Genomic DNA, 57671 nt, shown 5'->3' with positions numbered 1-57671 from the left:
GACAACCTGCCCATGGTGCTGGCGGCCCTGGACAAGCAGTGCCCTGTCACCCAGGTGGTGGAGGACGACGCATGATCGAGCCACCCCAGTGGGTCCGTTCCTGGCGTGTCTGTGCCGATGTCATGGGGACCTTGCTGTTGGCGTCACTGGCCCTGTGGCACTATCTGCTGGGGCAATACGAGAGCATCCTGCTGCCGGCGTCCCTGAGTTGCCTGATGGCCGTGATCACGGTCTTCGATACCAGAAGAGCCTCGCGCGTCTCGAACTATCTGCTGCTGCTGTGCGGCTGCCTCGCCCTTTATGACCAGACGGTGCTGCAGGCATCGTTCGACGCCTTCTGGATCAGCGTACCGATCACCCTGATCCTGCTGGTACTGCCCTTCGGCCCTGCTCTGGTGCTGGCGCTGGCCGTCATGCCAATCTGGCTCATGGTGGTCGGCCAGTCTTCGCCAAGCCTCGATCAAATCAAGTTTCTGCTGACCTTCCTTGCGGTGACCTCCCTGGCCGGCTGGGAATATCTGCGCCAGCGCGACCTGAACCGGGCCACCGACCCCAGCGACGTCGACTGCGATGCGATCAATCGCGCCACCCTGCACGAGCGCCTGAACGGGGAGTTCGAGCGCGCCCAGCACCTGGACCAGCGGCTGGCGGTGGTGATCCTGCACCTGCCACAACTGGAAATCGCCAGTGAGCAGTACGGCTCTCGCACTCAGCTAACGCAACTCGACCAACTGTGCCAGGCGGTACGCCTTCACTGCCGTGACCACGATATTCTGGGACGGGAATCCCATGACACCTTCTGGCTGGTACTGCCCAACACCACCGAAAGTGGTGCAATGCTGGTGATCAAGCGACTGGAACAGGCGCTGTCCGAGGTTCGCCTGTCGGACATCGGCCCCTTGACCCTACGCTCACGGCTCTGCGCCCTGAACGCCAAGGAACCCTGGCAGCATTTCGAGCAGCGACTGGCTCGCCGCAGCGAGGCACTGGCCGTCACTCCCCTCCCTCCCGGTCGCTCCTGACCACCCTGACTGTGGCAGAATGCCGAAACATCACGACGGCCCAACGCAAAGGAGAACAGGGTGGGAAATGCCGGGGACTGGTTGATTCAGTGGGCGCCTTCGCCCGGACTGTTGCTGCTGCTGATCTTTACCATCGCGCTGGTGGAGTCGCTTGCCCTGATCGGCGTGGTGGTGCCTGGCGTCGTTCTGATCACCGCCGCCGCCTCCCTGGCCGGCCACTACGACATCGCGGTTGGCTGGGTCATCGCCTGTGCCTTTGCCGGTGCCGTGGTGGGAGACGGCGCCAGCTACGCCATCGGCTATCGCTACCGTGAACAGGTCACCGCCATGTGGCCGCTGTCACACCACCCGGAGTGGCTGGCCCGGGGTGCACGATTCTTCCAGCGTCATGGTCCTCTTTCGGTGCTGCTGGGGCGATTCGTCGGACCGGTCCGCCCCATCGTGCCGCTGGTGGCGGGCATTCTGCGCATGCCGCCGACGACCTTCACCTGGGCCAATCTTGGCTCCGCCCTGCTGTGGGCACCGGCCTACATCCTGCCCGGTTATCTGCTGGGTCGAACCTGGCAACAGTGGCTGGCATTGCCGGACGACCTGCACCCCTGGCTGACAGCGCTCGGCGTCACCGTGGCGGTGCTGGCGCTGCTGTTCTCGCTGGTCCGCCACCACGCCTCGCCTCAGGGCCTGCTGTACCGTAGCTTCGCCTGGGTCAGCCATCACCTGCCCGGCGGGAGGCGCCTGTGGCAGGCCCTGGCCCCCCACCACGAGGAAGAGCCTCCCCTGGCCAGTTGGCTGTTGCTCCTGGGTGCACTGACCGCGCTGAGCGCCTGGACGCTGGTCGTGCTCCAGGCAGACGGACCGCTGATGATGGATACGCGGCTTCACGCCTTGATCGGCGGGCTCGAGCTACCCGGACTTCTGGCGCTGTCCGAGACACTGGCCGAGGCGGGAGATACCCTCGGCGTGGCGGCATTGGCACTGCCCTGGCTGGTGTGGCTGGCCAGCCGCCGTCACTGGGCGGCACTGGGCCACGTGAGCGCTGGACTGATGGCCATCGCCACGCTCAACACCCTGGGCAAGGAGGTGATCGGCCGCCTTCGTCCGGATGCCCCTGACTATCTCGCCCACTCTCTGTCCTATCCCAGCGCCCACACCTCGACGGCGGTGGTCCTGTACGGCATGGCGGCCGCCTTTATCGCCCAGACGCTGCCACGCCGCCAACGCTTCTGGCCCTACTGGGTGGCGATCGCCATCGTCGTGCCCATGGCATTGTCACGCATCGTGCTGGGCGTGCACTGGCTGAGCGATCTCGTCGGGGGAGCCCTGCTTGGCCTGGTGGTCTGCGCCATGGTTCAACTGGCCTGGCTCAGGCGGGACCGGACGGCCCTGACGCCGTGTCCATTACCGGCGCTGCTGCTTGCCTCGCTGGCCCTGGTCAGCGCACGCATCCTGTGGCTGCCGCCGGTATAGGACAGTGACACGCCCCCGAACCGACACCTCTGGCAAGGCGGGCCCGGGGCCTTGTCCAGACATCGATGAGTGCCGACACTTTTCAGCCAGGCCCTAGGCGCTGTCCGAAAAGTCGACGAGCGAAGGTTAGACAAGGCAAAAATCGGTGAGAAAGCGCAGTTTACGGGGTGTAAATGAGCATTTTGATCCGATTTTTAACGCCGTATTACCGAGCGCAGGCACTTTTCAGACAAGCCCTAGCCCAGCGCCAGCCACAGGCCCACACCAATCATCAAGGTCCCGGCGATTCGGTTGAGCAACCGTACACTGCCCCCACGTGCGAGCAGGTGACGCAGACTCTTGCCACCACTGGCGTACAGCAGAAGGCAGGTGAACTCGAGACTCAGGATCACCAGGATCAACCCCGCCAACTGGGTCAGCACCGGCCGCGCCGGATCGATAAAGGGCGGCAGCAATGCCACGAAAAAGGCCCAGCCCTTGGGGTTGGCGACCGCAGTGACAAAGCCCTGCATGGCCAGCTCCCGTCGCTTCGGCGGCGCGGTATCCTCAAGATTGTCAGGGATCGCCATGCGCCCCCGTGAGCGCCACATCAGCCACCCCAGATAGACCAGGTAGGCCCCGCCCAGCCACTTGAACAAGGCAAACAGCGCCGGCAGCTTGAGCATCAGTGCCGCCACCCCCGCACCGGCGGAGAAGGCCACCAGCCCCACGCCAACCAGCTCCCCCAGCATCATCCACAGCGCCCGCTTCACCCCCTGGGTCATGCCCAGCACCATGGCCAGGGTCATGCACATGCCTGGCGTCAGCGAGACCAGAAAGAAGGTCGGAACGAACACAGAGAGAACGGACAGACTGGGCATGGATTTCCTTATCCCGAGCAGCGCTGGAGAGGTGTCTGACGGCGCGAGGTGATGATGGTGCCATGTGATGGTGGTGTCTTGTGGTGACGGTGTCTTGTGATGACGATGCTAGGAACGCACTCAGTCGCCGACGGTGGACCCGGAGGAACCCTCGCCCCACCTTGGCATCAGCTGATGATCGATACCCAGCTGATTGAGGATACGCGCCACGATGAAGTCGATCAGATCATCGATGCTCTGCGGCTGGTGATAGAAGCCGGGTGCTGCGGGCAACACCACCGCCCCCATACGGGTCAGACTGAGCATGTGCTCCAGATGAATCGCCGAGAACGGCGTCTCCCGGGGTACCAGCACCAGGCGGCGGCGCTCCTTGAGCGCCACATCGGCGGCGCGCTCGATCAGATTGTTGCTGGCGCCACAGGCCACCGCCGACAGCGTTCCCGTCGAGCACGGGCAGATCACCATGGCACTGCTGGCGCCGGAGCCCGACGCCACCGGTGCCATCCAGTCCTCACGGCCAAAGCAGCGGATCTGGCCCTCGGCCGCCGAGAACCGCTCGCTGAGCGCCTCGGCCAGCAGCGCCGGGCGTGGCGGCAACGACACCTCGGTCTCGGTGGCGATGACCAGATGCGCGGCCTTGGAGATCATCACCCAGACCTCGTGCCCCGCCGACACCAGCGCCTCGATCAGCCTCAGTCCGTACTGGGCGCCGGAGGCGCCGGTCAGGGCCACGGTCACAGGGGGCTTGAAGCCTTCAGCCATGGGCGGCCTCCAGCGCCTTGAGCAGGCGCTCGTGGATGCCGCCGAAGCCGCCGTTGGACATCACCACGATACGATCATAGGGACGCGCCTGTGCCACCAGATCGTCGACCAGCGCATCGATGTCGCCACGACGGTGCGCCGGTATCGGCGAGGCCTCGACCAGCGCCTCCACCGACCAGTCCAGCCCCTCGGGCTGGTACCACCAGACCTGGTCGGCCTGGGCCACGCTGTCCGCCAGGCGATCGCGCAGGGTACCCAGACGCATGGTGTTGGAACGCGGCTCGATCACCGCCAGCAGGCGACCGCGCTGGGTCGAAGCGCGCAGCCCGGACAGCGTCGCCGCGATGGCGGTGGGATGATGGGCAAAGTCGTCGATCACCTGGACGCCGCCGACCTCGCCGCGCACCTCCTGGCGACGCTTGGGCGTCTCGAAACGCGACAGCGCAGCGGCGCCGCGCGCCAGATCCACGCCGAACACGCTGGCGGCGGCCAGGGCGGCCAGGGCATTGCGGGCGTTGTAGTCACCGGTCAACCCCCAGTCGACCACGGCGTCCTCGTCGACCCCGTCCGGCCGCCGCTGGATCACCCTGAAACGACTGGCATCGTCACGCTCGAGCTCGATGCGCCAGGCCGAGTCCTGCTGCTGCCCCATGCGCGACACCGGTGTCCATGCGCCCTGGGCCAGCACCCGGTCCAGCGCCGGTGCGTCGTCCGCCACCAGCAACTGGCCACGCCCGGGCACCGTACGCACCAGGTGATGAAACTGGCGTTCGATGGCAGCCAGGTCGGGAAAGATGTCCGCGTGGTCATACTCGAGGTTGTTGAGGATGGCGACCAGCGGGCGGTAGTGAACGAACTTGGAGCGCTTGTCGAAGAAGGCGGTGTCGTACTCGTCGGCCTCCACCACAAAGGGCGCCTGCTCGCCGCCCAGTCGCGCCGATACGCCAAAGTTCCTCGGCACGCCGCCGATCAGAAAGCCAGGGGCCAGCCCAGCGCTTTCGAGCAGCCAGGCGGTCAGGCTGGCCGTGGTGGTCTTGCCGTGGGTGCCCGCCACCGCGATCACCGGGCGCCCCGGCAGCACGTACTCGGCCAGCCACTGGGCACCGGACACGTAGGGCAGGCCACGATCGAGCACCGCCTCGACTTCAGGGTTGCCCCGCGACAGGGCGTTGCCGATCACCACCAGGTCCGGTGTCGTCGTCAGATTGTCGGCGGCGTAACCGCGCATCAGGGCGATGCCGGCCGTTTCCAGCTGGGTGCTCATGGGGGGATAGACGCTGGCATCCGAGCCGCTGACCTGGTGGCCAAGCTCCCGCGCCAACAGCGCCAGGCTGCCCATGAAGGTGCCGCAGATACCGACGATATGAAGATGCATGGCGCCTCCGGTGCGCTGCTGCTGCCCCGTCCCCGAGTCGACGCGCACGGCGCCCCCGGCAGACAACGGCACTCAAGGTTGGCGGCAGCCTAGCATGCCCCGACAAAGGCCTCCAGAGGCGGCGTCACGCCCTCGTCGCTGTTGCCGATCGCCCACTGTTTTACTTCGACGTCGGCGCTCGGCTGCGCCGGGGCATGCCCGCCGGATGCAGGCACCAGACCGATGGGCTAGAATCGCCGACCATGTTCCGGCGCTGTCCCGGCGATGGTTGCCACGCGATGGCTTGCCACACGATGGCTTTAGTCCGCGAAGGCTTTAGTCCGCGAAGCCCTTCCCGACGAAGGCCTGACCGACCGCGACGCGCCCACCGATCCTTTCCCTTCGCCACGCCGCGTGGGGACGTTGTTCGTTTCACCGTATTCACGATCCAGAACCAGGAGCCCCACGCCCCATGGCCCAGCACAACGCCTTTTACGCCCAGTCCGGCGGCGTCACCGCCGTGATCAACGCCAGCGCCTGCGGCGTCATCGAGACCTGCCGCCAGAACAGTGATCGCATCGGCAAGGTCTACGCCGGCCACAACGGCATCATCGGCGCCCTGACCGAGGACCTGATCGACGTAAGCCAGGAGTCCGATGACACCATCGCCGCCCTGCGCCACACGCCCGGCGGTGCCTTCGGTTCCTGTCGCTACAAGCTCAAGGACATCGAGAGCCATCGCACCCAGTACGAGCGCCTGATCGAGGTGTTCAAGGCTCACGATATCCGCTACTTCTTCTACAACGGCGGTGGCGACAGCGCCGACACCTGCCTCAAGGTCTCGCAGCTGTCCGAGAAGATGGGCTACCCGCTGACCGCCATCCACGTGCCCAAGACCGTGGACAACGACCTGCCGATCACCGACAACAGCCCGGGTTTCGGCAGCGTGGCCAAGTACATCGCCACCTCGACCCTCGAGGCCTCCATGGACATCGCCTCCATGTGCGCCACCTCCACCAAGGTGTTCGTGCTCGAGGTCATGGGTCGCCACGCCGGCTGGATCGCCGGTGCCGGTGGCCTGGCCGGCCAGGGCGAGGGTGAGCCACCCCACCTGGTGATCTTCCCCGAGATTCCCTTCGACCGTCGCCAGGTGATGGAGCGTGTGGAGTACGCGGTCAAGCACTACGGCTACTGCGTGATCGTGGTTTCCGAGGGCGCACGCTACGAGGACGGCACCTTCCTCGCCGACTCGGGCAACACCGACGCCTTCGGACACCGCCAGCTCGGCGGCGTGGCCCCGACCCTGGCCGGCATGGTCAAGCAGGACCTGGGCTACAAGTACCACTGGGCGGTTGCCGACTACCTGCAGCGCGCCGCGCGCCACCTTGGCGCCAAGACCGACGTCGAGCAGGCCTACGCGGTGGGCGTCAAGGCGGTGGAACTGGCGCTCGAGGGGCACAACGCCCAGATGCCGGCGATCAAGCGCGTCAGCGACAACCCCTACCGCTGGGAGATCGAGGCCGCACCGCTGGCCGATGTTGCCAACCGCGAGAAGTTCATGCCGCGCGAGTACATCCGCGAGGATGGCTTCGGCATCAGCGACGCCGGCCGTGCCTACCTGGCACCGCTGATCCAGGGCGAGGACTTCCCTCCCTTCGAGAACGGCCTGCCGAAGATGGCGCGCCTCAAGCTCGCGCGGGTGGAAAAGCGTCTGCCGGAATTCAGCCTGTAACTCAGTCTGTAACATAGACGCGCCACAGCTCGCTGCGGCCCGGCGCTGCATCACGCACGCACCGCGACCGAGACGCAGGCGATGCGACGCCGGCATGAAAAAAGCCCCGAGGCCTGCCTCGGGGCTTTTCGTTTGACGACGCAGGGCGTGCCAGGAAGACCAACGGGCCCGTCTCGCGGATCACCAAAGCCCCAGGCTTTCTCCGATAAGTCGACGAGCGCAGGCACTTTTCAGGCAAGCCCTAGGCGCTGTCCGAAAAGTCGACGAGCGAAGGTTAGACAAGGCAAAAATCGGTGAGAAAGCGCAGTTTACGGGGTGTAAATGAGCATTTTGACCGGGCTGGCGCACCAGCCGATTTTTAACGCCGTATTACCGAGTGCAGGCACTTTTCAGACAAGCCCTAGCGTAGCCACCAGGACAGGATCAACAACACCAGCAACAACCCGGCAATGGCCTGCCACAGGTTGGCGGGTTCCTTCCAGGCGCGCACCGAACGCCTCGGCGCTTCAGACACCTGCTGGCGGCCAGGCCGCACGCTATAGAGAAATTCCGACAGGCGCCGAAAACGCAGCGATCGCTGCGGGTCCAGGGCGCGTTTCAAGGCCTCGTCTAGCTCCGCGCTGACGTCTGGCCGGTAATGACGCACGCTACGGTAGCTCAACTGCTCGAGATCGGTATGACTACGCAGCTGATGGGTCGGCACCGCGTAGGGCAGACGTCCGCTGATCAACCAGTACACCGTGGACGCCAGGGCGTACTGGTCACTGCGCCGGCCGACCTCGTCATCGAGCGCATACTCGGGCGCACTGTGTTCGTTGAGCCCCACCTGGGCCACCAGCCGTCGGGAGCGCCGGTGCCCGTCGACATCGCGCAGATGGCAGGCACTGAAGTCGGTCAGTACCACACGTCCCTGATCATCGATCAAGACGTTGTCTGGATGAACCTGCTGGTGAATCAGGTCACGGTGGTGCAGCGCCTGCAGCGCCTTGCCCAGCTGCAGCGCGATGTCGAGTCGTTGACCGAGACTGGCACGCGGATAGCGCGCGACCCACTCGCTCAAGGTCATGCCATCGACGTACCGCATCAGGTAGTAGAGATGGCGGCGGGACCGGGAAGGCTCGACCACGCTGACCACGAAGGGCGAGTGAACCCTCTCCACCACCCACTGCTGAAGCAGGAAGTGCTCCAGGTAGGCGTTTCGATTGGACAGTTCAGGACTTGGCGCCTTGAGCACACAGACCCGCTCGGTATCCACATCGCGCACCCGGTAGACCCGTGAGTGGGCGGTGCGTGACATCACCGCTTCCACCACCAGTCCGTCGATCTGGTCACCCACGGCAAGCTCGGGGGGAATCGGCAGATCCCCGTACAGCCGACTGGGAGCGTCGCTGGCCGCATCAGGCAGTTCATCCACCCGGACCAGTTGAAAGCAGAAGGGGTCACTGCCGTAGCCCCGCTCACGAGCCCTGGAGCTTGCCGCCTCGGCCAGGCGCTCACAGGCCGCGTCCAGGTCACTGGCATCTTCGCGAATCAGCCGCACATAGTCGGAGGGCATCAGGGTCCCACGCACCCCTTGGGTGGTGAACAGAAAGATGTCCCCCTGCTTCAGCGGCCACTCCGAATAGTCGATGTCGATGCCGACATCCATGCCCAGCGCCCTGGCCGGGTAGCGATAGCCCCCCAGGTCGGTGACGTGGTCGCGGCTCAACTGCTCGAACTCGGCTCCCCGAAGCCGAAACACCAGGGTGTCACCTACATGAAAGAGGTGCGCGCCACGGTCCTTGAACACCACCGTCGACAACGACGACACATAGCTGCCGTCCTCCATCTGGCGGGTCATGCCATGACACCAGGCGTTGAGCGCACGCATCACTCGCTGGGCCGACGCCTTGATGGTCCAGTGCGCCGGAGTCGCGTAGTAGTCGTTGAGAAATCCGCGCACGCTGAGATCTCCCGCCTGCTTGGCCAGGGCATGGCCTGAGGCTGAATCGCTGATCAGCGCGCAGGCGCCCTTGGGCTCGCCCTCTTCCGGCAGGCGCACCGACATCGAACTGCGCTGCCGATGGCGTTCGGGCGCCACAAAGGCTTGCCCATAACTCAGAGCGAGACGTGCGGTGGCCAAGATCACCTCCTGTGACTCCAGCGTTGATGACGCGACAAGACGTGGGCCAGGGGGCCGACGCCTTCACCGGCGGTATGATACACACCGAATCCCTGATATGCCTGACAAGTCGCCTTTGGCTTTGTTTACTGTGCTTTGGTGGCACCTCACCCCGCCGTCTCGTCCCATGGTTGTCTTGCGCGCCTTGTTGCAGCGCGTCAAGATACGCCCACCATATTGGTAATCCCGTCACGGGGTTCGTATAATCCGACGGATTTTTTTTCCGCCGCCCAGGCGGACATCCGCCCAACGAAGGACGCGAGCATGAACTTCGACAACATCCCCGCCGGCAAGGAACTCCCCAACGACCTCTTCGTCGCCATCGAGATTCCCGCCAATCACGCCCCGGTGAAGTACGAAATTGACAAGGACATGGGTGCCCTGCTCGTCGACCGCTTCATGGCGACGCCGATGTTCTACCCGGCCAACTACGGCTTCATTCCGCACACCCTGGCAGACGACGGCGACCCCCTGGATGCCCTGGTGGTCACCCCTTACCCCGTCGCACCCGGCAGTGTCATCCGCGCCCGTCCGGTGGGCATCCTCAACATGACCGACGAAGCCGGCGAAGACGCCAAGCTGGTGTGCGTCCCGCACCCCAAGCTGTCCAGCCTCTACGACGATGTTCAGGAGGTCACCGATCTGCCCGAGCTGCTGCGTCAGCAGATCGCCCACTTCTTCGAGAACTACAAGGATCTCGAGAAGGGCAAGTGGGTCAAGGTGGAATCCTGGGAAGGTGTCGAGGCCGCCCGCAAGGCCATCGAAAAGTCCGCCGCCGCCTACACCAAGGCCTGAGCCTCGGCGCAGACGCGCCAGCGACGGTTGCTTCCCCAGGCCACGCCTGGTCCTGGGGAAGCGTCAAAAAAAGCCGCCCGGATTCGGGCGGCTTTTTTGCTGTGCCTGTTACTGTGCCTGTCTGGCGGGCTGGACGCTGCGCTCTTCCGCCTGCGCATCAACGGCTGCTGCTGCGGTCCTCGAGCGCCCGAGAGTTCAGCCTCGCGTTCTCAGCAGGGCAAAGCAGGCGGTGCACATCACCAGATAGGCGCTGAAGGTATGGGGGTCACGAAACATCGTCTGGGTCAGGCCGAACCCCGCATACATCACCACGATCAGCGCGCCGGACAGGGCGAGCACACGACACTGGCCATCGCCATGATCGAGGCGACGCACAAAGCTCGCCAACGGAATCCCATAGAACAGCAGCAGCAGCGCCACCCCCGCAAGGCCACGTCGAGCGGCGGTGTCCAGCACGTCACTGTGAAGCTGGAACCCGATTCCGGCCATGCCCTCGGGCAGCCGGCCCGCCGCGACCAGTGTCTCGAGCCAGGCGACCAGACCATCCTCTCCCCAGCCCCAGAGGGGCCTGGCTGCGAACGCCTCGCCAGCGATGCCCCACAGATGCCAGCGCAAGCCCGCGTTGGTGTCGACGGCCCCCTGGCGCCATAGCAGGACGATATCCTCGGCCAGTGCCCACAGCCGAGGCAGTGCCACCAGGGTCGCCACGCCGATCGCCAGGGTGGCGGTCATCCGGATGGCGAAGCGCCGGCGGGGTGTAAGCGTCGACCAATAGAGGCGCGCCCGCCGGCCGTGACGCAGGACCAGCACCAGCATCACCAGCGGCAGGGTCAGCCAGCCGCCCCGGGTGCCGGACAGCAGCGAGCCAAGCAGCCCCATCACCGCTCCCAGCGCCGCCCACCAGAGGAACAGGCCGCGCCGCCCTTCACTGACGTTGTCGAGCCACCACACCAGGCTGAGCACCCCGAGCACCAGGCTGAGATTACCGAAGGGAATGGCGTTGATCAGATATCCAGCCCGACGCTCATCCTCGATCAGTCGGTCATACAGCGCCTTCAGCCCGGATAGCACCGCCCCCAGGGTAATCCCACGCCACCACCAGTAAAGCGAGGGAGGCCTGGCACGCCATGCCAATAACAAAAGCAGCCCAAGCCAGGGCCACCAGGGCAGTGACGGCACGCTATAACGCGCCAGGGGCGGCCCGCTACGCCCCGCGTCCAACACCAGCTGAAAACCGAAAAGCGCCAGCATTGCCACCCATGCAAGGGACTCGGCGTCCCGGGGAAGGCTGCGCCGCACCAGCACCGCCATCGCCGCCAGTGACACCAGCAGCATTCCGGTTAACCGATACGCCCAGGGTAGCGTCAGCAGACTGGACAGGAAGACGAACAGTGCCAGCCCCTGGATCGCCGACGAGGACTGCGCCGGCCATCCTCGATAGTGCCTTGCCACACCCGGCGGCGTGCGCATGGCTCAGGCGACGATGCCATGATAGGAGCGATACCAGTCCACGAATCGAGCCGCGCCCTCCTCGACCCCGATGCGCGGCTGATAGCCGGTAGCGCGATACAGTGCAGTGGTGTCGGCCCAGGTCCGAGGAACATCGCCCGGTTGCATCGGCAGGAAGTTGTACTCGGCCTTGCGCCCCAGTGCCGCCTCGATGGCGTGGATAAAGTCCATCAGCCCCACCGGGCTACCGTGTCCGATGTTGTAAAGCGCGTAGGGTGCACTGCTGCGATCCGGTGAGTCGTCGACCACGCCGGCGTCGGGGTCCGCGCTGGGGACCACTTCCAGCAAGCGCACGATGCCCTCGACGATGTCGTCCACATAGGTAAAGTCCCGCGACATCTCCCCGTGGTTGTAGACGTCGATCGGACGACCTTCGAGGATCGCCTTGGTGAACAGGAACATCGCCATGTCCGGTCGCCCCCAGGGGCCATAGACGGTGAAGAACCTGAGTCCGGTGGTCGGCAGTCCATACAGGTGGGAGTAGGTGTGCGCCATCAGCTCGTTGGCCTTCTTGGTCGCGGCGTAGAGGCTGACAGGATGGTCGACATTGTCGCGTGTGGCGAAGGGCACCACCTGATTCATGCCGTAGACAGAGCTGGACGAGGCATAGAGCAGGTGCTCTACCTGCTGGTGCCGGCATCCTTCGAGCACATTGAGATGCCCCACCAGGTTGGCATCCACGTAGGCGTGGGGATGGGTCAAGGAGTACCTTACCCCCGCCTGTGCCGCCAGGTGCACGACACGATCGAAGCGCTCGTCGGCAAACAGCCGGTCGACACCCTCGCGATCGGCCAGATCCAGCCGCACGAAACGTACGTTCTGCAGCTTTTCGAGACGTGCCAGCCGCGCTTTCTTCAAGGACACGTCGTAGTAGTCATTGAGGTTGTCCACACCGACTACCTCAAGCCCGTCACGGGCCAGACGTGCGGCCAGCGTCGAGCCGATGAACCCTGCCATCCCGGTAACAAGCACCTTCATCTGTTCCCTACTCCCATGGTGCTGGCAAGATCCGTCCACGGCACTCTCGCCACGTTTGACCGCCGTACTGTAGACGCCCTGAACCGAACACCAACAGGGCTTCACTAGTCCGACGACTGATCAATATCTAATGCTCTACGGCAAAGTCTCTAATAATATTTGCCGTATCAATCAACCGCGTTTCCCCTCCCTTCACCAGACTACAACTGCACACTTTTTAACTTCCTGCACAGTAAATCTTACGAAACCCCTGCATACCCGCCATTATCAACACCTTTGCATTGACTTCAATGGAGGAGGAACACATTTCCCTTGGGCATCTAAAAATTTCGCCGCCATGACGTGACTCGTTTCATACCCTCACATCATAGGTACACCACTAATTTCACGCATGGAAATGACTTCTCTAAATCTCTCTGACCAATTATCAAAACCATCAACCAATGGGAGTTTTTTGACGCTGGTGAAATATTTCAATGCAGATATGATGCAGGAAAGGAATAGCACGTCGTAAAGCCAATCCAGACAACGAGGAAACAGCACAGTCGTCCAAACAAAGTCCTAAAATATGGACGATTTTCCAAGCAGGGGATCCCTACCATGGGCAACTTTATCGAAGCCGCCTTGCGACTCCCTCGTCGCAAGAAAAGGATATTTCAGCTCGTCGCCGATATCATGCTTATCGAGACCAGCCTCGTCGTATCCATGGCCATCAACGGGCTTTTTGGCGCCTTTGTGCGCGCCCCTTCCGCCTACGCCTTGAATGTACTTGTCACGGCGATTTCCCTGGTCGTCTTTATCAAGCTAGGCCTCTATCGCGCTGTACTCAGATACGTCGGAAGCCACGCTATCGTGACCCTGTTCATTGGCGTCGCTACCTCGACGCTGGTGCTTGACCTGCTTGGCCGCGCGATATTCTCCCCGCTTCCTGCAGGCGTCCTGTTCGACTATTTCCTGCTCAGCCTGCTGCTGACCGGCGGCACGCGTTTTGCGCTGAGAAGCCTCTACCAGCATCGTCTGATGAAGGACAAGCCCAGGGTGCTTATCTATGGTGCGGGCTCTGCAGGCTGCAAGCTGGTGGCCTCTCTTCGCCAGGGAAGTGACTACCTTCCTGTGGCCTTCGTCGATGACTGGCGCGGCATGGAGGGCACCCATGTCGAAGGTCTCGAGGTCCACTCTCCTCGTCATATTGCGGAGCTGGTCGAGCGCCTCAACATCGAAAAGATCCTGCTCGCCATTCCCAGTGCCAGACGCAGACGTCGCCAGGAGATAGTGGCATCGCTGGAACCCCTCAATATCACGATCCAGACCATTCCACGCCTGGATGATGTGGTGCAGGGCAGAGCGAAGATCGAAGATATTCGTGACGTCAGTGTCGAAGAACTGCTGGGCCGTGACCCGGTCCCCCCGCGACAGGATCTGATGGACGCCAATATCCGCGACCAGGTGGTCATGGTGACTGGTGCCGGCGGCTCGATCGGGTCGGAATTGTGCCGACAGATACTGGCTCAACGTCCACGCCAACTGCTGCTCTTCGATAGCTGCGAGTACTCGCTGTACCAGATCGAACAGGAGCTTCTGGGGTTCCTGGACAGCCTGAGCCTTGCTGTAGAGCTGAAGCCATTTCTCGGCACGATCCAGGACCAGAAGCGTCTTCGCATCATCCTTCAGGGCTTCAAGGTGGACACCATCTACCATGCCGCCGCCTACAAGCATGTGCCCATGGTCGAGCACAACATGGTCGAAAGCCTCAAGAACAATACCTTTGGCACCCTGGCCGCTGCGCGAGCGGCGATCGACAGTGGGGTATCGACCTTTGTGCTGATTTCCAGCGACAAGGCGGTGCGCCCCACCAACGTCATGGGCACCAGCAAGCGCCTCGCCGAGCTGGTCTGTCAGGCGCTGGCCGAGCAATCGTCGACCACCCGCTTCTGCATGGTGCGCTTCGGCAACGTGCTGGGTTCCTCCGGCTCGGTGATTCCCCTGTTCCGGCGCCAGATTCAACAAGGTGGCCCGGTCACCGTGACCCATCCCGAGATCACCCGCTACTTCATGACCATCCCCGAGGCGGCGCAACTGGTCATTCAGGCAGGCGCCATGGGCCAGGGGGGAGACGTATTCGTGCTGGACATGGGGCAACCGGTGAAGATTCTCGATCTCGCCAGGCAGATGATTCGGCTGTCGGGACTGGAGCCTCGCACGGCCGACAACCCCCATGGCGAGATCGACATCGTCTTCACCCAACTACGTCCCGGCGAAAAGCTCTACGAGGAGTTGCTGATCGGACAGAACGACCAGCCTTCGGAGCACCCACGGATCATGACCGCCAACGAAGGCTACTGGTCCTGGTCGCAACTGGCCCCCTATCTGGAGCAACTGCGCTCGGCACTGGACAGCGCTGAACTCGAGCGCGTGAGGGAACTGCTGCGCCTGCCGCCCACCGGTTACAGCCCTACCGGGGGTATCGCCGATCTTGTCTGGCGCCAGCACATGGCCCAGCCAGCCTCACCGACACGACGACTCGCTGGCGCCGCAGACCCCAATCCTGCCCCCCTTGCGCTTGCGGCAAAGCCACTCTAGCGCCGATCCCCCAGGTTCTGCTGACACGAGGCCCCCATGGAACATTCACTGACGCTGGACAAGGCACGCATCGCGGTCATCGGGCTTGGCTATGTCGGCCTGCCGCTGGCGGTCGAATTCGGCAAGCGCTACCCCACTCTGGGCTTCGATATCAGTGCCGAGCGTATCGCTCAGTTGCACGACGGCATCGATACCACGCGAGAAGTGACACCAGGCGAGCTGAACCTGGCGCCGTTGCTGAGTTTCACCTATCAGCCGGCCAGGCTGGCCGACGCCAATGTCTACATCGTCACGGTCCCCACCCCGATCGACGCCCAGCACAATCCCGACCTGACACCGTTGCTGGGGGCCAGTGCCACGGTGGGCCGGGTGATTGCCAAGGGTGATATCGTGATCTTCGAGTCGACGGTCTACCCCGGCGCCACCGAAGACGAGTGCATCCCGGTCATCGAGAAGCTGTCCGGGTTGCGCTACAACCGCGACTTCTTCGCCGGCTACAGCCCGGAGCGCATCAATCCCGGTGATCGCGAGCATCGGGTCACCAACATCCGCAAGGTGACCTCCGGCTCGACGCCGGCCAGCGCCAACTTCGTCGATGAGCTCTACGCCTCGGTCATCACCGCCGGCACCTTCCGAGCCAGCTCGATAACCGTGGCCGAGGCCGCCAAGGTCATCGAGAATACCCAGCGCGACGTCAACATCGCCTTGATCAACGAGCTGTCCATCATCTTCGAGCGTCTGGGCATCGACACCGAAGAGGTGCTGGAAGCCGCCGGCACCAAATGGAACTTCTTGCCCTTCCGTCCTGGCCTGGTGGGCGGGCACTGCATCGGCGTGGACCCCTACTATCTGACCCACAAGGCGCAGCAGGTTGGCTACCATCCCGAGGTCATCCTGTCCGGCCGGCGTATCAATGACGGCATGGGCGCCTACGTGGCCAATCAGTTGATCAAGTGCCTGGCCAAGCGACGCATCCATGTGCAGGATGCCCGGGTACTGATCATGGGCCTGACGTTCAAGGAGAACTGCCCGGACCTGCGCAATACCCGTGTCATCGATATCATCGACGAGCTGCGCGAGTTCAACGTGGCGGTGGACGTGCTCGACCCCCACGTGGACCGTGACGAGGCGGTGGCCGCCTTTGGCCTTCGCCCTGTCGACGAACCGGAACCCGGCGCCTACGACGCCGTCATCATCGCCGTCGCTCACCACGAATTCCGTGATATCGGGGTCGAGCGAATCCGCGGCTGGGGCAAGCCGGAACACGTGCTGTATGACCTCAAGTATCTGCTGCCCAAGGGCGCGGCGGATCTGCGCCTCTAGCCTTTGTCACTACGCCTGGGGCATCTGCAGCGGCCATCGCCTTGCCTCCCTTCCTTCCTTCCTTCCTTCCGCTGCCGCCTGGCCAATCGCTGCGGCGGTGCAGGCGCAATAGGTGCCCGGCAGACAGCGAAATTGGTGCCCCAGAAACGCAATGGGCAGGACCCGAAGGCCCTGCCCATTGCGGTTTTTCCAGAGGCGTAGCCGCGGCCACGCTCAACAGGTTCCACAGGCTCAACAGACTGACGTCGACAGCCCCACAGCGACAACGTCACTCGGGACAGAGTGCAGGCTGCGTTGCCCGCGCCATGACCTCCTCGAGCACCCGACAGGTCTTGTCCATCTGTTCCTCGGTCAGGGTCGGATGGATCAGCAGCATCAGGCTGGTCTCTCCCAGTTCCCTGGCCACCGGCAACGGCCGCGACGGGCGCCAGGGAGTGTTGTCGAAGGCGCGTTCCCGGTAGACCTCGGAGCAGCTGCCACTGAAACAGGGCACTCCCTGGGCATTGAGACACTGCATGATGGCGTCGCGGCTCCAGCCCTCGGCCAGGCGTTCGGGACGGACAAACACATAGGCCTTGTAGCCGGCATGGACGATGTGTTCGGGCGGACGCGGAGCCCGCAATCCCGGACAGCGATCTGCGGCGTCGAGAATGGCGTAAAGATTGGCGCGGCGGCGCTGACTCCACTGAGCCATGCGCGCGAGCTGGCGTCTTCCCAGCACCGCCTGCATCTCGGTCATCCGCCAATTGGTACCGAAACTATCGTGCAGCCAGCGGAACCCCGGCGGGTGGGCCCGCTCATGGACCGCTTCCCAGCTCTTGCCGTGGTCCTTGTAGGCCCACATACGCCGGTGCAGCCCAGGGTCGTCGGTGGTGACCATGCCCCCTTCCCCGCCGGTGGTCATGATCTTGTCCTGACAGAATGACCAGGCCGCCACATCACCGAAGGTGCCGACGCTGCGGCCACGATAGCGCGCACCGTGTGCCTGGGCGCAGTCCTCGATGATCGAAAGACCAAAGGTCTGCGCCAGTTCACCGAGGGCATCCATGTCACAGGGCCAGCCCGCCAGATGGACGGCGACGATGGCGCGGGTGCGTGGGCTCAGGCACTCCTCGACGCTGGCGACCGACAGGTTCTGAGAGTCACGCTCGATGTCGGCAAACACCGGGGTAGCGCCCGCATTGACGATGGCCGACACCGACGCCAGGAAGGTCCTGGGGGTCACGATCACCTCGTGCCCTGGTCCGATATCCAGGGCATGAAGCGCCAGATCCAGCGCCAGGGTGCCGTTGGCTACGGCGACAGCGTGGTGGGCGCCTGTCCAGGCGGCGAATTCGCGCTCGAACTCGCGGCCCTCGTCGCCGGTCCAGTAGTTGACGCGTTGACTCAGCAGCACGCGCGATACCGCCTCGGCGTCGCCTTCATCGAAGCAGGGCCAGGGTGCGAAGGGGCCATTGAGCATAGGGGCTTTTCTCTACGGAGGTCTTGTCGGGGTACCACCGGCTAGGGCTTGTCTGAAAAGTGCCTACACTCGGTAATACGGCGTTAAAAATCGGATCAACATGCTCATTTACACCCTGTAAACTGCGCTGTCTCACCGATTTTTGCCTTGTCTAACCTTCGCTCGCCGACTTTTCGGACAGAGCCTAAGGAGATGGGACGCTATCGTAAACTCGCTCCCACTCAGCGCACGTGGCGTGACTCATGGTCGAGTCGATGGTCCAGAAGCTGGTTCGGAAACTGTTTCGGAAACTGGTTCGGACGATGCTTCAGAGGACGGTGCAGACGGCAGACTACCAACCTGCGCCGGAAGGCCGATCCGCTGGTACAACTGACGATACTGCTCAACCACCTGAGCAAGACCGAACTCGCTCACGATGCGCTCTCTTGCCTCTCGTCCCCGTTCCCGGCGCCTGTCGGCAGGTTCGTTCAAGGCTTCGAGCAAGGCCCGGGCGAGGGCCTGGCTATCTCGTGGTGGCACGATGCGTCCGCTGGTACCGAGGATGTAGTCGCTGTCACCGACGTCGGTCGCCACACAGCTCAGTTCGCAGGCCATGGCCTCCGCAAGGGCATTGGGGAAGGCCTCGAGCCATGAACTCTGACAGAACACATCCATCGCCTGCATCAGCTCGCCCACGTCGTCTCGCTCACCCGTCAGCAAGAAGCGCGAGCGGTACTCGTCCGGCACGATGCCCGCCAGCTCCGGCGCATCGAAATCGACGCCACGACCGACCACCAGAAAGCGCGCCTGAGGCATTTGTTCGGCGACGGTGACGCAGGCCCGCAACAGATTGGGATGATCCTTGATCGGGTGGCATCGGGCCACATGCCCCACCACCCATTGTTCATCGTTAAAGCCCAGACGCTTCCGCACGTGTTGCCGGCTGTCCGAATCCGGCGCCACGGCGGCGGTATCGAAGCCGTTGGGAATGACCAGTGCTGCGTCATCGCGGAAGCCGAAGTCGCGATGTTGCCGCCGAGACAGGCGACTATTGAAGACGATCGCCCCGGGCCCGCCCGAGAGCCGTCGGTTGGCGCGAATGGCCCACCGGGTCAATGGTTTGTGGCGCTCGATCTGGTACAGGCACTGGCGCACGTTCCAGCTCACCGCCGGCCGCTGGCGGCACAGGCGAGCCGCCATGCTGGCCATGAGGTTGCCGTGGTACATCCAGCCCTGAATGACGTCAGGGGCGAAACGTCGCACCAGAGCACCCAGACGAGGCAGGGTCCAGGGCGCGGGAATTCCCTGGCGCATGCCAAGGGCATGGACCTCGATGCCCAGCTCGCGAATACGTGGCCCGTAGCTACCCTCGTCCATCAGGGCGATCACTGCGACCTCGTCCGGGGCACTGACGCCTGCGGCCAGCAGATTGTAGAGATTTCGCTCCGCGCCACCGGTACCGAGTCCGGTGATGACATGAAGTACGCGCACAGACATGGGCAGACACATCCTGTGATGGGCAAGAAAGCGACAACAACGCAGTCGCTCAGGGAAAACGCAGAGGTGCCACGGAAATGGCGGTGGCCGAGATTTGCCGCGGATGGCCCGAGCACAGAGCCTTGCGCAGGCGCACCAGAACTCAGCCCTGCGACGCCATCGACGATACGCCGCTGTTCAGGCGAACAAGGTAGCGCTCGACGGCCAGTTCGGCGCCAAAATCGGCGGCGCGCTGGTGAACCGGTGGATGCTCGTCACGCGCCAGCACTTCGTCGAGCGCGTCTGCAAGCGCTTCGCTGTCGCCCATGGGAATCAGCCGCCCCCAGCGCCCGCCCTCGAGAATTTCCTGAGGGCCCGAGGGGCAGTCAGTCGCTACCACCGGGGTGCCGCAGGCCATCGCCTGGATCAGCACGCTAGGCAACCCCTCGGCGTAGGACGACAACGCGAAGACCCGGGCCTTGCGCATATACACAAAAGGATTGTCGACGAACCCGGGCAGCGATACGGCGTCGGCCACCCCGAGGCGATGCGCCTGGTCAAGCAGCGTGTCTCGCAGCGGTCCTTCGCCGAGAATCGTCAGTCGCACCTCTCGGTGCTCATGGCGCTGACGCAGTCGTGCCAGAGCGTCGATCAGCACGTCGAACCCCTTCTGCTCGATCAAGCGTCCCACCGCGACGATGCCGACTTCGCCGATATCCTCCACCGACGACTCGGCGAGCTGCACCAGCCGCTTGTCGACGATGGGATTGAAGATGACCTCGATCCGAGAAGGGTCCAGCGCCAGGCCTCTGGCCAGGTCATCGGCGACACCTTGGGAGACCGCCACCACGGCGTCGGCTCGCAGATAGGCATGGCGCATCAGCCGCCGCATCACCCGGGCATTGAAGCCGGTGTTTCTGGCGGTCACTGCAAAGTAGTTGGTGTGCTCGGTCACCACCAGTCGACAGTCGAGGCGGGCCAGCGCCCGCGCCGCCACCGCCACCACGTTGGCGTGGCCCATCGCCGACAACAGGGCAGCGGGCCGTTCGCGCTTCAGATAGCGCACCAGCGCAGGCAGACTGCTGGCGACCCTGGAGGCGCCCAGGCTGAAGTGGCGGATGCCGGGGGCGATTTCCGCCTGGTAGACGTTCTCGTCGCTGGCGGTCACCAGGTCGACCTCATGACCGGCCGCGACGAAGCCATTGGCGAGCAGCACCATGACCCGCTCCGCGCCGCCGCCCCGCAGCGACGGCAGAAACAAGGCAATCTTTTGCATAGGACTTCGAATAGCGCTTCCAACAGGACTTCGAACAGGGCTTTGCATGGCGTCCTTTTCCTTTGCTCTTCGTTCAAGCATGACCAATGGTCGGGCGGGCTTGAACGAGCACGATGGCGTCTCAAGGGAGACTTAACGCTGCATCGCGCCCGATCGGGAGCCCAGGCGTCGCAACCTGAGCGCCAACGTCAACAGCGCGGAGGCAGCTCCGATCAGCACTGGGTGACTGGCCAATCGAAATAGCGCGAGATCCCGCCGCTCGCGCCAGTTTCCAGGGGTGAATATCTCCACCTGAAAGCGGCAGGCGGTAAGGTCTCGTCTGCTCAGGCTGGACAACCACTGGCGTCGGGAAAAGGCGTTGCGATGATGGTCCTGACACAGGTAGCGCTTGACCACGTAACGACTGGCATCCAGATTGGCGCTGGAGCTCATGCGGCCCTGGCGCGTCACGTCCATGACTGCGGTCGGCTGCGGGTCGAACAGTAGACGCTCGCCCTGGTGAAAGGCGCGAATGGCGAAGACCCAGTCCTGATGCTTGCGCGTCGCGTCATCGAAGCGCGTCCCCTGCCAAAAGGCCTTGCACAGCGACAGGGTGGAAGAACGCACGTCTCCACGCTCCACGAACAGGTAGTGACGCATGTCGCCGCCGCGGTAGGCCGGAAGTCGCGACGCGCTCAGGCGGGAGGCGTCGGCGAGGCGCGCGAGATAGTTACCAAAGATGACGCTGGCGCCGCTATCGCGGTGCATGGCCATGCGGCGCTTGAGTGCCCCTGGTGCCAGTGCATCATCGGAGTCCAGAAAGAAAACGAAAGCCCCACGGCTCTCCTCGAGTCCCCGGTTGCGGGACACGGCGGCGTTGGACCTGGCAGGCTTCTCGATCAGCCTGACGGCTTCGTATCGCTGCACCAGCCGCGAGAGCGCCTCACGATCATCCGAACAGTCGTCCACCAGCAGGATCTCGTGGCTCAACCCTTCGGTCTGGCTTACCACGGACAGCAGGGCTCGCTCGACGAAAGCGGCGCTATTGTAGGTCGGTATCACCACCGAGACCTGCATAGGTTTCCCTCCTGACGGTTCGGCCCTGACTTACCTGGGAGCCGCGACCTTGCCACCGTCGGATCGCCCTGCTGGGCGCTCCTGCGGAAGCCGAAGCAGCGAGCCAAGATAATCGAGCCCTTCATCGCTGTAGCCATTGTCCATGTTGGCCGAGGGCGTAAAGGTCATCTCACCGAGAACGGGACGGCCGTGCTCGATGTAGAAGTCCACACGCACGAACGCAAAAGGCTCGGCCAAGGCGCGGGCGGACTCGAGCAGTGGTTCAAGACAAGCTGGACGGGCCAGATCGGCGGTATCGGTGATGATCGGCACCTTGGCAGCCATCAGCTCAAGCGGCCCCCAGTCTCGATCGAAATAGGCGTAGCGAGTCTGCCCCTTGTCCGCGGCGCACAGCAGCACCACCAACGGCTCGCCGTTGAAGCAGTAGACCTTGTAGTCCAGGGGCGCGTCCCTCCCGCCGCTGTCCAGCATGCGCTCGGCAAAGATCCGCGGCACGATCTGATCGTAGTGATACTCGAGCTTGCGACGCCCATAGCGTTCGGTCATCCAGCGCGACAGATCCTGGCTGGCCTTGCGCCTTTCCAGGGTCGACTTGTCGTGCACCAGGATGTTGTAGCCGCAGCCGTGATTGCACTTCAGCACGAAGGCGTCTGGCAGGGCTTCCCAGTCGATCTCGTCGACACTGCGATAGACACCCAGCAGATCATTGAGAATCGCACCCTGGCCTCTTGAGCTCGCGTAATCGTGCAGCCCGAGCTTGTCGGCGCACCTGGCCATCAGCGGGTCACGATGAAACAGCTTGAGCCACTGAAGCTTCTCGTCGAAGCGCCTGGGGGTTCGAAGGTCAAGGCGACGCCGGGTCTTGCGTTGGTGCATCAGTCGCGTCGCCTGCTCGTTGGAGAAGGCATCCAGCCCCAACATCCCCAACGTCCACAGGCGGGACTTGGCCGCGCCCATCCACTCATTCATGACCGCCATTGTCCGCTCCTTGCACGGTTCCGTTGAAGCTCAATGACCGCCCTGCCGTTACTTCGCGGTCGTGTCGGCAGCGCCGGCCCACCTGCGTCAGATCGATCAGGTCGCCCAGGTAGCGCTGTCCGTAGGCGTTGTAGCGCCGTGATACGTTCGCCCCGGGTGTGAACGTCATCTCACCGAGCACCGCCCGCCCTTGCCGCTCATAGAAGTCGACCCGGACGAAGACAAAACCCCGCGACAGCCGCTCGGCCAGTTCGAGCATCTCGTCGAGCGCTCGAGGACGGGCCACGCCAGCGGCGCTCTGATGCTGCCGGTCATTCAGCTCGAGCCGTTGCCAAGCCGGATCATGGAAGTCGAAACGCATGTCGCCTCCCCTGTCGGTGCATACCAGCACCACGCAAGGGCGGCCATGAAAGCAGTAGACCTTGTAGTCCACGGGCACTCCCCCGGTAGCGGTCTCGATGTACTCCTCGGCCAGCACTCTCGGGGGAATGGCGTCGTAGTGATACTCCAGATAGCGTCGGGCGTAGCGCTCCTTCAGCCAACGCTGCAGCCGTCGCTTCACCGCTCGCTCGTCCGCCTTGCGCTTGTCGTCGATGATCACGTTGTAGCCGCAACCGTGGGTACACTTCAGCGCGAAGCGCGCCGGCAGTTCCTCCCAGACGATCGCATCGACACTTTCGTAGAGGCCGATCAGTCGACTGAGGGCAACGGCGCAGCCTCGCTCGGCGGCGAACTGTCGGACGGCGTACTTGTCGGCGCAGCGCGAAAGCCCTCGACGATCACCGTAAAGCTTGAGCCACTGCAGCTTGTCATTGAAATCCCTGGGATCGTCGAGTTCGAGTCGCTGCCCGTACTCTCGCCGGTGCACCAGCCTTGTCGCCAGACGCGGCGACAGGCGGTCGACCACCCCCAGAGCGCATCGCCACCCCAGCTTCTCCGTCCTGTCGAAGGCTCGCTGAAATCCTGTCATACGATAATCCCTTGCACAGAAGCGCTCTCACGTCTTGATCAATCCCTGGTCACGCCGTCTTGCCCGCAACAGGGTCACACCGACCAGCGCCAGATTGAGCATGGCGCCGACCAGAGAGAAGGCCACCACCGCAACGAGATCGCTGTGATACACCCGAAACCCCACATACAGCGCGGCCACACGGCCGAGCACGCTGAGTACCTCGTAGATCAGAAAACCACGCTGCAGGCCCAGACTGGCGATGGAGGCCACACTGGGCTTGTTGAGAAAGGCAAAGTACAGCCAGACCGCCATCCAGCGTGCGTACTCGCCCGCCTGCCACCAGGGGTCACCGAACAGCAGAGCAAACAGCCAGGGCCCCAGCACCACCATGGCACCAAAGGGGACGAGCCCCACCGCCGCCATCACCAGGGTGGTCTTCGCCAGTGACGCAGTAATCGGCTCGCCGCGGTTGACCGCCGAGGCCACATGGGGATAGAAGACGTCGTTGACCGACTTCGCCAGCAGCACCATGGGCGCGGCCAGTACCGAGGCCGCCAGGCTGTAGTGCCCAGCGGCTGCGGTACCGAAGAATCCCGCCAGCAACAACACCGGCAACGACTGCGACAAAGCGTTGAGCGTCACCTGGGGTGCGCGATACAAGGGAAAGTCACGGTGGCGACGCGCCAGTTCCCGCCATGGGGCGCCTCGGCCCCCGCCGACCAGACCATCACCGAGTCGCCGGTCTGCCCACCACAGCAGCAAGGCGTTAAGCCCACTGGCGGCGGCGGTGACAAGCACCAGCGTCACCCCGACCGGATGCAGCACTCCGCCGGTCGCCTTGGCCAGGTTGAGGACCAGGGCATGGATCATCGCCACCTTGGCCGTCACCCCGAATCGCTGACGCCGAATCAGCCACTGCTGCATGACCTGTTGCATGGCCGCCAGCAGCATGGCCACAGGCAGCAGCCAGATCAGCATGGCGGCAAGCCTCGGATCGAGATGCCGATCCAGCAGTGGTTGCAGCACAGTGAGCGCCGCCACGGCGGCCAGCGCCAGCAGCACCGCCAACCCCATGCTGAGTCGGGCCAGCCCCCGGGCGTCTTCGTCGCGCGGCGGCAACACCATGGCGACCGGGTAGGTCAGGGCCGCCAGCGGCGCAACGACACTGACCAGGGCGCTGAAGGAACCGGCCAGGCCGAAGGCGTCAGGGCTGAACAGACGGGTGATGAGTGGCGCAAAGGCCAGACTCAGCGCCTGTGCCCCCGCCGTGCCACCGGCTACCAGCAACACCTGGGACAGCAAGCGATGACGTCTGAGCGCTGTCAGCCAGCCCCGTTGCGGCAAGACCGCGGCCACCGAGTCGGTATCCCGGGGCGTCATTCATTGCCTCGAAAGGGCTTCATGGTGACGCTTCCTTGGCCACTGATACCCTCGCGGCGCAGCACCTTGACGACCGTCATGGCCAGTATCCGGATATCGAGCGCCAGGCTGTGGTGGTCCACGTACCAGACGTCAAGCTGGAAGCGCTCGCGCCAGGAAAGCGCATTCCTGCCGTTGACCTGAGCCCATCCCGTAATCCCCGGTCGCACCTCGTGGCGACGGGCCTGGTCCCGGTCATACAGCGGCAGGTACTCCATCAGCAGCGGGCGTGGCCCGACCAGACTCATCTCGCCTTTCAGCACGTTCCAGAGCTCGGGCAGCTCGTCCAGGCTGGACGCCCGCAGCCAACCCCCGAGCGTCGTCATGCGCTGCTCGTCGGGCAGCGTGCGTCCCTGCTCGTCACAGCGCTGGGCGAGGGTCCTGAACTTGATCAAGCGGTAGGGACGGCCGTGCAGCCCAGGGCGCCACTGAAAGAAGAAGGCCGGCTTGCCAAGCCTCAGCCGGACGAGTCCCCAGATGCCGAGCATCAAGGGGAATAGCAGGACCAGCAACGAGGCGGCCACCAGCACATCCAGACAACGCTTGGCCATCATCATCTCACCACGCTGGGGTCGAGCCCTGCCGGGCAGGACGACGCCGTCTCGACCCCCATGGCGTCGAGGATGCTGTGATTGACGCGGTGCACGTCGTAGCGCTCCTCGGCGCGAGCGCGGGAGGCCTGGCCGTGCTGGACGATCAGCGCCGGCGTTTCCAGATAGCGTTGCAACGCCAGGCACAGGGCGTCGACGTCTTTCACCTCCACCAGATAACCGTTGACCCCGGGCGCGACGGTCTCGCGGCATCCCGGCGCGTCGGTGGTCACAACCGCACGCCCCAGGGCCATGGCCTCGAGCACCGTTCTCGGGGTCCCCTCGCGATAGGACGGCAGCACATAGACGCTGCATTCGGCGATGGCCGGACGGACATCATCGAGTCGACCGAGGTACTCGATGGCGCCGTCATCGATCCACGTCTGAAGCTCGTGCGCCGCGATGCTGTCGGGGTTGTCGTCCAGCCAACCCGCCAGGCGAAAGCGCACCTGGGGATGGCGCTGGCGGATACGCGTCGCCGCCTCGGCGTACTCGCGCACCCCCTTGTCACCCAGCAACCGAGCGATCAGCAGGAAGCTGACCGGCTCGGTCGCTGGAGCCACCGGCGAAAAATGCGCCAGATCCACTCCGGAACCGTTGATCACCCGGGACGCCGTGGTATCAAGGAGAATCCCCTCCTCGATGAACAGGCGACGATCATCCGGGTTCTGGAACAGCACCATATGAGCCCGCCCCAGAGCAACGCGGTACAACCGCCGCACCAGCGCCTTGATCAAGCGGCGCTTGTTGCCACCCTGGGCGCCACCCTGGGTGCCCTCCTGGGTGCCGGTAAAGGCATACCCCAGCCCGGTGACCAGCAGGGTGCGCTGGCGCACCCCCAACACCCAGGCAGCCAGTGCCCCGTAGACCACCGGCTTGATCGTGTAGGCAAAAAGCCCATCGGGGCGTACCCGCAGCATCAATTTCATCATAGCCACCAGGGTCTTCAGATCGGCCAGCGGATTCATGCCGGTGCGCGAAAGCGGGATATCGTGCAGCGTCGCGCCGAGGGCCTCGAGACTGGCTTTAAGACGCGACGAAGCAGCCGAGCGATCGGCGTCACCCTCACCGCCGGCGTCACCGGTAGCGCCCCTGCCCCCCACGGGCGCGGCGACATGGACCTCGATTCCGCGAGCGACCATCTCCCTGATCAGCTCACCGCGAAACCCGACGATGGACTCGGGGTAGCTCGCTACCATCAACAGTCGCTTGATCATCTCGCCACTCCATTTGGCGTACTTTCGACAGACGGCGTAGAGCCCCCGGACGATTCGGCGTCGGTGGCTGTCTGGCGCGGGCGCCCCATGACGGACATCAACAGATAGATAAGCACCGGGGTAAACATCCACTTCTGACGCGCAGCGATGCCCAGATTGGCAGTGGTCATCGCCAGGATGGTCCAGGCCAGCAGCAGGTAAAACCACAGAAACAGTCGATTGGCGGGAGGCGCATTGCGCCCGGTGATGGCGGCGATGCCACCGACCACCATCAGATACAGCAGGATGACGTTATCCACCGAGGACGCCAGCTGGAACACACTGCTGGCTTCCATGGGCAGAGGCCTGAACATATAGGTGAAAAGCTGCATCGGCAGACTCATGGAGGCGATGTCCACCGCACCGCCGCCGGTCTGGTTGTAGCTCTGCCGCAATTCGATGTAACTCATCACCTGATCGGCATCGGAGCCGCTGCCGACCCCGGCGTAATCCAGCGCCAGGGGTACGATGATCGCCGCCCCGGCAAGCGCCGCAGTCCCCAGCAAAAGCCGCTGCCACAGCACGACGCCGGGCTGCAGACAGAAGGCAGCCGCCAAGGCGATCAGCTGTATACCGGCCATGTGCGGTCGCACCACCAGCATGATCATGACCGCCACCACCATCAGCAGGTGACGGCGTCTGAGATCAAGCGCCGCCCACAGCGAAAGCCCCATGGACAGAAACGACAGCGCATCCTTGCCGATGGCGGAGCCCCAGTAGTGCATCGAGGGCAGAAAGAGTACGGCCAGCGCCAGCAGACGAATACCCAGGGCACGCTCGGCAATGGCCTGATGGAGACTGCCGGCGAAGGCCAGCAGCCCGACATAGCCGGCCAGATTGAACACCAGAAAGGTCCCCAGAAACGACAGCCCCAGCCCCTGGGTGAACAGCGAGGTGAACACGATCACCCCGGCGGTCCCGAAGGAGAACTCGACGCCGTCGTTCAACGACGCCCGGTAGTACATCAAGGAATCTCCGCCGTCGCCGTTGACGAACCAGGCGTAGAGCACGCAGAAGGCCGTGTGCCAGAGATAGAGCGGCAGACACAGCATGTAAGACAGCCCGAAGGCTCGCCCCACCGCTCTGGCAAGCCACAGACCGAGCACGAACACCGCCAGGGCGGAGTACACGTCCCAGGCGGAAGTGACATAAGGGATGGGAACCATCGGCGGTAAGCTCACTCATTTGACGTGCAGGCATGCCGTTCGACTACCACGGGGGCCAGGCGCTGGACGGACAGCGTCCTTCTCAGGCAATCGCCACATGGTCGATGTCGTCGTGACCGGGATCGCCCACGGCCAGATCGCAGACTCGTCGGATATGAACGTCGCCCTTGAGGTCGACGAAGGTCACCCTGTCGAGCAGATCCAGGCAGTAGAGCTCAGAAGACGAGGAATAGTGATACACCACCAGTTCGTCGACCCGGCTAGCCAGTAGACGAATCCACACCTCGGCGGGAATCCACGGCTGCTCCAGCACCTGGATATCAGCATCGAGCCAGGCGCAGCCGTCGTGGGGATGGGGCTTGAACAGCAACAGGGGATGACGTCGCTTGAGCTCGGCAAGCCTCTCGGCGGAGATATCGCCGCCCCCCCAGGTACCCAGTACCAGCGCCGGCGTTGCCGACGTCAGCCGGTCGAGCCAGGGCGACAGCAGTGCCTGCCAGTCCTCCCAGCCTTGCTCCAGCTCGCCGACGAGCCCCGGGCAATAGCGCGCCTTGTGAGCCAGGCGTGGATTCAATCGGGCGTAGGTCCGCGGCCGCGAAACGAACACCAGGTCGGTCCTGCGGCCGCCTCCGAAACGCAGTCCGCAACCGCGCACCAGGGCCACCAGGCTCCACTTCAACCGCCTGGACAGAGGCATCTCGTAGAGATAGGAGCTGAAGTAGGTGCTGACCCCCTCCTCGTAAAGGCACAGACAGCCTGTCTTCAGCGGCGCCAGCAGCAGGTACTTGCTGGTGCGATCGTTGTCGATGAACAGACTGTCGTAGTGCAAGGCGCCCAGCGCCTCGCGTGCCGCGGCCTGGGTCGGCACGCGGCGTATCTCGTCAAATAGAGATCGATGGTGGCTCGCTTCGACAAAGGCGTAGAAGGCGTCATACTCGGCGATGCTTTCGGCCACCAGCAGCACCAGCGCCTGCTCGATTCGATAGTGACGAACGATCGAGGCACAGGTCAGAAACTGCAGCGGCTTGCAGCAGACAAAGACGCTTCGGCCAAACGACGCCTGCGTGCTCGTCGCCGGCCCTGCCCCCCCTGTGTCGATTCCTTCCTGAGGCGGTGTTCCTGCCCCACCCGGCGGATACGCGCGCTCGCCACTCACCTCCTCCCTCGCCCGATTCATACCAGCTCCACCAGACCACAATCGCGCCAGCGCTTGAGATAGTCGTGGACCACGCTCTCCTCGAGGCCGACCTCCCTGGCCAGCTGGCGCACGGTGGTCGGGCGCGTCAGGGTCGGGATGGAGTCCATCAACAAACGCATGCGCCGGCGTGACTCGTCCGGCACGTCGCCGAAGGCGACCTGGCCAGGATCCACATAGAGGTCATGGCGGGGGTGCGACAGGCAGACGTTGCCCTCGAAGCGCTTCTTGATCAGCGGCGAGGACTCGATATCGTCGATGGCGGCGAGCACCACGTCACGCGCCTCGAGCAGGCGCTGCGGCGACATCAAGCCAAGGTTATCGGCGTCGGTGTGATACTCGGGATAGGGATAGCGCGATAGCGAGGCCATGGGGATGCCGTAGGCTTCCCACAGGTACTCGTCATTGAGCAGCAGGCTCTCGAAGGCGCCCTCGCGGTAGTCGTGCCCACCCTCGCTGAGCACGCGCGACAACGCCTGCTCGATGTTCGATCCGGCACCTCGTGAGCGCTGCAGATTGAGTATGGTGGGCGAGCCCAGCATCTCGAGCATCACACCCTCGAACAGTCGAGCGCGCTCTGCGGCGGGAAGCCGCCCAAGATAATACTCGGTGCCCATGATGCCGGGGGCCAGCACCAGTCGATAGCTGAAGCGCCTGGGTCGCGCGGCAAGCGCCTCGAACACGGCGAGCCCCACCGCCACACCGGACAGACCATCGTTGGCGACACCAGGATGATCCAGGTTGGCCCCCAGCACGATGGTCTGCTCGAGCTGACCCGGCAGGTGATAGTCCAGGCAGCGCAGATACCCCGGCGCCTCGCGGGTCTCGATCACCACCTCGTAGTCACCAGGCGCAAGACTCTCGACAAGACGACGTGGCACGCAGAACCCCCAGTCACGCTGCCAGCTGGTAAATAGCTGGCGAAAATGAAACGGGATGCGCTCCTCGTAGCGGTGATCAAAATGCAGGTGGGACTTGAGTTCTTCTCGCGAGACCGTGCCTCGGAACGGCAGTGACAGCGCCATCACCGCCATGGGATGCCAGCGACCATCATAGATACACTCGCCATCCTTGTAGATGGCCGCCTCCAGCACGTCCCACCTGGGCGGAATCACCCAGCCATTGTGGACGTCAGAGGATTCGAAACGATGTTCCCTGAGCGGCCAGCGCTCGGCCAGGTAGGCCACCGTGGCGTCGTAGTCGCTCGAACAGATCACCCGATTCAGCGGAGTGAGGTCGGCCAACATGGCCATCATGGCGTCGCCGGCGGCGACAGACGCTGTCGTCGCGCTCTGCGTGCACGCTGTCATGACAAGATCCCTGTGCATGGTAGGTAGGCTGGCGGCAAACCGCCGGGGCCGCGCCAGGCTCGGCGCAAATGGGGAAGACGTGGAGGTGGACGAGGATGTGGTCAGCTATCCAACCTGGACGGTCGCCGGGTCGCCAGGGCAGACAGCGGCCTGGCTGGGCAGGTCATTGGTGTCCAGGCGTGGCAATAGCAAGGAGTCGTCCCGGGCCGGGTCGGCCTGTCGCGACGCCACGGTCAGCCCGGCGGCGCAGCCAAGCTGGCGTAGACGACCCAGCAGCGCTTCGTCGACGCCACCGTAGGGATAGCACATCACCCAGTCGTCGCCGAGCACCCCCAGGTTTCGAAGATGAGCGAGACTGACCTCGAGGTCCCTGCCCTGTTGTTCGGGCGTCAGGCTGTCGAACCAGAAGTGCTGATCTCCGTGGCAGCCGATATGCATGCCGGCGTCGTGCAGCTGGCGGACCTCGGCATCGCTCAGATAGAGCATTTCGGCGAAGGCTCGCTGGTCCGTGCTGACGAAGCGCGCAAACAGCTCATCGATGACGTCATGGCGAACCGCGAAGGGCAGCTCCCGCTGCAGCAGGCGCTTGAAGAACAGGGTATCGGGGTCATCGAAGCGTCCCTGGCGCGACAGCCGATGATAGACCCTGCGATGGATATCCTCGTAGGTCCCCAGGCCATGACGCTCGCGACGCTTGTCCAGTGCCCTGCCCAGAGCCGGCAGCAACTCTGCGGTGGAAGCGACGCTGGCCAGCACGAACTGGATCTTGTTGACGTCGAGGATCAGGCCGTCGCGCAGGGTACCGGTGCAGGGAAAGAAGCTACCCTGAAGGCCGCGTCGCTCGAGCTCCGGCAGCACATGTTCGAGGTGATCACGATAGCCGTCGTCGAAGCTCAACAGCACCGCCTGCTCGGGCAATGTCTGCTGGCCGCGCCAGGCGGCGATCACCTGTTCCATCGTCACCGGCCGATAGTGCCGCTCGAGATGGTCGAGCTGAGCGCGAAAGGCAGCAAGCTCCAGCGCCTTGAGGCGCGGATAGCGCGACCCGGCCAGCGGTCGGACATAGTGGTACATCACGATGGTCAACATCGAGCGAAACTCCTTCCCTGCCGTTCAACTGGTGCCGTTGATCGGGTGCCGTTCATCGGATGCCGTTTATCGGGCAGCGTGCATCGACGCCGTGCTACCAGGCGCTCAAGCCACCATCCACGTGAAGCGTCTGCCCCGTCACGTAGCCGGAGGCATCCGAGGCCAGAAAGATCAGCGCGCCGACCAGATCGGTCGGCGTTCCCATGCGCCCCAGCGGCACCCTGGCCGAATAGCGCTCGACGAAGGCTGAGTTCTGGCCACTCTCGATGCCGCCCGGTACCAGGGTATTGACGCGGATACCGTGGCCTGCCCAGAGCGTGGCGAGATAACGCGCCAGTCCAGACACCCCGGCCTTGGAGGCGGCGTAGACCGGAGGCGTGTTGATGGCCACCCCCAGGTACTCCGAGCCCTCGTAGATACGCGGATCGCAGCCCATCTCGCCGTAGATGGAACCGGTATGGATGATGCTGCCGCCTCGACCCTGCTCGATCATCTGCCGGCCTACCGCTCGCGACACCAGAAAGACACCGTCGAGATTGACCGCCATGACGTCACGCCACTGGGCCAGGGTGTAGTCTTCGGCCGGGGCGAAGAAGGCCTCCAGGTCTCGCGCCTTGGTCGCCGCATTGTTGTGCAGGATGTCGATGCCTCCCAGCGTCTTGACCGCATGCGCCACCATGGCCTCGACCGAGGCCTCGTCGCTGACGTCACAGCCAAGTCCGAGGCAAGGGCGACCGAAGTCGGTCTGAAGCTCGGCGGCGAAGCGCTCGGCCTCGGCAGCGTCGAGATCCGCGACCACCAGCGAGGCGCCGCATTCGGCGAGTCCTCGACAGAAGTGCCGCCCCAGGATGCCCAGGGCCCCGGTGACCAGTGCTACCCGACCGCTCAGATCGAACAGCGCCGATACCGCGCACGCCTGCGCGGGTACGAGGCCGGCACCCTCGTTGTCAGAGCGCATCGAGACGTACCTCCTCTCCCCGTTCGGCCGCCAGACGCCCGGCGATCAACGTCTTGATCACCGCGAGTGTGGTCTGGCATTGATGACGATCCGGTCCCTGCTCGAGCATCCGCCAGAACTCCCACAGGGTGCGACGAAACATGCCGAAGTTGTCGCGGATGTCGGCACTGGTCTCGCCGGCATCACCAAACACCTCGATGCGAAATACCGGCGGCACCTCACCGAGCGCATCGATGCTCAAAAGGCTGCCGTCACTCATGGTGATGGCGAAGGACTGGTGGCCTGCCCCAAGCGCTCTGACGGACACCGGCGTCGCCGCCGTCAACGGCAGGATGGCGTCGAGCAGGTGAACCCCGTAGCGCTCCCAGTCCTTGACGATAGCGCCCCTGACCAGGCGCCAGTTGCCCAGCGCCCCCGGCGCCGCACGCAGGGCGTCGAGTTCGCTGGCAAAGCGCATGCCGGAACATGACATCAGGCGCCCTGCTGCCAGGTAGGGGGAAAAATAGGCCAGATCCTGCAGATCCAGGGTCAGCGGCTTGTCGATGAACACCGCCAGGCCAGCCTCGAGAAAGGGTGCCGCCAGTTCGCGGTGGCTCGCCGTATCGTCTCGGGCGATGATGACCGCATCCACCTGCCCCAGCATGTCACCAGGCTCGGCCACCGCCTCGTCGATATGGCAGGCGCGACATAGCCGCTCGGTGACGTCTCGATCCTGGGTCCAGGCGTGGGTGACACGCAGATCACCGACGCCGAATTCCGAGCGATGTCGCCGTGCCAGATAGTCATGGATCACCGGCCAGCCCGCCTCGGCCATGGCCGCATCGTGGTAGCCATTGAGGATGGCGGAAAAAGAAAACGGGTGACCGTTGCCGGGACTCATGCCCAGCATGCCAATACGCCTCATCGGCACTCCCTGTCACTGCTGCTTACGTCCGCGCCATTGCTGTCGAGACCGCTGCTCTCGTCTGCCTCTGGCCAAAGCCGGGCAAAACCTGCCGGCGCGGTCCCCGCCAGCCAGTCGATGCCATCGAGGGACGGCGTCAGCGGTATCTCGTGACCCAGCCAGAAGAAGCGCCCGCTGGCGCCATCCGCGGGCAAATCCAGCAGATGGTCCAGGGTCGGCAGACAGACCTCTGGCGCCATCGGTGCCTCCGGGGCCATCTTGCTGCGCACCGGGCCGGGGCTCATCAGGTTGATCTTGATATCCACGTCCTGATGTTCTCTGGCGGCGGTCACCGTCAGCGCATTCAGCGCCGCCTTGGAGGCGCTGTAGGCGGCATGCCCGGCAAAACAGTTGAGCGGTGCGCCGGAGGTGATATTGACGATGCGGCCAAAGCCACGACGGCGCATGCCGGGCAGCACCGCCGCCATGAGCATGGCCGGCGCGATGGCGTTGACCTCGAGCGAGCGCCGAAGCACGGCTTCGATGTCGGCGTCCACTGGCGCAGGCCGATTGAAGCCGGCATTGTTGATCAGATAGCCGACGTCGCCGCATTGCTCCATCAGTGACGCGATATCACTTGCGATCTCACCGCCGGCGAGATCCAGGCAGTGGACCTCGACACCGGGAAGGCTTGCGGCCAGTGCTGCCAGGGCGTTGGCGTCACGCCCCAGAGCGATCACCCGAAAGCGGCGGTTCAGGTGGCGGCACAGGGCCATGCCGACCCCACCGGTAGCCCCGGTGATCAAGATCGCCGGGCGCACATCGGTGGCTGCGGGAGTCACTAAGGCTTCGACAGGGTGGCTCAACGGGCTCTCCAACGGGCTGTACAACGGGCTATCCTCAACGTGCTCTCCTCAACAGGCTTTCGACGATGACAAAGTCGTGCTCGCGGTCGATGTCAACCGAGCGTTCCGCCGGCATGATCACCGCGCCACTGCGCCCGAACAGCAACGCCTTGCCATCCTGGGGAAGACGATCGGGACGGAAAGCATAGACGGCACCATTGAGCTGATAGGCCATGGGTAGCGCCTGTCGCGGCAGCCAGGGATCGCTGCCGTCGATAAAGGCGGTGGGCCGGCCCCGCGCATCCAGCCGCCAGGTACGATGAGGATTGACCTCGGCGGCCTTGAAGGTGGCCACCGAGTCCAGCCCCTGCACCACCAGGCGCGACAGGCACTCGGCCACATCCTGGGCACTGCGCAAGGGGCAGGTGGGCTCCAGCAGCACCATCACCTCGGGAGCCTCGCCGCCCTGGTTCAGCTCATCGAACACTTCGCGGATGGCGTCGATCACCAGCGCCTCGTCGGTGGCCAGATGCGCCGACCGACGGTGCACCTCGGCGCCATGCCGGCGGGCCACCTGGGCAATCTCGTCATCATCGGTACTCACGATCACCCGATCGATCGCCCTCACCTGCCGTGCCACCTCGATCGACCAGACCAGCAGCGGGCGTCCGCCGAGCGGCCTCAGGTTCTTTCTCGGCACCGACTTGCTGCCGCCCCGCGCCGGTATCACCGCCGTCACCGACATTGCCGCCTCGGACACTGGTGTCATCTTCATTTCCTGAAGGTTGTTAGGGTCGTTATCGAAGCGACGAAGGTCAGCCCATCAGGCCTTTGGTCGGAGAAGAGGTGCCGCCCAGAGGGGACACCTCGTCGATGTCGAAGAACCACTTCTCACGGATGCCGGCATCCAGCTTGACCCGTTTCAAGGTGTTCTTGATTCGCCGCGAGGCGGCTCCATCCTCGAAGGGGTCATAGGGATTGCTCAGGGCGCCCAGCGAACGCTTGAAGGTCTCGCTCAGGGCGGTCTCGATGCCCTTGGCGATGGCCTCCTCCGAGGCCTCGACATTGATCACGTTTGCCGCCTTGAGGCGGCCGTCCTGACGCTTGCCGACATTGACCACCGGCCGACGGAAGGATGGCGCCTCGATCAGACCGCTGGAGGAATTGCCCACCAGCACATCCATGTGCTCGAGACAGCCGTGATAGAGACGCTGCCCCAGACTGTCGACCAGACGCCTGGCCTCGGGGCGCTCGGCACACCAGCGCGCCAGCCGGGCATTGATGCTGCGTCCATGACAGTCGGCGTTGGCCTTGCACACCAGCACGTCCAGATCCTCGAAACGCGACAAGGCCGCGATCAGCGCTTCCACGTCCTCGCCCGTGCCCGCGGTCACCGGGTGATAGGTGACCAGCGCGGTGGGTCGGTCCAGTGGCATGTCCAGGGCCCTTGCAAGCACTGCGCTGGTCGGCGTGCGGCTGCGGTACAGGTGATCGATGCCCGGCGCCCCATGGACAAACACGCGGCCGGGGTCTTCCCCCATCTGCAGAATCCGCCGACGGTAGACCTCGGTAGCGGGAAAGTGCAGGTTGGCCAGCTTGGTCACCGCATGACGATAGTACTCGTCCAGGGCGCCACGACTGGTCTCGCCCCCGTGGAGGTGGGCCAGGGTGATACCGTGGGTGACCGCCGCCAACGCCACCGGCACGATTTCGAAACGGTCGCCCAGCAGGACCACCAGGTCGGGCCGGTCCTCGACCAGGGCATCGCCGACGCTCAACAGCGCCAGCCCCATGGCCTTGGTCATGGCGTTGCGTGAGTCCGACGCCAGCAGGATCTCGAGGCGTCGATGCAGACGAAAGCCGTCGCGCTCGATCTCGCTGACCGTGGAGCCGAACTCGGTGGACAGGTGCGATCCGCTGGCCACCAGCATCAGTTCCAGCGCAGGGTCTTCGTCGATTTCCCGAAGCAACCAGTAGAGCAGCCCATAGTCCGCTCGAGAGCTGGTCAGGACCCAGATCTTTCTCGGAGTCATGCCAGTCCCCCTCATGCCCAGGCCATCATGTCAGATCCGCCCATTCCAGCAGGACGTCGCGACCGATACGGCGTCTGGCCACCCGGCCGATCAACTGAGGCAGGGCGGCGGCCGGCAGACCGCTGCCAGGCCGCTTGAGCAGCAAATCGGCGTGCGCCAGCACCTCGCCGGCTTCGATGTCACGCCCGGCCACCACGCTGCGACGCACCAGTTCCCGCTGGGGCTGCTCACAGGGCGCCGGGCGCTTGCGCCCATCGCCGAGGGCCTGCTCGATACGACGAATGGCGGTCACCATCGCCAGGAAGGCCTGAGGATCCAGCGAGGCAGCATGGTCCGGCCCGGCCATGGTGGTATCCAGGGTCAGGTGTTTCTCGATGACCACGGCCCCACGCGCCACCGCCGCCAGCGCGATATCGATGCCATCGCTATGATCGGAGTAGCCGACCGGGCATCCGAAGGCCTGGGCCAGGGTGTCCATGGCGGCGAGGTTGATCTGATCCACCGGCGCCGGGTATTCACTGACGCAGTGCAGTACCGTAACGTCGCCGGCTCCCGCCGCCGAAAGGGTCGCCAAGGCGGCTTCGATTTCCCCCAGGAAACTCATGCCCGTGGACAACAGCACCGGTTTGCCCTGGGCGCCGATACGTGAAAGCAGCGGCAGATTGGTCAACTCCCCGGAGGCCACCTTGAAGCAACCGACGTCCAGCGCCGCCAGCCACTCGACGCTGTCCTCGTCGAAGGGGCTGGCCAGGAATTCGATGCCACTGTCACGGCTGTACTGGGCCAATCGCCGAAAATCGTCAAGGCCAAGCTCCAGGCGCTTGAGCATGGCGTACTGGGAGCCGTCCTCCGGGCAGGCCTTTCGCTGGTAGCTTGCCTGGGCGGCGTCGGCGGTCACCAGTTGCTCCGCCTTGAACCACTGAAACTTGACGGCATCGGCGCCGCACTCACGTGCCGCGTCCACCAGCGCCATGGCGGTATCCAGGCACCCATTGTGATTGACGCCGGCTTCGGCGATCACCTGTACGCCTGGTGACTCGGCGCGGCTCGATGCCTCCCTCCTGGTCTCGACAACCTCAGAATGACTCATTCGTGTCCCCTGCTTGCGCCTCTTGGCAGAAGCGCCTTCCCTGTTTGCGTAGACCTGCTTTTTGCGTAGACCTGCTTTAATTTTTTTCGCCTTCTGGCGCTTTTCGCTGTGACGTCTGGTGGTGATGCGTGTCGGCCAGGCGCATTCATTGACGTCGTCGCGCGGGCGTCCCGAGATACACCCCAGGGCGCGTTACGTCCCCTACCACGGTGGCGCCGGCGCCGATCACCGCCCCCGCACACACTTCGACCCCCTGGATCAGGTTGGCTCCGGTGCCGATCATCACGTCCGCCCCTAGCCTGACGCCCCCACTGAGCGTGGCACCGCAGGCGACGTGGACGTTGTCGCCCAGCACGCAGTCGTGGTCGACCACCGCCCGGGTGTTGATCAGACAGCCTCGTCCCAGACGACTGCCGGTGACCACCACGGCACCATCCAGTATCACGCTGCCGTCTCCCAGCTTCACGTCGTCATGCACCATGGCGTTGTGCGTGATCAACGGCGGCAGGTCGAATCCCTGCGCCAGAAAGGCCTCGATCAGCGAGCGCCGCCAGGGCGCGCTGGTGACCATGCCGACCCCCAGGAAGGCGACGCCTGGCAGGCCTTCCGGCGACGCCAGTCGACAACGGTCCTGCCCCAACCAGGGGACCGGCATGGCCGACGAGGGCTCCTGTGCCACGTAGCCGGCCACCTGCCAGCCAAGTCCGCGCAGTCCATGCAGCAGCACCCGCGCATGGCCACCGCCGCCGATCACGAAGCACTGCTTCATCGGTGCCCGCCTCCCTTCATCGATGCGCGTTCGCTTTACCAGCACTCCGTCCGTCACTTCGCCAGCGCTTCGTCCGTCGCTTCACCCGTGCCCTCATTTGCGCGCTTTACCGGAGTCCCGTCTCAGGCGCTCTGCGCCATTCGCTTGAACACCTCGTTGCGCGACATCAGCTCCCGGTAGCTGCCCTGATCCACCAGGCGTCCACGCTCCATCATGTAGATGCACTCGCAGGCCATGACGGTGGTCAGTCGATGGGCGACCAGCACGATGGTCTTGCGACCGGCGAAGTCGTGGATCGCATCCATGATCAGCCGCTCGGTGATGCCGTCCAGGGCACTGGTCGCCTCATCCAGCACCAGCACCTCGGCCTCGTGATAGAGCGCCCGAGCGATGCCAATGCGCTGGCGCTGTCCCCCGGAGAGCTGGACACCGCGCTCGCCGACCAAGGTCTCGATGCCCTGAGGCAGCTCGGCCACGAACTCGGCCAGGTGGGCGAGCCGAAGCGCCCTTTCGACGCGGTCGTCGTCGATGCACTCGGAGGCCAGACCGAAGGCCACGTTGTCGCGAATGCTGCCATCGCATAGATAGAGCTGTTGGGAGACGAAACCCAGCGCGTCCTGCCACTGGCGACGATTGGCCTCATCGATGACCTTTCCGTCCACGCTGATGCGCCCTCGCTGTGGCTGCATCAGTCCCAGCAATAGATCGATCAGGGTGGACTTGCCGGAACCGGAGGCGCCGACCAGGCCAATCACGCTATTGGCCGGTATCACCAGGCTGACGTCGTCCACCGCGGGAGAGCGTGCGCCGGGATAGCGAAAGCTGACCCCCTCGAGGCGAATCTCGCGCCGGGCCTTGAGGGCTGAGCCGCCCTGGGCCGGGTCACCGCCATGCTCAAGGGCGCATGCCTGGTCATGGGCATGGCTGGCCCGCAGGTCATTGCGAATTTCCTCGAGCGCATGCAGGTTCCCGCGGATGCTCGAGACGCTGGCGTAGATATGCTGAAAAGCCGGCAGCAGCTTGAAACCCGCCAGGGCATACACCGCCAGTACCGGCAGCATCGACGCCATCTCGCCCTGGTGGGTCTTGAGCAGGTAGAACAACAGCAGGATCACCGAGGCGAAGGCCACCACCTCCATCGCATAGCGCGGCGCCTGCTTGAGCGCCTGATTGGTGCCCTGGGCCCGGGCAAAGCGTCGACTGGCCCGGTCGAAACGCTCGGTCAGCTGGGTCTGACGCCCCAGCAGCAACAGATCCTTGATCCCTCCGAATCCCTCGGCCATCAGCCGAAAGCGCTGGCCCTGGGCCGCCGACAGCGCCTCGCCGTTGCTCATCAGGCGACGCCGGGCGGTGTGATAGAGCAGCAGGTAGGCCAGTGAGAACAACGCCATGGCGCACAGCGCCACCCCGGGGTTGTAGATCAGGATGGCCAGCGACATGAACAGCGCCAGCACCACCTTGGCATTCATCTGCATCAACGGATCGATGACGCCCAGCATGACTCGCTGGCACTCCTGAGCGATCTGCTTGGTCAGATAGCTGCTGCTGCCTCCGGCGTGGAACAGCCAGTCCTTGTGCATGTAGTGGGCGAACAGTCGGGAACCCAGCTCCGCCCCGACGGTGGCGCCGTAGACCGCCAGCCGCCACACCGTCACCATCGACACCACCGCGGCGACCGACAACGCGCCCAGCACCCCCAGCCCAAGCCATAGAAGAAAGCGCTCCGGCGAGTCGGCACCGCTGGCCCGATAGAGCTCGCCCATCACGCCGTCCCCGCCAAGACGCTCCAGATCGCCCACTACCGCCATGAAGGGCGCGATGGAGGCGACGCTGAGCAGCTCGCACAGCGCCATCGCCACCACCAGCACCTGCAGCCGCAGCAGTTGCCGGCGCTGGTGGTGAGTCAGCAGGCCGTAGAGTTCGTGCAGATCAGTCAGCATCTCACCGTCCCTGGTTGTCGCCGCTGCCGTACTTACTGGTAGGCATAGACATAGTGACCATAGCCGTAACCGTGCCTGGCGCTGGGGTCCATGGCGTTGAGGATGCAGCCCTTGACCCTGACGTTGGAGGTCTCCAGGCGCCTGAGCGCCACCCTGACCTCCTTGACCGGGTTGAGCTTGAAGCGTGTCACCAGCAGGCTGGTGCCCACGCGGTTGCCGACGATGGCGGCGTCGGTCACCGCCAGCACAGGCGGGGTATCGACGATCACCAGATCGTAATCACGACTGAACTGCTCCATCAGCGTGGTGAAACGCTCTCGCATCAGCAGTTCCGAGGGATTGGGCGGGCAAGCGCCTCGCGACAGATAGTCGAGCCCTTCCACCTCGGTGTGGCGGATGACCTCGGCCACCTCGCTCTTGTCCGACAACAGGTCCGACAGGCCACTTTCGGCCTTGGCGCCGAAGGCGCTGTGGAGGTGTCCCTTGCGCATGTCGGCGTCGATGACCAGTACCCGTTGACCGGCCTGGGCACAGATCACGCCCAGATTCAGCGAGATGAAGCTCTTGCCGATCTCGGGGCTGGGGCCGGTGATCATCAGGCAGTTGTTGGGCGCTTCCATCATCGCGAAGTGCAGGCTGGTGCGCAGGCCACGCAACGCCTCGATGGCCATGTCGGTCGGTTGAGTCAGGGCCAGCAGGCCCTTGATCACCGGCTGACTGCGCCGGTCGCTGCGATACTTGACCCGCTTGACCAGGCGCTGCTGAAACTCGGAAAGCGGCACCGTGGCGTACACCGGCAGCCCCAGGTCTTCGAGCTGGTCCGGGCTCTCGATGCCGCGATTGAGCATGCCACGCACCAGTACCACCGCCACCGCCAGAAAGGCACCGATAACGGTGGCCAGGGCCATCATCAGGCCGGCGTTGGGTGCCACCGGATCGTCATCCACATACGCATCGTCGATGACCCGCACATTGCCGATGGTGCCGGCCTTGGCGACCGCCACCTCTTGCGCACGATTAAGCACATTGACATAGATCGCCTGGGTCACCTCCACGTCCCGGGTCAGGCGCACGATTTCCTGCTGGGACTCGGGCATCTCGCTGACACGCTCCTCCAGTCGGGCCTTCTCCTGGTTGAGGATGCCGCGCTGGCGCATCAACGCCTGATAGGTGGGGTGATTGCGGGTGAACCTCTGGACCAGTTCGGCTTCCTGGAAATCCAGGGTGTTGAGCTGTTCCTCCACCGAGATCAACTGCTCGACCACCGAGGCCGCCTCGGAGTCCAGGTCGATACTGTCCACCTCGACGCGATAGGCATTGAGCCGATCTTCCGCCGACGACAGCGAGGCCTTCAATGCCACCGCCTGCTCATCGAGAAAGGCCAGGCTCTGGTCGGCCTGGGCCGACTGCCGCTCGACATTCTGCATCAGGAAGGTTTCCGCCAGGACATCCAGCGACTCGCGCACCCGATCGATGTCGGTGCCGGTCAGGGTCAGGCGCAGCATGCCGGTGCTGGCGCTCGAGCCGCTGCCCTGCTCGGTGACCGTCAAGCGAGCCAGCAGCGAATCGATGGCCGACACCTGGGGGCGCTTGGACAGGCTGAACTCTGCACCTGGCGCTGCGGTCATCTCGCGAACGCTCAACACCACATCGCCTCCGTCGAATCTTGCGGTATCGCCGACACGACCGACACCCAACAGATCACCGTCAGGACCAAATAGCTGATAGCCGGCATCGCGGCCTGCCACCAGGCGGAAGGCCGCGCCGCGATAGGAGTCAGCGACCTCGAGACGCGCCAGTTGCAGCGACTCCCCTGCCCACACCAGATGGCTCAGATCCCATGCCTCGGGCATCAACCGCTCGAGCCATCCAAGCGGAGCAGTCATCCAGCCCAGCTCAGCCAGGTCCTCTCGGGTCACCCCTTCACGCACCAGATAGTCACCGACCAGCGGCAGACGGCGTGGCGACACCTGGGTGTCGAGGGCGAGGCGGTCAACCACCCGCCCCAGCACCATGCGAGACCGCAGTATCTGCACCTCTGCCGAGGTGTTCTCCTCTTCTCCCATCACCGTGGCCAGGTCCCCCAGCGGACTGACCGAGGCCCGACGCTCCACGTGCACCAGGGCGTCGCCCTCGTAGATGGGTGGCTTGAGCAAGGCGGACACATAACCTGCCGCTCCGAACAGCAGGGTGACGGCGAGGATCCACCACTTGTGCCGGAGCAATAGCCCCAGGATGCGCCCGAGGTCGATATCCTCGCGGCCGGGAGCGGAAGGCAAGCGTGACATTTGGGTCATGACGGCAGGTCCTGTCGGTGGCCTCGAGCGCGGCGATACGAGGTCATGGCGCGAGCCTTCGGTGCCAGGCGTCGGCGGCATCGGAAAGCATCACGAATACCTGACGGTGTGCGTCCAGGCTCTTGCGGTAGGGGTCGGGGATATCGATCCCGTCGAGCCAGTGGGCAAACAGCAGGGTCTTGCCGGTGGCAAAGGGCGCAAGTTCGCTGACCGCCTGGCGCTGGGACGCACTCATCACCAGCACCAGATCGTGATTGGCGATCATCTCGGGCGTTGCCACCCGAGCGCGGTGGGCGCTCAACTCGAGCCCGGCTTCCCTGGCCAGCGCTTGCACCTCTGCGGGCGCGGCTTCACCTTCGCGCACCGCAGAAAGCCCGGCAGACTGAATCTCCATGGCGGGCAGCCGCCTCTGCAGCAGCGCCGCACCGAGCGGACTACGACACAGGTTCGCTCGACACAGCACCAGCGCACTGGCAAAACGCACCGATCAGATCTCGCCGATGCGGGTGGTGGTGTCGGCGATGGTGCCGGGCAGCAGTGCCGACGGCAGCAGCAGGCTGATCACGTTGTTCCAGCGTGCCAGCGGGGCCGCCGTCACGTAGACCACGTCCTGGGGCTGCAGCGGGAAGTGGGTGCCCATGGTCAGCGAGGTGGCGTTGCTGATATCAAGCTGATAGACGGTGGCAAGCTTGGCATCGCCCGGCGGCTTGGGACGAATCACAAAGATCCCCGACGGTTCGGCGGTGGTCTCGATGACGCCGCCGGCTCGCGCCAGGGCGGTGGTCAGGGTGATACGTTCGTTGCCCAGCACCAGATTGCCGGGATTCCTGACCTGCCCCAGCACCGCGACGTTCTCGGACTCCAGGGTCGGGATATGCACCACGTCGCCATCGCGCAGCAGGCGGTTCTGGGTCTGGTCGCCATGGCGCATCAGCGCGTACAGCGACAGCACCTCCCTGGTGCCATCACGATTGAGTACCACCTCGTGCCAGTTGGCCGTCTCCGATGGCCCCCCGGCCTGGCTGACCGCATCGACCAGGGTCAGCGGGACCGTGGTGATCGGCTGGGCGCCGGGGGTGGCAACCGCTCCACTGACGTAGATCTTCTTGGAATGGTAGGCGGCGACGTTGACGTCCACCTGGGGCTCGGTGATGTAGTTCGACAACATGCCGGTGAGGGTTCGGCGTATCTGGTCCACCGTCCGCCCGGCCACTCGGAAACGTCCGACATAGGGGAAATAGATGCGACCATCTGGCTGTACCGTCTTGCCGGTCTCTTCGGGGCTGCGCTCGGCGCCCCCCGGAATGGTCAGCTCGGGGTGGTCATAGACGGTGATGTTGAGCACATCACCCGGCCCGACACGGTACTCGTAGTCCGTCAACTGGGCCTTGAGGTAGGAAGGCATGGTGCTGGCGACATCGCCGGTGACGTTCTGACGGAAGTTCGCCACCAATGCCGGGGTGATGGCCTGGATGTCGACCAGATGATCGATGTCCGGCGCCTCGGTCTCGTAGTCGATATGCCCGCCAGGGGCATAGGCACAACCACTCACGGTCAGCGCAAGCAGCACTGCGAAGACGGCACCCGCCAGCCAGCCGGGCGATCGTTGCGACTCGTCCACGACCCTTGTCCACTGGTGTGCCTGATTCACCTTATCCATATCGTCCCCCTGAGCGTGTGACACGCTACCGCCCCAGGGTGATATCGATGGCATATCCCTGAAGCCCTGCGCGTAGACAGATGGTTATTGTCACCGTCGAGGCTGCGTCTTCTGCGAGACGATCGACCACCGACAGCCCGCAGCACCCGTCGACGCTCGAAGACTCGATGGCCGCCAGGTACTGCGATTTATGCCAGTACGATTGCATAGCCGCGCCGTCCTGGCAGTCCGAAATTCCTGGCGTACACAGGCTGACAAACCCCATATCGGTATCCCGGAAGCATGAGAGCGACTGTTTCCGCTTGTAATTGCGTGTTCCTTCAGGACACGTCGGGGGCGCCAGCGGACAGTTACCGTGGAGAAAGTGTTTCTTTAGCCGAATCATAAGGTTGGAAATGTGCGAAAAAAGCGCTGAGAAACCAGGGTCGAGAATGTGGGCAAAGAGCGCGACCATGGGCCCTTCGCAGACGCACCATTGCAGTGCGACAGATCACTGATTCCTGATACGACGAGGTGATCGCTGCAGCAACCTCGGTTCATGCGCCGAGATGACGCATCTAGTCATTGGCGACATGGCGCGTCAGCCAGGGGGACGCCAGGCCTCCAATTACCAAAGCGCGGAGCGGCAAAAAGTATCCGGGCGAACGAAGCAAACTGAGAAAAAAATGCCCTCGGCAACGAGGGCATGGTAGCTTGCGAAAATTCAGGCAAGGACGAGGGAGAAAATCGGCAACCGGTCTCTCTCACCCCGTCATTGGGCCCCGTTCACGGCTCGGGGCTTTTGACTCGGCTCTTGACTCGCTCTTGCTACTCGGCGCTTTGCTCGGCAGGCTGCTGCTGGTTGGTGCCTTGCTCGCCGCTATTGGCTTCAGTGCCCTGCTCGTCGCTATTGGCTTCGGCGCCCTGCTCGCCGCTATTGGCTTCAGCGCCCTGCTGGCCACCCTGCTCATCACTCTTCTCAACGCCGGCTGACTCCGCTGCCTCCTCATCGTCGGGGCTACGGGTCACCTCGGTCACCGGCGGTGTCGCGGCCTCCGGGGCAGCATTGGCGCCACCCAGGCCATCGATCAGGGACGCCAGGGCGCCGTCGAGCCGGCTCAGATGATGAGCCATGGTCAGCGGATAGTTGGCGAAGATGCCGAGGCCACTGCCGCGCAGCACCACCGGGCTCCAGAACTGACGTTGCATACGCTCGATCTCGGCCAGCGCACGGGCGTAGCTGTCGCCGAGGCCCGCGCTTGCGATCAGATCCGCCTGGTCACGCTCGAGCGCCTCGAGCAGGTGTCCCAGCGCCCAGGTCTGACCGCGGGTCTCGTGGAACACGTTGTCGACGCGGTACCAGGGCACTCGACTGTCCTGTGCCACTTCGATACCCAGTTCCTTCAAGCGCTCGCTGTCGCTGACCGTGGATGACAGCCGCTCCCGCAACGAGGCCAACTGCTGGCGCACCGCGTCCAGATAGAGCGCCAGGCCCTGGCCCTGATCGACGAAGGACGCGCCGACCCCATCGTCGAAACGCGCCAGATAGGCGCGGGCCGAGTTCCCCGCCTGGGCCAGGTGATCCTCCATGGACGGGGCCAGCCAATCGTCGGCGTCCTGTTCGAGGGCAGCGATCAGAGTATTCACCGACTCACCGGCGCCGGGGTCGAAGTCCGCCAGGCTGGCGGCCATCAGCCTCGCCTGAACCAGCACACCAGTTTCCCAGGACGGCATATTGTCGAGCAGCAGTCCCGGCGGCATCAGGTCATTTCGCAGGTACCCGCCGGGCTTGTCCTGCAAGGTATCGATCAGGGTGGCCAGGGTCGCGACCGTAACGGTGCCTCTGGCCGCCGGCGCCGCGGAGATGCGCTGCTCCTGGGTGGCAGTCTCCACGTCGAAGCGCGACGGCGCCAGGCTCCACCAGATCCCCAGCCCCACCGCCACCATCACGGCAAGCACCAGCAGCACGGCGAGCGGTTTCCAGATCCATCCGTACTGCGGGTTCTCGAGCTCCTGACGACGCCTTTCGGCGCGCTGTCGACGACTGCTCATTTCGCTCTCCTTGTCGTTCATCAAAGGCCGGCCAGCCCTGCCTCCAATGAGGGAAAGCGCCGGCGCCAGTGGTAGAATACGCTTGCATCTGATCATAGCGCAGGGTCCGCGGGAACCCCGCCCCGCTTCCACGGTCACACAGCGGGGTCTGACACGGCAGGCGAATCCCGCCACGCCTTGCCCCGTCTTCCACACCCATCGTCAACAAGGATTCGACGTGTTCTTCGCCACACGCCTCTTGCTGTTCGTCTGTCTGCTGCTGTCCCCCTGGGTGGCCCAGGCCCAGTTCTTTTCCTCGTCGTCGAGCAGCGCCGAGTTTCTGCCGGTGAACGAGGCCTTTACCGCCAGCGCCTGGCACGACGGCGATCGGCTCTATATCGGCATGCAGAATGCCGACGGCTACTATCTCTATCGTCACCGCTTCTCGTTGGAACTGCCAGGCGAACCGGACGCCCTGGGTGAGCTGTCGCTACCGCCCGGGGAGGCCAAGACCGACGAATTTCTCGGCGACGTCAACGTCTTCTACGATCAGGTGGTGTTCAGTGCCCCGCTGGCCGACACCCGTCAGGGGCCACTGGACATCGCCCTGACGTTCCAGGGCTGCGCCGACGCCGGTCTGTGCTACCCCCCGGAACGGCTTGAGCTGGCCGCCGCCCAGAGTGAGCCCCCCGCCGCCTTTGCCGACGCCCTGGAGGACGGCCAGACGGCCAACGACAACGCAGGCCAGGCTACCCCAGCGGACCTCGCCGGACAGCCGCCCACGAGCCAGCAAGCAGGCAGCCTCCCTGCCGCCTCTGTCGATGCAGCCCCGCTCAGCGAAGACGGCCGCTTCCGCGCCCTGATGCAGGACGCCAGCCTGCCGTTGATGCTCGGACTGTTCTTTGTGGCCGGCCTCGGGCTGACCTTTACCCCCTGCGTGCTGCCGATGATTCCGATCCTGTCGTCGATCATCGTCGGTCAGAACCCCAGCCGTCCCCGCGCCTTTGCGCTCTCGGCAAGCTACGTCGCCGGCATGGCCGCCACCTACGCCCTGGTCGGCGTGCTGATGGGGCTGTTCGGCGCAGGGCTCAACCTTCAGGCACGCCTGCAATCGGCCCCGGTACTGATCGTGTTCGCCGCCCTCTTCACCCTGTTCGCGCTGGCCATGTTCGGGGTCTTCAATCTACGCCTGTCCTCGGGGCTGGGCTCACGCATCGATGCCTGGCAGGCACGCGCCCAGCGCAGCGGCCCCCTGGGTCTGGCGCTGGCCGGCGCGCTGTCGGTGCTGGTGGTCTCGCCCTGCGTGTCGGCACCGCTGGCCGGCGCCCTGGTATTCATCTCTTCTACCGGTGACGCCGTCATCGGTGGCGCGGCGCTGCTTGCCCTGGCGCTGGGCATGGGCGTCCCGCTGTTGCTGGTCGGCGGCTTCGGCACCACCCTGCTGCCGCGCTCGGGCGCCTGGATGAACGGGGTCAAGATCGCCTTCGGAGTGCTGCTGCTGGGCGTCGCCGTCTGGCTGATCGAGCGTTTGATCCCGGCCCCGCTCACCCTGCTCTTGTGGGCGGGCCTGGCCATCGGCACGGCGCTGGCCCTCGGCGCCCTCGATCTGGCGAGTACGACGGGCTGGCCGCGGGTCCGCCAGGGCGCCGGTATCGTGCTGCTGGTGTGGGGCATCGCGCTGGTCATCGGCGCCGCCCGTGGCGGTGGCGACCCCCTACGTCCCCTGGCCGCCGGCCCCATGAGCGCGACGAGCAGCACTATCGAGGCGGCCCATCCCGATCGCATCGTCGAGAGCCTGGGCCAGCTTCAGGCGGCCCTGGCCGAGTCCACGACCCCCGCCTTCGTCAACGTCACCGCCGAATGGTGCATTTCCTGCAAGGTGATGGAGCGCGAGGTGTTTCCCGACCCCAGGGTACGTGAGGCCCTCGCAGGCTTCCGCTGGATCGACGTCGATGTGACCGACACCAACGCCGTGAGTCGTGAGGTGCTCGACCATCTGGGTCTGTTCGGCCCACCGAGTCTTCTGTTCTTCGACGGGGACCAGGAGCTTCGTCAGGCACGTATCCAGGGCGAACTCGACGCCGCTGCCCTGGCCGGCCATATCGCCGCAGTCAGCCGCGCCCTCGATGGCGCCCAGGCGGCTACCACCAGCGGGTGAAGGTGACAGCGAACAGCGTTCGGCCTCGCTGGACAACCTTCGCAATTTTCGGCAAACTCCGCACTACTCTGAATTCTGACACGATAGAGACGCCAAGAGCCGCCATCTTGCCGCGATCTCTAACGACTTGGACCGGGTTTACAGCGCCCGGTAGACACTTCACACGATCGAGACAACGTCATGGATATTCGTAAGGTCAAGAAGCTGATTGAACTGCTGGAAGAGTCCAACATCAGCGAAATCGAGATCCAGGAAGGTGAAGAATCGGTCCGCATCAGCCGTCATCCGCAGGGTGGCAGCTGGCAGCCGGCACCCGCCGCCCAACCCTGGGGCGCACCCGCTGCACCGGCGGCCGCACCTGCCCAGGCCCCGGCCGAAGCTCCCGCACCCAGCGCCGACAGCGGCCCGAGCTACCAGGGCCAGGCCGTGGTCTCGCCGATGGTCGGCACCTTCTACCGCTCCCCGGCACCCGGCGCCAAGCCTTTCGTGGAAGTCGGCGCCAGCGTGCGCAAGGGTGACACCATCTGCATCGTCGAAGCGATGAAGATGATGAACCAGATCGAAGCCGATCGTGACGGCGTGATCGAGGCCTTCATGGTCGAGGACGGCGAGCCCGTCGAGTTCGACCAGCCCCTGGTTGTCATCTCCTGAGAAGACTTGCGTCTTCCCTGATCATTCACATTCGGCGGACACCACCATGTTGGACAAGGTTCTTATCGCCAACCGCGGCGAGATCGCTCTTCGCATCCTGCGGGCCTGCAAGGAGCTCGGGATCAAGACGGTTGCGGTCCACTCCAAGGCCGACCGCGAACTGATGCACGTGCGGCTCGCCGATGAGGCGGTGTGCATCGGCCCCGCTTCCTCGGCCCAGTCCTACCTCAATATCCCCTCGCTGATCAGCGCGGCCGAGGTGACCGACGCCAGCGCCATCCACCCCGGCTACGGCTTCCTCTCCGAGAATGCCGACTTTGCCGAGCAGGTCGAGCGTTCCGGCTTCACCTTCATCGGCCCGCGCGCCGAGACCATTCGCCTGATGGGCGACAAGGTCAGCGCCATCGAAGCGATGAAGAAGGCCGGCGTGCCCACGGTGCCAGGCTCCGACGGGCCGCTGGGCGACGATGAAGGCGAGCTGCTGGCCACCGCCCGGCGCATCGGCTACCCGGTGATCATCAAGGCCGCCGCCGGCGGCGGCGGACGTGGCATGCGCGTGGTGCACACCGAAGCCCACCTGATCTCCGCGGTCACCGTGACCCGTACCGAGGCCCACTCGGCCTTCGGCGACGGCACCGTGTACATGGAGAAGTTCCTCGAGAAGCCGCGTCACGTCGAGGTTCAGGTGCTGGCCGACGGCCAGGGCAATGCCATCCACCTGTATGACCGCGACTGCTCGCTGCAGCGCCGCCACCAGAAGGTGCTGGAAGAAGCACCCGCGCCGGGCCTGGATCCGGACGCCCGCGCCAAGGTGCTGGAAGCCTGTCGCGAAGCCTGCGTGGAAATCGGCTATCGCGGCGCCGGCACCTTCGAGTTCCTCTACGAGGACGGTGAGTTCTTCTTCATCGAGATGAACACCCGCGTCCAGGTGGAGCACCCGGTCACCGAGATGGTCACCGGCGTGGATATCGTGCGCGAGCAGCTGCGCATCGCTTCCGGCCTGCCGCTGTCGATCCGCCAGGAAGATGTCGAGCTCAACGGCCACGCCTTCGAGTGCCGCATCAACGCCGAGGATCCTCGCACCTTCATGCCTTCTCCGGGCAAGGTCACGCTGTACCATCCTCCGGGTGGTCTCGGCGTGCGCATGGACTCCCACCTGTACACCGGCTACACGGTGCCGCCCCACTACGACTCGTTGATCGGCAAGCTGATCACCTGGGGCGCCGACCGCGAGACCTCGCTGACGCGCATGCGCAACGCCCTGGACGAGCTGCTGGTGGAAGGCATCAAGACCAACACCGACCTGCACAAGGACCTGGTGCGCGACGGCTACTTCCAGCAGGGTGGCGTCAATATTCACTACCTCGAGAAGAAGCTCGCGCAGTAGCACGGCGGCTTTGCACCAAGAGCGTGACAACGGGGCGGCCCAGGCCGCCCCGTTGACGTTGCACCAGACCGAAGAGGAATACCGCCATGCCCTGGCTTCAACTCAAGGCCGAGGTCCCACCACAGCAGGCGGAACTGCTGGAGGAACTGCTGCTGGCCGAAGGCGCCACCGCGATCACCCTGCAGGACGCCCACGACGATCCGGTGTTCGAGCCGGACCGGGGCACCACCCCACTGTGGGACCAGACCATTCTCACCGGTCTCTACGATGACCTCGACGGCCTGGCGGACATGCTCGAGCGGCTGTCTGCCGCCTGGGCCGAATCCCTGCCCGGCGAGCCCTGCCCAGTCATCGAGCACGAGCTGATCGATGACCGCGACTGGGAACGCGAGTGGATGGACAGCTTCGAGCCCCTGCGCATGGGTCAGCGACTGTGGATCGTGCCGAGCTGGCACCAGCCGCCCGAGGATGACGCGGTCAATCTGCATCTGGACCCGGGCCTGGCCTTCGGTACCGGAACCCACCCCACCACCGCGCTGTGTCTCGAGTGGCTCGATGGGCTGGCGCTCGACGGCGAACTCGATGGCATCGAACTGCTCGACGTCGGCTGTGGCTCCGGCATCCTTGCCATCGCCGCACTCAAGCTGGGTGCCGCCCGAGCCATCGGCACCGACATCGACCCGCAGGCGCTCAGCGCCAGTCGTGACAACGCCGAGCGCAACGCCATCGACGAGTCGCGCCTGACGTTGCGCTACCCGGAGCAGATGGGCGAGGAGCGCTTCGCCCTGGTGGTGGCCAATATCCTGGCCGGCCCGCTGGTGGAACTGGCCCCGACCATCGCCGGCCATGTCGCCGACGGTGGTCGCCTGGCGCTGTCTGGCATCCTCGAGGCCCAGGCCGACGAGGTGATCGACGCCTACCGCCACGAGGGACTTTTCATGGACGAGCCGGAAGTCCGTGAAGGCTGGGTGCGGCTTAGCGGCCGGCGCCCCACCAAGGACTGAACATCGCGCCACGAGAGGCTGTCACCGGGCAGCCTTTCGCATTAAAACGTCTCGAACACGCCTTCACCAACGGTGCTTCGAGGCGTATGATATGCAGCCCCGGAACGACGGCAGCTCCCATGTCAGACCACGATCCCAGATCCCCCATGGTGCAACAGCAAGATTCAGGCATCACCACCTGCATTGGCCCGCATCAGCTGGCCGGCCCGGTGATCCTTGCGCCCATGGCCGGGGTCACCGACCGCCCCTTCCGCGCGCTCTGTCGTCGCCTGGGCGCGGGACTGGTGGTGGGCGAGATGGTCACCTCCGATCCCAGCCTGTGGCACACCCGCAAGTCGCGCCTGCGCATGGACCACCGGGGCGAACCCGGCCCCAGGGCGGTGCAGATCGCCGGCGGCGACGCCGAGATGCTGGCCACCGCCGCCCGCCTCAACGCCGAACAGGGCGCCGAGATCATCGACATCAACATGGGCTGTCCGGCCAAGAAGGTCTGCAACAAGGCCGCGGGCTCTGCCCTGCTGCGGGACGAAGCGCTGGTGGCGGAGATCCTCGATGCGGTGGTGGCCGCCGTCGACGTGCCGGTGACCCTGAAGATCCGCACCGGCTGGTGCGCCGAATCCAACAACGCGGTGCGCATCGCCCGGCTGGCGGAAGATGCCGGTATCCAGGCGCTGGCCGTCCACGGCCGTCATCGCCAGCAACGCTATCAGGGCGAAGCCGAGTACGAGACCATCGCCGAGGTGGCATCAAGGGTCAGCATCCCCGTCTTTGCCAACGGCGATATCACGTCTCCCGAAAAGGCTCGGCGCGTACTCGACTATACTGGTGCGGATGCGGTGATGGTGGGTCGAGGCGCCCAGGGCAACCCCTGGATCTTCCGCGAGATCAGCCACTATCTGCGCCATGGCGAAATCCTGCCGGCGCCTTCCGACGCGGAACGACGCGACGTCCTCGGCTCTCACCTCGATGCCCTGCACGCCTTCTACGGTGACCATATGGGCGTGCGCATCGCGCGCAAGCATCTGGGTTGGTACCTGTCCAGCGATCGACGCCTCGACGACGATGGCCGTCGCCAGCTCAAGGCCACCTTCAACGGCCTGACCTCGACCCAGGCCCAGCGCGACTTTATCGACGAACTCTTTCGTCACGACCCCGCCAGCGCCCCCGAGCGCGTGGCCAGGGCCGTGGCACACCATGGAACCCGTGCCGCATGACCAGCCAGCAACCCATCGACCAGTCGGTGTCCGCCTCCAAACTCGACACCTCTCAGCGTGGCCTCGACGGCCTGGCACCCTCCGCACCGCAGGCCAGTGACGAACGTCCCCTGCGCGAGGCCGTGTTCGCCGCCATGGAACGCTACTTCGACCATCTCGACGGCGGCACCGTCACCGACCTCCACGCCATGGTGATGGCCGAGGTCGAGGCGCCTCTGCTGTCGTCGGTGCTCGTCTACACCAACGGCAACCAGACCCGTGCCGCAGAGATGCTCGGACTCAACCGTGGCACCCTGCGCAAGAAGCTCAAGCACTACGAACTGATCTGACCCGACCCCAAGGGAGCCCACGGCTCCCTTTTCTGCGCCAAGGCGCCCTTCGCTTCCCTTCGCAACAGAGACATCCCCATGGCCCAGCCCTCCTCTCTCGCCGTTCGTCGCGCCCTGATCAGCGTGTCGGACAAGACCGGTATCGTCGACTTCGCCCGCGCCCTCGCCGACATGGGCGTCGAATTGCTGTCCACCGGCGGCACCTACCGCCTGCTGGCCGACAACGCCATCGCCGTCACCGAGGTGTCCGAGCACACCGGGTTTCCCGAGATCATGGATGGCCGTGTCAAGACCCTGCACCCCAGGATCCACGGCGGCATCCTCGGGCGTCGCGGCCAGGACGACGAGGTCATGGCCGAGCATGACATCGCGCCCATCGACATGGTGGTGGTCAACCTCTACCCCTTTGCCGCCACCGTGGCGCGTCCTGACTGCAGCCTGGAAGACGCCATCGAGAACATCGACATCGGCGGCCCCACCATGGTGCGCGCCTGCGCCAAGAATCATGCTTACACCAGCATCGTGGTCAACGCCGACGACTACGACCGGGTGATCGCAGAGATGCGTGACAACGGCGGCGCGCTGGCCCAGGCCACCCGCTTCGACCTGGCGGTCAAGGCCTTTGAACACACCGCCGGCTACGACGGTGCCATCGCCGACTATCTTGGCCGTCGGGTCGAGGGCGCAGAGGACGGTTTCCCGCGCACCTACAACCTGCAGCTGACCAAGAAGCAGTCCATGCGTTACGGCGAGAACCCCCACCAGCAGGCGGCGTTCTACGTGGAAGAAGGCGCCAGCGAACCCAGCGTCTCCACCGCCGTCACCCTGCAGGGCAAGCCGCTGTCGTTCAACAACGTGGCCGACACCGATGCCGCGCTCGAGTGCGTCAAGAGCTTCGACGACACCGCCTGTGTCATCGTCAAGCACGCCAATCCCTGCGGCGTGGCCGTGGGCGAGAGCGCTCTTGCGGCCTACGACAAGGCCTTCGCCACCGATCCCACCAGCGCCTTTGGCGGCATCATCGCCTTCAACGTGCCGCTGGACGCCGACACCGCCCGCGCCATCATCGATCGTCAGTTCGTCGAGGTGATCATCGCCCCCGGGGTCAGCGACGAGGCCCAGGCCATCGTCGCCGAGAAGAAGAACGTGCGCCTGCTCGACGTCAGCGCCAACTGGCCCGGCCAGATGGCACCGGCCCACGACCTCAAGCGCGTCACCGGCGGCCTGCTGGTCCAGGACCGCGATCTGGGCACGGTCACCCGCGACGACCTGACGGTGGTCTCCGAGCGCGTGCCCTCGGAGCAGGAGATGCGTGACCTGGCCTTCGCCTGGAAGGTCGCCAAGTTCGTCAAGTCCAACGCCATCGTCTACGTCAAGGAAGGCCAGACCATCGGCGTCGGCGCCGGCCAGATGAGCCGTGTCTACTCGGCCCGCATCGCCGGCATCAAGGCCGCCGACGAAGGCCTCTCGGTGCCCGGCTCGGTGATGGCCAGCGACGCCTTCTTCCCCTTCCGTGACGGCATCGACGCCGCCGCCAGCGCCGGCATCACCGCGGTGATCCAGCCCGGCGGCTCCATGCGTGACCAGGAGGTCATCGACGCCGCCAACGAGGCCGGCATCGCCATGGTGTTTACCGGTATGCGCCACTTCCGCCACTGACGCGGTCGCGAGGCGGCACGGCGGGGCCTCAGGCCCCGCCGGTTCTGGCCCACCCAGGAGCCGCCCGCCAATCTACGCGCCAAGCTACGACAAGGGCCCCGACGCGTGCGTCGGGGCCCTTGTGTGTGCTATCGCTGAGCGGTCTGCCGCCACCTGCAGGATGGCGGCAGTCTGAGGCTTACTCGCCGAGGTCGATGCACAGGTACTTGGTCTCGAGGAACTCGGCCAGGCCCTGGTGCCCGCCTTCGCGACCGAGGCCGGAGGCCTTGACCCCACCGAAGGGCGCCGCGGCGTTGGAGATCAGGCCGGTATTGATGCCGACCATGCCGTACTCGAGGGCGTCGGCCACTCGCCACACCCGGCCCAGGTCCTTCGAGTAGAAGTAGGCCGCCAGACCGAACTCGGTGTCGTTGGCCAGTTCGATGGCATCTTCCTCATCATCGAACGGGAATACCGCCGCCAGCGGACCGAAGGTCTCTTCCCGGGCCACCTTCATCTCGCTGGTGGCACCGCTGACCAGGGTCGGCGTGAAGTAGTTGCCACCCAGCGGATGGGGATGGCCACCGATCCACAGCTCGGCACCCTTGTCCACCGCGTCCTGGACATGCTCGTTGACCTTGCCCACCGCCTTGTCGTCGATCAGCGGTCCGATGTTGACACCCTCGGTGGTGCCGTCGCCGACCGTCAGTTCGCTGTTCATGGCCACCGCCAGCTTCTCGCTGAAGGCGTTGATGACGCTGGACTGCACCAGGAAGCGATTGGTACACACGCAGGTCTGGCCGGCATTGCGGAACTTGGCAGCCATGGCGCCGTCCACCGCCGCGTCCAGATCGGCGTCCTCGAACACGATGAACGGTGCGTTGCCGCCAAGCTCCAGCGAGATCTTCTGGATATGCTGGGCCGCCTGGGACATCAGGGTACGCCCCACCTCGGTGGAACCGGTGAAGGTGATCTTGCGCACCACCGGCGATTCGGTCAGGGCCGCGGCGATCTCGCTGGCCGACCCCGGCACCACGTTGAACACCCCACGCGGTACCCCGGCGCGCTCGGCAAGCAGCGCAAGCGCGGTGGCCGACAGCGGGGTCTGACTGGCCGGCTTGACCACGATGGTGCAGCCTGCCGCCAGGGCCGCGCCAGCCTTGCGGGTGATCATGGCGGCGGGGAAGTTCCAGGGCGTGATGGCGCCGCAGACACCCACCGGCTGCTTGGTCACCACGATACGCTGGTTGGCCTTGGCCGCCGGAATGGTCTCACCGTAGACCCGGCGTCCTTCCTCGGCGAACCAGCGCAGGAAACTGGCGGCGTAGACGATCTCGCCGGCGGCTTCCTTGAGCGGCTTGCCCTGTTCGAGGGTCATGATGGTGGCCAGCTCGTCCTGATGTTCGAGCATCAGCTCGTACCACTTCATCAGGATGTCTGCCCGCTCCTGGGCCGTCAGCGCGCGCCAGGCCGGCAGGGCGGCGTCGGCCGCGTCGATCGCCGCCTCGGTCTCGGCGCGACCCAGACGAGGCACCTGGGCGATGGTCTCGCCACTGGCCGGATTGACGATGTCGATCTGCTCCCCGCTGTCGGCCGCCACCCAGCTTCCGTCGATATAGGCAAAGGGGCGAAACAGCGGCATGTCGTTAAGGGCTTTCATGAAGGCTCCTGGCTCGGGCTTGACGGAAAACTGCATTGACTGGCGACGACGCTTCAGCGACTGCGCGACGACGATATAGCTTTCATGCTAAGCGTTCCGCTGGCCGATCGCCAACTCGAAGCCGTCGCCTCAACTCACCGAATCCTGATCCCGCGGCGCCCTCGAGGCCGACAGCGTGATCGATACCGAGTCGGCAAAGCGCAGCGCATGGGGCTTGTCGATCTCCACCTGGGTGGTCAGCACCTGCTCGTGACTCATGATCAGGTCCAGCACTTCGCGGGTCATCCGCTCCAGCAGCTGAAAGCGGTTCTCCTCCACCAGCGCGATCACCTGCTTGGTGATGGTGCGGTAGTTGAGCGCCTGTTCGATATGATTGAACGCCACCGCCTTGTCGGCGCGGTAGCGGATCACCGCATTGATCACCACGTCCTGGCGATTGAGGATCTCCTCCTCCTTGATGCCGATGAAGGTCCTCAACCGCAGGTTCTTGATGCGGATGGTGGCAAGGTCGTGATCCAGGTGCTGGTCACCCAGTACATGCAGGGACATGGCCCCTCCCGTGCGTCATGCTTGAAAGCGGTAAACGAAAAGCATCGGCTTCAGCGCTTCGTGCGGCGGCCGTAGAACCGGCCCCTCAGCGGCTGTTGACCAACGTCAGGAACTCCTGACGGGTGCTCGGCTTCTCGCGGAAGGCCCCCAGCATCACCGAGGACGTCATGCTGGAATTCTGCTTTTCGACCCCTCGCATCATCATGCACAGGTGTCGCGCCTCCACCACCACGGCCACGCCCCGGGCATCGGTGACCTGCAGCACGGCATCGGCGATCTGACGGGTCAGGTTCTCCTGGATCTGCATGCGGCGGGCGTACATGTCGACGATCCGGGCAAACTTGGACAGTCCCAGCACCTTGCCGTTGGGCAGGTAGGCGATATGGCACTTGCCGATGAAGGGCAGCAAGTGATGCTCGCACATGGAGTACAGCTCGATGTCCTTGACCAGCACCATCTCGTCGGTCTCGGACGAAAACACCGCACCATTGACGATCTCTTCCAGCGACTGGGTGTAGCCGCGGTTGAGAAACTGCATGGCCTTGGCAGCACGCTTGGGCGTATCCACCAACCCTTCTCGCTCCGGGTCTTCGCCCAGTTCCTCAATGATGTGTCGATAGTGATTGGCGAGTTCGTCAGTCATGATCCAGCCCTTCAGGGGAGTCGTCGGCTCGGGCGAACACCAGGCGGCCCGCCTGGCTCCACAAAACCTGTACAAAGAATTTTTGAAGTATAGCTTTTGCATTGCGTGAGCGATAGTCTACCGCAGCGTGTCGCCTTCCGCAGTTCGCCTGGCGTTTTTGCCCACCGTCACCCCCCATCATTGGCGAAAAATCGGCGCGACACCCG

Annotated in this window: 48 protein-coding genes (1 of these 48 cut by a window edge); 14 read left to right on the top strand and 34 right to left on the bottom strand. The window is 64.6% G+C overall.

Annotated features, from left to right (window positions below; all coding sequences use genetic code 11):
* The 3 genes in view from KUW00_RS18505 to KUW00_RS18495 are tightly spaced (at most 60 nt apart) and all read left to right on the top strand, a layout consistent with a single transcriptional unit that may run on beyond the window.
* Positions 1 to 75, top strand: the 3' end of a protein-coding gene (locus KUW00_RS18505) for a hypothetical protein (protein WP_222569834.1). The gene continues 789 nt to the left of window position 1, outside the view; 75 of the gene's 864 nt are visible here — the last part of the coding sequence; its start codon lies off the left edge, out of view; it ends in the stop codon at positions 73 to 75.
* Positions 72 to 1022, top strand: a complete 951-nt coding sequence (locus KUW00_RS18500) for a diguanylate cyclase domain-containing protein (protein WP_045994177.1) — start codon at positions 72 to 74, stop codon at positions 1020 to 1022. The genes KUW00_RS18505 and KUW00_RS18500 overlap by 4 nt, the downstream gene beginning before the upstream one ends.
* Positions 1023 to 1082: 60 nt before the next feature.
* Positions 1083 to 2489, top strand: coding sequence for a bifunctional DedA family/phosphatase PAP2 family protein (locus tag KUW00_RS18495; RefSeq protein ID WP_108132842.1), 1407 nt, complete (start codon positions 1083 to 1085; stop codon positions 2487 to 2489).
* Between the two features lie 236 nt (positions 2490 to 2725).
* Here the strand turns inward: KUW00_RS18495 and KUW00_RS18490 are convergent, their stop codons facing one another.
* The 3 genes from KUW00_RS18490 to mpl all read right to left on the bottom strand — a co-directional run bounded on the left by KUW00_RS18490 (position 2726) and on the right by mpl (position 5486).
* Positions 2726 to 3349, bottom strand: a complete 624-nt coding sequence (locus KUW00_RS18490) for a LysE family translocator (RefSeq protein ID WP_045994175.1) — start codon at positions 3347 to 3349, stop codon at positions 2726 to 2728.
* Between the two features lie 120 nt (positions 3350 to 3469).
* Positions 3470 to 4111 carry a flavin prenyltransferase UbiX gene (locus KUW00_RS18485; protein ID WP_222516574.1) on the bottom strand — a complete coding sequence of 214 codons (642 nt, stop codon included), beginning with the start codon at positions 4109 to 4111 and terminating at the stop codon, positions 3470 to 3472.
* The gene (gene mpl, locus KUW00_RS18480) at positions 4104 to 5486 is read right to left on the bottom strand and encodes a UDP-N-acetylmuramate:L-alanyl-gamma-D-glutamyl-meso-diaminopimelate ligase (protein ID WP_222569833.1); all 1383 of its coding nucleotides are present in this window, start codon (positions 5484 to 5486) and stop codon (positions 4104 to 4106) included. The genes KUW00_RS18485 and mpl overlap by 8 nt, the downstream gene beginning before the upstream one ends.
* 451 nt (positions 5487 to 5937) lie before the next feature.
* Between mpl and KUW00_RS18475 the strand changes: the two genes are divergently transcribed.
* Positions 5938 to 7197 carry a 6-phosphofructokinase gene (locus KUW00_RS18475; RefSeq protein ID WP_222569832.1) on the top strand — a complete coding sequence of 420 codons (1260 nt, stop codon included), beginning with the start codon at positions 5938 to 5940 and terminating at the stop codon, positions 7195 to 7197.
* Positions 7198 to 7597: 400 nt separating this feature from the next.
* On the opposite strand, the gene KUW00_RS18470 is transcribed toward KUW00_RS18475, so the two are convergent.
* Complete coding sequence (locus KUW00_RS18470) at positions 7598 to 9319, bottom strand: bifunctional protein-serine/threonine kinase/phosphatase (protein ID WP_222569831.1); 1722 nt, start codon at positions 9317 to 9319, stop codon at positions 7598 to 7600.
* Positions 9320 to 9622: 303 nt separating this feature from the next.
* On the opposite strand from KUW00_RS18470, the gene ppa reads away from it, so the two are divergent.
* Entirely contained in the window at positions 9623 to 10153 is a 531-nt protein-coding gene (ppa, locus tag KUW00_RS18465) for an inorganic diphosphatase (protein WP_045993354.1), read from the top strand.
* 195 nt (positions 10154 to 10348) lie between these two features.
* Here ppa and KUW00_RS18460 read toward each other — a convergent pair whose 3' ends face one another.
* Entirely contained in the window at positions 10349 to 11623 is a 1275-nt protein-coding gene (locus KUW00_RS18460) for an O-antigen ligase family protein (RefSeq protein WP_222569830.1), read from the bottom strand.
* 3 nt (positions 11624 to 11626) lie between these two features.
* Positions 11627 to 12640, bottom strand: a complete 1014-nt coding sequence (locus KUW00_RS18455) for an NAD-dependent epimerase (RefSeq protein WP_108132848.1) — start codon at positions 12638 to 12640, stop codon at positions 11627 to 11629.
* 600 nt (positions 12641 to 13240) lie between these two features.
* Between KUW00_RS18455 and KUW00_RS18450 the strand changes: the two genes are divergently transcribed.
* Both KUW00_RS18450 and tviB read left to right on the top strand, forming a co-directional pair.
* Positions 13241 to 15220: a polysaccharide biosynthesis protein gene (locus tag KUW00_RS18450; protein WP_222569829.1), complete on the top strand. Its 1980-nt coding sequence runs from the start codon at positions 13241 to 13243 to the stop codon at positions 15218 to 15220.
* A 36-nt stretch (positions 15221 to 15256) separates the two neighbouring features.
* Complete coding sequence (tviB, locus tag KUW00_RS18445) at positions 15257 to 16543, top strand: Vi polysaccharide biosynthesis UDP-N-acetylglucosamine C-6 dehydrogenase TviB (protein ID WP_045993356.1); 1287 nt, start codon at positions 15257 to 15259, stop codon at positions 16541 to 16543.
* Positions 16544 to 16811: 268 nt separating this feature from the next.
* Here tviB and KUW00_RS18440 read toward each other — a convergent pair whose 3' ends face one another.
* The 25 genes from KUW00_RS18440 to KUW00_RS18320 form a co-directional block, all read right to left on the bottom strand.
* Positions 16812 to 18005 carry a DegT/DnrJ/EryC1/StrS family aminotransferase gene (locus KUW00_RS18440; RefSeq protein WP_124803714.1) on the bottom strand — a complete coding sequence of 398 codons (1194 nt, stop codon included), beginning with the start codon at positions 18003 to 18005 and terminating at the stop codon, positions 16812 to 16814.
* 240 nt (positions 18006 to 18245) lie between these two features.
* On the bottom strand, positions 18246 to 19481 hold the full coding sequence (locus tag KUW00_RS18435) for a glycosyltransferase (protein WP_222569828.1): 1236 nt from the start codon (positions 19479 to 19481) through the stop codon (positions 18246 to 18248).
* 142 nt (positions 19482 to 19623) lie between these two features.
* A complete protein-coding gene (locus tag KUW00_RS18430) occupies positions 19624 to 20736 on the bottom strand; it encodes a glycosyltransferase (protein WP_222569827.1) in 1113 nt (370 codons plus the stop codon).
* Positions 20737 to 20868: 132 nt separating this feature from the next.
* The gene (locus KUW00_RS18425; protein ID WP_222569826.1) at positions 20869 to 21792 is read right to left on the bottom strand and encodes a glycosyltransferase family 2 protein; all 924 of its coding nucleotides are present in this window, start codon (positions 21790 to 21792) and stop codon (positions 20869 to 20871) included.
* Between the two features lie 30 nt (positions 21793 to 21822).
* Entirely contained in the window at positions 21823 to 22770 is a 948-nt protein-coding gene (locus KUW00_RS18420; protein WP_222569825.1) for an ATP-grasp fold amidoligase family protein, read from the bottom strand.
* Positions 22754 to 23740 carry an ATP-grasp fold amidoligase family protein gene (locus KUW00_RS18415; RefSeq protein WP_124803724.1) on the bottom strand — a complete coding sequence of 329 codons (987 nt, stop codon included), beginning with the start codon at positions 23738 to 23740 and terminating at the stop codon, positions 22754 to 22756. The genes KUW00_RS18420 and KUW00_RS18415 overlap by 17 nt, the downstream gene beginning before the upstream one ends.
* Before the next feature lie 27 nt (positions 23741 to 23767).
* On the bottom strand, positions 23768 to 25102 hold the full coding sequence (locus KUW00_RS18410) for a lipopolysaccharide biosynthesis protein (RefSeq protein WP_124803726.1): 1335 nt from the start codon (positions 25100 to 25102) through the stop codon (positions 23768 to 23770).
* On the bottom strand, positions 25099 to 25692 hold the full coding sequence (locus tag KUW00_RS18405) for a sugar transferase (protein WP_045994001.1): 594 nt from the start codon (positions 25690 to 25692) through the stop codon (positions 25099 to 25101). Before KUW00_RS18405 ends, KUW00_RS18410 begins: the two co-directional genes overlap by 4 nt.
* 2 nt (positions 25693 to 25694) lie before the next feature.
* Positions 25695 to 26948, bottom strand: coding sequence for a glycosyltransferase family 4 protein (locus KUW00_RS18400; protein WP_222569824.1), 1254 nt, complete (start codon positions 26946 to 26948; stop codon positions 25695 to 25697).
* The gene (locus KUW00_RS18395; RefSeq protein WP_213227202.1) at positions 26945 to 28153 is read right to left on the bottom strand and encodes a hypothetical protein; all 1209 of its coding nucleotides are present in this window, start codon (positions 28151 to 28153) and stop codon (positions 26945 to 26947) included. The genes KUW00_RS18400 and KUW00_RS18395 overlap by 4 nt, the downstream gene beginning before the upstream one ends.
* A gap of 82 nt (positions 28154 to 28235) precedes the next feature.
* Positions 28236 to 29330, bottom strand: coding sequence for a hypothetical protein (locus KUW00_RS18390; RefSeq protein WP_222569823.1), 1095 nt, complete (start codon positions 29328 to 29330; stop codon positions 28236 to 28238).
* Complete coding sequence (locus KUW00_RS18385; RefSeq protein WP_222569822.1) at positions 29327 to 30658, bottom strand: DUF4910 domain-containing protein; 1332 nt, start codon at positions 30656 to 30658, stop codon at positions 29327 to 29329. The genes KUW00_RS18390 and KUW00_RS18385 overlap by 4 nt, the downstream gene beginning before the upstream one ends.
* A 105-nt stretch (positions 30659 to 30763) precedes the next feature.
* Complete coding sequence (locus KUW00_RS18380) at positions 30764 to 31747, bottom strand: polysaccharide deacetylase family protein (RefSeq protein WP_222569821.1); 984 nt, start codon at positions 31745 to 31747, stop codon at positions 30764 to 30766.
* Positions 31748 to 31841: 94 nt separating this feature from the next.
* Positions 31842 to 32705 (bottom strand): SDR family oxidoreductase, encoded by an 864-nt coding sequence (locus tag KUW00_RS18375; protein WP_213227210.1) that lies wholly within the window; start codon positions 32703 to 32705, stop codon positions 31842 to 31844.
* A complete protein-coding gene (locus KUW00_RS18370) occupies positions 32695 to 33609 on the bottom strand; it encodes a Gfo/Idh/MocA family oxidoreductase (RefSeq protein ID WP_222569820.1) in 915 nt (304 codons plus the stop codon). Before KUW00_RS18370 ends, KUW00_RS18375 begins: the two co-directional genes overlap by 11 nt.
* Positions 33606 to 34430, bottom strand: coding sequence for an SDR family NAD(P)-dependent oxidoreductase (locus KUW00_RS18365; RefSeq protein ID WP_222569819.1), 825 nt, complete (start codon positions 34428 to 34430; stop codon positions 33606 to 33608). The genes KUW00_RS18370 and KUW00_RS18365 overlap by 4 nt, the downstream gene beginning before the upstream one ends.
* 58 nt (positions 34431 to 34488) lie before the next feature.
* Positions 34489 to 35202, bottom strand: coding sequence for a cytidylyltransferase domain-containing protein (locus KUW00_RS18360; RefSeq protein ID WP_261392257.1), 714 nt, complete (start codon positions 35200 to 35202; stop codon positions 34489 to 34491).
* A 46-nt stretch (positions 35203 to 35248) separates the two neighbouring features.
* The gene (gene neuC, locus KUW00_RS18355; protein ID WP_222569817.1) at positions 35249 to 36466 is read right to left on the bottom strand and encodes a UDP-N-acetylglucosamine 2-epimerase; all 1218 of its coding nucleotides are present in this window, start codon (positions 36464 to 36466) and stop codon (positions 35249 to 35251) included.
* 25 nt (positions 36467 to 36491) lie between these two features.
* Positions 36492 to 37556, bottom strand: coding sequence for an N-acetylneuraminate synthase (neuB, locus tag KUW00_RS18350; protein WP_222569816.1), 1065 nt, complete (start codon positions 37554 to 37556; stop codon positions 36492 to 36494).
* Positions 37557 to 37701: 145 nt separating this feature from the next.
* Positions 37702 to 38325 carry a NeuD/PglB/VioB family sugar acetyltransferase gene (locus KUW00_RS18345; protein WP_108132864.1) on the bottom strand — a complete coding sequence of 208 codons (624 nt, stop codon included), beginning with the start codon at positions 38323 to 38325 and terminating at the stop codon, positions 37702 to 37704.
* A gap of 122 nt (positions 38326 to 38447) precedes the next feature.
* The gene (locus tag KUW00_RS18340) at positions 38448 to 40265 is read right to left on the bottom strand and encodes an ABC transporter ATP-binding protein (RefSeq protein ID WP_222569815.1); all 1818 of its coding nucleotides are present in this window, start codon (positions 40263 to 40265) and stop codon (positions 38448 to 38450) included.
* Positions 40266 to 40297: 32 nt separating this feature from the next.
* A complete protein-coding gene (locus KUW00_RS18335; RefSeq protein ID WP_222569814.1) occupies positions 40298 to 42562 on the bottom strand; it encodes a polysaccharide biosynthesis tyrosine autokinase in 2265 nt (754 codons plus the stop codon).
* A gap of 43 nt (positions 42563 to 42605) precedes the next feature.
* Positions 42606 to 43046: a low molecular weight protein-tyrosine-phosphatase gene (locus KUW00_RS18330; RefSeq protein ID WP_045993980.1), complete on the bottom strand. Its 441-nt coding sequence runs from the start codon at positions 43044 to 43046 to the stop codon at positions 42606 to 42608.
* Positions 43047 to 43049: 3 nt separating this feature from the next.
* Positions 43050 to 44222, bottom strand: coding sequence for a polysaccharide export protein (locus KUW00_RS18325; protein WP_108132867.1), 1173 nt, complete (start codon positions 44220 to 44222; stop codon positions 43050 to 43052).
* An 807-nt stretch (positions 44223 to 45029) separates the two neighbouring features.
* Positions 45030 to 46253 (bottom strand): DUF2333 family protein, encoded by a 1224-nt coding sequence (locus KUW00_RS18320; RefSeq protein WP_222569813.1) that lies wholly within the window; start codon positions 46251 to 46253, stop codon positions 45030 to 45032.
* A gap of 217 nt (positions 46254 to 46470) precedes the next feature.
* Between KUW00_RS18320 and dsbD the strand changes: the two genes are divergently transcribed.
* The 7 genes from dsbD (at position 46471) to purH (ending at position 54634) form a co-directional block, all read left to right on the top strand.
* Positions 46471 to 48390, top strand: coding sequence for a protein-disulfide reductase DsbD (gene dsbD, locus KUW00_RS18315; protein ID WP_315901190.1), 1920 nt, complete (start codon positions 46471 to 46473; stop codon positions 48388 to 48390).
* A gap of 180 nt (positions 48391 to 48570) precedes the next feature.
* A complete protein-coding gene (accB, locus tag KUW00_RS18310; RefSeq protein WP_045993976.1) occupies positions 48571 to 49041 on the top strand; it encodes an acetyl-CoA carboxylase biotin carboxyl carrier protein in 471 nt (156 codons plus the stop codon).
* Positions 49042 to 49087: 46 nt separating this feature from the next.
* On the top strand, positions 49088 to 50428 hold the full coding sequence (gene accC / locus KUW00_RS18305) for an acetyl-CoA carboxylase biotin carboxylase subunit (protein WP_045993975.1): 1341 nt from the start codon (positions 49088 to 49090) through the stop codon (positions 50426 to 50428).
* A gap of 86 nt (positions 50429 to 50514) precedes the next feature.
* Positions 50515 to 51432, top strand: coding sequence for a 50S ribosomal protein L11 methyltransferase (prmA, locus tag KUW00_RS18300; protein ID WP_222569811.1), 918 nt, complete (start codon positions 50515 to 50517; stop codon positions 51430 to 51432).
* A 146-nt stretch (positions 51433 to 51578) separates the two neighbouring features.
* Complete coding sequence (gene dusB / locus KUW00_RS18295; RefSeq protein ID WP_083970531.1) at positions 51579 to 52646, top strand: tRNA dihydrouridine synthase DusB; 1068 nt, start codon at positions 51579 to 51581, stop codon at positions 52644 to 52646.
* Positions 52643 to 52975 carry a DNA-binding transcriptional regulator Fis gene (gene fis / locus KUW00_RS18290; RefSeq protein ID WP_045993973.1) on the top strand — a complete coding sequence of 111 codons (333 nt, stop codon included), beginning with the start codon at positions 52643 to 52645 and terminating at the stop codon, positions 52973 to 52975. Before dusB ends, fis begins: the two co-directional genes overlap by 4 nt.
* Before the next feature lie 78 nt (positions 52976 to 53053).
* The gene (purH, locus tag KUW00_RS18285; RefSeq protein WP_108132872.1) at positions 53054 to 54634 is read left to right on the top strand and encodes a bifunctional phosphoribosylaminoimidazolecarboxamide formyltransferase/IMP cyclohydrolase; all 1581 of its coding nucleotides are present in this window, start codon (positions 53054 to 53056) and stop codon (positions 54632 to 54634) included.
* 178 nt (positions 54635 to 54812) lie between these two features.
* Here purH and KUW00_RS18280 read toward each other — a convergent pair whose 3' ends face one another.
* From KUW00_RS18280 to folE, 3 genes are all read right to left on the bottom strand, one after another.
* On the bottom strand, positions 54813 to 56273 hold the full coding sequence (locus KUW00_RS18280) for an NAD-dependent succinate-semialdehyde dehydrogenase (RefSeq protein ID WP_045993971.1): 1461 nt from the start codon (positions 56271 to 56273) through the stop codon (positions 54813 to 54815).
* A 129-nt stretch (positions 56274 to 56402) separates the two neighbouring features.
* A complete protein-coding gene (gene folX, locus KUW00_RS18275; RefSeq protein WP_045993970.1) occupies positions 56403 to 56822 on the bottom strand; it encodes a dihydroneopterin triphosphate 2'-epimerase in 420 nt (139 codons plus the stop codon).
* An 85-nt stretch (positions 56823 to 56907) separates the two neighbouring features.
* Positions 56908 to 57465, bottom strand: coding sequence for a GTP cyclohydrolase I FolE (gene folE / locus KUW00_RS18270; protein ID WP_045993969.1), 558 nt, complete (start codon positions 57463 to 57465; stop codon positions 56908 to 56910).
* Positions 57466 to 57671 lie beyond the last annotated feature (206 nt).

Origin of the sequence: Halomonas sp. DP5N14-9, from assembly GCF_019802175.1 — a bacterium.
GTDB lineage: Bacteria > Pseudomonadota > Gammaproteobacteria > Pseudomonadales > Halomonadaceae > Halomonas > Halomonas litopenaei.
Note: the sequence above shows the minus strand (reverse complement) of the source record. Positions and strands in the feature narration are given on the sequence as shown.

Bases quoted from the DNA above. Each gene is read 5' to 3' on its own strand.
- KUW00_RS18370 (WP_222569820.1), bottom strand. From the start codon at position 33,609: ATGAGGCGTATTGGCATGCTGGGCATGAGTCCCGGCAACGGTCACCCG.
- KUW00_RS18400 (WP_222569824.1), bottom strand. From the start codon at position 26,948: ATGATCAAGCGACTGTTGATGGTAGCGAGCTACCCCGAGTCCATCGTC.
- folX (WP_045993970.1), bottom strand. From the start codon at position 56,822: ATGTCCCTGCATGTACTGGGTGACCAGCACCTGGATCACGACCTTGCC.
- KUW00_RS18345 (WP_108132864.1), bottom strand. From the start codon at position 38,325: ATGAAGCAGTGCTTCGTGATCGGCGGCGGTGGCCATGCGCGGGTGCTG.
- purH (WP_108132872.1), top strand. From the start codon at position 53,054: ATGGCCCAGCCCTCCTCTCTCGCCGTTCGTCGCGCCCTGATCAGCGTG.
- KUW00_RS18320 (WP_222569813.1), bottom strand. From the start codon at position 46,253: ATGAGCAGTCGTCGACAGCGCGCCGAAAGGCGTCGTCAGGAGCTCGAG.
- KUW00_RS18335 (WP_222569814.1), bottom strand. From the start codon at position 42,562: ATGACCCAAATGTCACGCTTGCCTTCCGCTCCCGGCCGCGAGGATATC.
- accC (WP_045993975.1), top strand. From the start codon at position 49,088: ATGTTGGACAAGGTTCTTATCGCCAACCGCGGCGAGATCGCTCTTCGC.
- KUW00_RS18420 (WP_222569825.1), bottom strand. From the start codon at position 22,770: ATGGCGGTCATGAATGAGTGGATGGGCGCGGCCAAGTCCCGCCTGTGG.
- KUW00_RS18440 (WP_124803714.1), bottom strand. From the start codon at position 18,005: ATGCTCAATGGCCCCTTCGCACCCTGGCCCTGCTTCGATGAAGGCGAC.
- neuC (WP_222569817.1), bottom strand. From the start codon at position 36,466: ATGACTCCGAGAAAGATCTGGGTCCTGACCAGCTCTCGAGCGGACTAT.
- KUW00_RS18395 (WP_213227202.1), bottom strand. From the start codon at position 28,153: ATGGTTCCCATCCCTTATGTCACTTCCGCCTGGGACGTGTACTCCGCC.
- tviB (WP_045993356.1), top strand. From the start codon at position 15,257: ATGGAACATTCACTGACGCTGGACAAGGCACGCATCGCGGTCATCGGG.
- KUW00_RS18405 (WP_045994001.1), bottom strand. From the start codon at position 25,692: ATGGCCAAGCGTTGTCTGGATGTGCTGGTGGCCGCCTCGTTGCTGGTC.
- prmA (WP_222569811.1), top strand. From the start codon at position 50,515: ATGCCCTGGCTTCAACTCAAGGCCGAGGTCCCACCACAGCAGGCGGAA.
- KUW00_RS18490 (WP_045994175.1), bottom strand. From the start codon at position 3,349: ATGCCCAGTCTGTCCGTTCTCTCTGTGTTCGTTCCGACCTTCTTTCTG.
- KUW00_RS18410 (WP_124803726.1), bottom strand. From the start codon at position 25,102: ATGACGCCCCGGGATACCGACTCGGTGGCCGCGGTCTTGCCGCAACGG.
- KUW00_RS18430 (WP_222569827.1), bottom strand. From the start codon at position 20,736: ATGCAAAAGATTGCCTTGTTTCTGCCGTCGCTGCGGGGCGGCGGCGCG.
- KUW00_RS18280 (WP_045993971.1), bottom strand. From the start codon at position 56,273: ATGAAAGCCCTTAACGACATGCCGCTGTTTCGCCCCTTTGCCTATATC.
- folE (WP_045993969.1), bottom strand. From the start codon at position 57,465: ATGACTGACGAACTCGCCAATCACTATCGACACATCATTGAGGAACTG.
- ppa (WP_045993354.1), top strand. From the start codon at position 9,623: ATGAACTTCGACAACATCCCCGCCGGCAAGGAACTCCCCAACGACCTC.
- mpl (WP_222569833.1), bottom strand. From the start codon at position 5,486: ATGCATCTTCATATCGTCGGTATCTGCGGCACCTTCATGGGCAGCCTG.
- KUW00_RS18415 (WP_124803724.1), bottom strand. From the start codon at position 23,740: ATGACAGGATTTCAGCGAGCCTTCGACAGGACGGAGAAGCTGGGGTGG.
- neuB (WP_222569816.1), bottom strand. From the start codon at position 37,556: ATGAGTCATTCTGAGGTTGTCGAGACCAGGAGGGAGGCATCGAGCCGC.
- KUW00_RS18385 (WP_222569822.1), bottom strand. From the start codon at position 30,658: ATGACAGCGTGCACGCAGAGCGCGACGACAGCGTCTGTCGCCGCCGGC.
- KUW00_RS18435 (WP_222569828.1), bottom strand. From the start codon at position 19,481: ATGTCTGTGCGCGTACTTCATGTCATCACCGGACTCGGTACCGGTGGC.
- KUW00_RS18425 (WP_222569826.1), bottom strand. From the start codon at position 21,792: ATGCAGGTCTCGGTGGTGATACCGACCTACAATAGCGCCGCTTTCGTC.
- KUW00_RS18390 (WP_222569823.1), bottom strand. From the start codon at position 29,330: ATGAATCGGGCGAGGGAGGAGGTGAGTGGCGAGCGCGCGTATCCGCCG.
- KUW00_RS18450 (WP_222569829.1), top strand. From the start codon at position 13,241: ATGGGCAACTTTATCGAAGCCGCCTTGCGACTCCCTCGTCGCAAGAAA.
- KUW00_RS18485 (WP_222516574.1), bottom strand. From the start codon at position 4,111: ATGGCTGAAGGCTTCAAGCCCCCTGTGACCGTGGCCCTGACCGGCGCC.
- KUW00_RS18340 (WP_222569815.1), bottom strand. From the start codon at position 40,265: ATGCTGACTGATCTGCACGAACTCTACGGCCTGCTGACTCACCACCAG.
- KUW00_RS18455 (WP_108132848.1), bottom strand. From the start codon at position 12,640: ATGAAGGTGCTTGTTACCGGGATGGCAGGGTTCATCGGCTCGACGCTG.
- KUW00_RS18360 (WP_261392257.1), bottom strand. From the start codon at position 35,202: ATGACACCAGTGTCCGAGGCGGCAATGTCGGTGACGGCGGTGATACCG.
- dusB (WP_083970531.1), top strand. From the start codon at position 51,579: ATGGTGCAACAGCAAGATTCAGGCATCACCACCTGCATTGGCCCGCAT.
- KUW00_RS18475 (WP_222569832.1), top strand. From the start codon at position 5,938: ATGGCCCAGCACAACGCCTTTTACGCCCAGTCCGGCGGCGTCACCGCC.
- KUW00_RS18460 (WP_222569830.1), bottom strand. From the start codon at position 11,623: ATGCGCACGCCGCCGGGTGTGGCAAGGCACTATCGAGGATGGCCGGCG.
- KUW00_RS18375 (WP_213227210.1), bottom strand. From the start codon at position 32,705: ATGCGCTCTGACAACGAGGGTGCCGGCCTCGTACCCGCGCAGGCGTGC.
- KUW00_RS18325 (WP_108132867.1), bottom strand. From the start codon at position 44,222: ATGGATAAGGTGAATCAGGCACACCAGTGGACAAGGGTCGTGGACGAG.
- KUW00_RS18500 (WP_045994177.1), top strand. From the start codon at position 72: ATGATCGAGCCACCCCAGTGGGTCCGTTCCTGGCGTGTCTGTGCCGAT.
- fis (WP_045993973.1), top strand. From the start codon at position 52,643: ATGACCAGCCAGCAACCCATCGACCAGTCGGTGTCCGCCTCCAAACTC.
- KUW00_RS18380 (WP_222569821.1), bottom strand. From the start codon at position 31,747: ATGTTGACCATCGTGATGTACCACTATGTCCGACCGCTGGCCGGGTCG.
- accB (WP_045993976.1), top strand. From the start codon at position 48,571: ATGGATATTCGTAAGGTCAAGAAGCTGATTGAACTGCTGGAAGAGTCC.